55 protein-coding genes and 1 other RNA gene (1 of these 56 running past the window's edge) are annotated in these 57,671 nt (G+C 43.6%); 21 read left to right on the top strand and 35 right to left on the bottom strand.

From position 1 onward, the window contains the following. On the top strand, positions 1 to 108 hold the end of the coding sequence (locus EJP82_RS19950; RefSeq protein WP_127193835.1) for a YkvI family membrane protein. Its footprint begins 930 nt before the window's first position; only the last 108 of its 1,038 coding nucleotides appear in the window; its start codon lies off the left edge, out of view; its stop codon occupies positions 106 to 108. A gap of 56 nt (positions 109 to 164) precedes the next feature. On the opposite strand, the gene EJP82_RS19945 is transcribed toward EJP82_RS19950, so the two are convergent. From EJP82_RS19945 to EJP82_RS19935, 3 genes are read right to left on the bottom strand one after another with little or no spacing between them, the layout of a single operon-like run. After that, on the bottom strand, positions 165 to 3,350 hold the full coding sequence (locus EJP82_RS19945) for an AAA family ATPase (RefSeq protein WP_127193834.1): 3,186 nt from the start codon (positions 3,348 to 3,350) through the stop codon (positions 165 to 167). Next, entirely contained in the window at positions 3,347 to 4,675 is a 1,329-nt protein-coding gene (locus EJP82_RS19940) for a metallophosphoesterase family protein (RefSeq protein WP_127193833.1), read from the bottom strand. Before EJP82_RS19940 ends, EJP82_RS19945 begins: the two co-directional genes overlap by 4 nt. A 17-nt stretch (positions 4,676 to 4,692) precedes the next feature. After that, positions 4,693 to 5,814, bottom strand: coding sequence for a glycosyltransferase family 4 protein (locus EJP82_RS19935; RefSeq protein WP_127193832.1), 1,122 nt, complete (start codon positions 5,812 to 5,814; stop codon positions 4,693 to 4,695). A gap of 271 nt (positions 5,815 to 6,085) precedes the next feature. Between EJP82_RS19935 and EJP82_RS28190 the strand changes: the two genes are divergently transcribed. Beyond that, on the top strand, positions 6,086 to 6,178 hold the full coding sequence (locus tag EJP82_RS28190; RefSeq protein ID WP_211350208.1) for a YjcZ family sporulation protein: 93 nt from the start codon (positions 6,086 to 6,088) through the stop codon (positions 6,176 to 6,178). A 102-nt stretch (positions 6,179 to 6,280) separates the two neighbouring features. Here the strand turns inward: EJP82_RS28190 and EJP82_RS19930 are convergent, their stop codons facing one another. From EJP82_RS19930 to EJP82_RS19910, 5 genes are all read right to left on the bottom strand, one after another. Next, a complete protein-coding gene (locus EJP82_RS19930) occupies positions 6,281 to 7,078 on the bottom strand; it encodes a Cof-type HAD-IIB family hydrolase (protein ID WP_127193831.1) in 798 nt (265 codons plus the stop codon). Positions 7,079 to 7,727: 649 nt separating this feature from the next. Beyond that, positions 7,728 to 8,483 carry a pseudouridine synthase gene (locus EJP82_RS19925; protein WP_127193830.1) on the bottom strand — a complete coding sequence of 252 codons (756 nt, stop codon included), beginning with the start codon at positions 8,481 to 8,483 and terminating at the stop codon, positions 7,728 to 7,730. Between the two features lie 146 nt (positions 8,484 to 8,629). Next, a complete protein-coding gene (locus EJP82_RS19920; protein WP_127193829.1) occupies positions 8,630 to 9,091 on the bottom strand; it encodes a DUF309 domain-containing protein in 462 nt (153 codons plus the stop codon). Further along, on the bottom strand, positions 9,081 to 9,896 hold the full coding sequence (yjbM, locus tag EJP82_RS19915; protein WP_127193867.1) for a GTP diphosphokinase: 816 nt from the start codon (positions 9,894 to 9,896) through the stop codon (positions 9,081 to 9,083). Before yjbM ends, EJP82_RS19920 begins: the two co-directional genes overlap by 11 nt. A gap of 33 nt (positions 9,897 to 9,929) precedes the next feature. Continuing rightward, on the bottom strand, positions 9,930 to 11,024 hold the full coding sequence (locus tag EJP82_RS19910; RefSeq protein ID WP_127193828.1) for a quinone-dependent dihydroorotate dehydrogenase: 1,095 nt from the start codon (positions 11,022 to 11,024) through the stop codon (positions 9,930 to 9,932). 188 nt (positions 11,025 to 11,212) lie between these two features. Between EJP82_RS19910 and EJP82_RS28670 the strand changes: the two genes are divergently transcribed. After that, a complete protein-coding gene (locus EJP82_RS28670; RefSeq protein ID WP_281278206.1) occupies positions 11,213 to 11,347 on the top strand; it encodes a hypothetical protein in 135 nt (44 codons plus the stop codon). A gap of 2 nt (positions 11,348 to 11,349) precedes the next feature. Here EJP82_RS28670 and EJP82_RS19905 read toward each other — a convergent pair whose 3' ends face one another. The 3 genes from EJP82_RS19905 to EJP82_RS19895 all read right to left on the bottom strand — a co-directional run bounded on the left by EJP82_RS19905 (position 11,350) and on the right by EJP82_RS19895 (position 14,640). Next, entirely contained in the window at positions 11,350 to 12,786 is a 1,437-nt protein-coding gene (locus EJP82_RS19905; RefSeq protein ID WP_127193827.1) for a L,D-transpeptidase family protein, read from the bottom strand. Positions 12,787 to 12,988: 202 nt separating this feature from the next. Continuing rightward, the gene (locus EJP82_RS19900; protein ID WP_127193826.1) at positions 12,989 to 13,231 is read right to left on the bottom strand and encodes a ferredoxin; all 243 of its coding nucleotides are present in this window, start codon (positions 13,229 to 13,231) and stop codon (positions 12,989 to 12,991) included. Between the two features lie 122 nt (positions 13,232 to 13,353). Next, positions 13,354 to 14,640: a DNA polymerase IV gene (locus tag EJP82_RS19895; RefSeq protein ID WP_127193825.1), complete on the bottom strand. Its 1,287-nt coding sequence runs from the start codon at positions 14,638 to 14,640 to the stop codon at positions 13,354 to 13,356. Positions 14,641 to 14,825: 185 nt separating this feature from the next. On the opposite strand from EJP82_RS19895, the gene cimA reads away from it, so the two are divergent. Then, entirely contained in the window at positions 14,826 to 16,445 is a 1,620-nt protein-coding gene (cimA, locus tag EJP82_RS19890) for a citramalate synthase (RefSeq protein ID WP_127193824.1), read from the top strand. 51 nt (positions 16,446 to 16,496) lie between these two features. Here cimA and EJP82_RS19885 read toward each other — a convergent pair whose 3' ends face one another. The 4 genes from EJP82_RS19885 to EJP82_RS19870 form a co-directional block, all read right to left on the bottom strand. Further along, complete coding sequence (locus tag EJP82_RS19885) at positions 16,497 to 17,087, bottom strand: TlpA family protein disulfide reductase (RefSeq protein ID WP_127193823.1); 591 nt, start codon at positions 17,085 to 17,087, stop codon at positions 16,497 to 16,499. 278 nt (positions 17,088 to 17,365) lie between these two features. After that, a complete protein-coding gene (locus tag EJP82_RS19880) occupies positions 17,366 to 18,100 on the bottom strand; it encodes an exonuclease domain-containing protein (RefSeq protein ID WP_127193822.1) in 735 nt (244 codons plus the stop codon). Beyond that, positions 18,097 to 19,194, bottom strand: a complete 1,098-nt coding sequence (locus EJP82_RS19875; protein WP_127193821.1) for a DUF294 nucleotidyltransferase-like domain-containing protein — start codon at positions 19,192 to 19,194, stop codon at positions 18,097 to 18,099. The genes EJP82_RS19880 and EJP82_RS19875 overlap by 4 nt, the downstream gene beginning before the upstream one ends. A gap of 21 nt (positions 19,195 to 19,215) precedes the next feature. Next, complete coding sequence (locus tag EJP82_RS19870; protein WP_127193820.1) at positions 19,216 to 20,610, bottom strand: ammonium transporter; 1,395 nt, start codon at positions 20,608 to 20,610, stop codon at positions 19,216 to 19,218. A gap of 277 nt (positions 20,611 to 20,887) precedes the next feature. Here EJP82_RS19870 and EJP82_RS19865 point away from each other — a divergent pair, with 277 nt between their 5' ends. Beyond that, complete coding sequence (locus EJP82_RS19865; RefSeq protein ID WP_127193819.1) at positions 20,888 to 21,319, top strand: MerR family transcriptional regulator; 432 nt, start codon at positions 20,888 to 20,890, stop codon at positions 21,317 to 21,319. A gap of 39 nt (positions 21,320 to 21,358) precedes the next feature. Beyond that, positions 21,359 to 22,036: a zinc metallopeptidase gene (locus tag EJP82_RS19860; RefSeq protein WP_127193818.1), complete on the top strand. Its 678-nt coding sequence runs from the start codon at positions 21,359 to 21,361 to the stop codon at positions 22,034 to 22,036. A 156-nt stretch (positions 22,037 to 22,192) separates the two neighbouring features. Here EJP82_RS19860 and gltC read toward each other — a convergent pair whose 3' ends face one another. Beyond that, the gene (gene gltC, locus EJP82_RS19855) at positions 22,193 to 23,104 is read right to left on the bottom strand and encodes a glutamate biosynthesis transcriptional regulator GltC (RefSeq protein ID WP_127193817.1); all 912 of its coding nucleotides are present in this window, start codon (positions 23,102 to 23,104) and stop codon (positions 22,193 to 22,195) included. A gap of 62 nt (positions 23,105 to 23,166) precedes the next feature. After that, complete coding sequence (locus tag EJP82_RS19850) at positions 23,167 to 23,781, bottom strand: rhomboid family intramembrane serine protease (RefSeq protein WP_127193816.1); 615 nt, start codon at positions 23,779 to 23,781, stop codon at positions 23,167 to 23,169. Between the two features lie 114 nt (positions 23,782 to 23,895). Between EJP82_RS19850 and tpx the strand changes: the two genes are divergently transcribed. Beyond that, positions 23,896 to 24,417 carry a thiol peroxidase gene (gene tpx / locus EJP82_RS19845; protein WP_127193815.1) on the top strand — a complete coding sequence of 174 codons (522 nt, stop codon included), beginning with the start codon at positions 23,896 to 23,898 and terminating at the stop codon, positions 24,415 to 24,417. A gap of 78 nt (positions 24,418 to 24,495) precedes the next feature. On the opposite strand, the gene EJP82_RS19840 is transcribed toward tpx, so the two are convergent. The 3 genes from EJP82_RS19840 to EJP82_RS19830 all read right to left on the bottom strand — a co-directional run bounded on the left by EJP82_RS19840 (position 24,496) and on the right by EJP82_RS19830 (position 26,092). Then, positions 24,496 to 24,885 (bottom strand): DUF1499 domain-containing protein, encoded by a 390-nt coding sequence (locus EJP82_RS19840; protein WP_127193814.1) that lies wholly within the window; start codon positions 24,883 to 24,885, stop codon positions 24,496 to 24,498. Between the two features lie 186 nt (positions 24,886 to 25,071). Next, a non-coding RNA gene (gene ssrS, locus EJP82_RS19835) (6S RNA) lies at positions 25,072 to 25,262 on the bottom strand. Positions 25,263 to 25,300: 38 nt separating this feature from the next. Beyond that, the gene (locus EJP82_RS19830; protein ID WP_127193813.1) at positions 25,301 to 26,092 is read right to left on the bottom strand and encodes a YesL family protein; all 792 of its coding nucleotides are present in this window, start codon (positions 26,090 to 26,092) and stop codon (positions 25,301 to 25,303) included. Positions 26,093 to 26,278: 186 nt separating this feature from the next. Here EJP82_RS19830 and EJP82_RS19825 point away from each other — a divergent pair, with 186 nt between their 5' ends. Continuing rightward, positions 26,279 to 26,380, top strand: a complete 102-nt coding sequence (locus EJP82_RS19825; RefSeq protein WP_127193812.1) for a sporulation protein YjcZ — start codon at positions 26,279 to 26,281, stop codon at positions 26,378 to 26,380. 69 nt (positions 26,381 to 26,449) lie between these two features. On the opposite strand, the gene cshA is transcribed toward EJP82_RS19825, so the two are convergent. After that, positions 26,450 to 28,051 (bottom strand): degradosome RNA helicase CshA, encoded by a 1,602-nt coding sequence (cshA, locus tag EJP82_RS19820; protein ID WP_281278207.1) that lies wholly within the window; start codon positions 28,049 to 28,051, stop codon positions 26,450 to 26,452. 277 nt (positions 28,052 to 28,328) lie between these two features. On the opposite strand from cshA, the gene EJP82_RS19815 reads away from it, so the two are divergent. After that, the gene (locus EJP82_RS19815) at positions 28,329 to 29,150 is read left to right on the top strand and encodes a YitT family protein (RefSeq protein WP_127193810.1); all 822 of its coding nucleotides are present in this window, start codon (positions 28,329 to 28,331) and stop codon (positions 29,148 to 29,150) included. 188 nt (positions 29,151 to 29,338) lie between these two features. After that, on the top strand, positions 29,339 to 29,527 hold the full coding sequence (locus EJP82_RS19810; RefSeq protein WP_246054306.1) for a hypothetical protein: 189 nt from the start codon (positions 29,339 to 29,341) through the stop codon (positions 29,525 to 29,527). Positions 29,528 to 29,746: 219 nt separating this feature from the next. On the opposite strand, the gene pfkA is transcribed toward EJP82_RS19810, so the two are convergent. Both pfkA and EJP82_RS19800 read right to left on the bottom strand, forming a co-directional pair. Then, a complete protein-coding gene (gene pfkA / locus EJP82_RS19805) occupies positions 29,747 to 30,718 on the bottom strand; it encodes a 6-phosphofructokinase (RefSeq protein ID WP_127193809.1) in 972 nt (323 codons plus the stop codon). A 71-nt stretch (positions 30,719 to 30,789) separates the two neighbouring features. Next, positions 30,790 to 31,818 carry a tetraprenyl-beta-curcumene synthase family protein gene (locus EJP82_RS19800; RefSeq protein ID WP_170220250.1) on the bottom strand — a complete coding sequence of 343 codons (1,029 nt, stop codon included), beginning with the start codon at positions 31,816 to 31,818 and terminating at the stop codon, positions 30,790 to 30,792. A gap of 209 nt (positions 31,819 to 32,027) precedes the next feature. Between EJP82_RS19800 and EJP82_RS19795 the strand changes: the two genes are divergently transcribed. Together EJP82_RS19795 and EJP82_RS19790 are read left to right on the top strand one after the other, a co-directional pair. After that, complete coding sequence (locus EJP82_RS19795) at positions 32,028 to 33,254, top strand: MFS transporter (protein WP_246054304.1); 1,227 nt, start codon at positions 32,028 to 32,030, stop codon at positions 33,252 to 33,254. A 30-nt stretch (positions 33,255 to 33,284) separates the two neighbouring features. Next, positions 33,285 to 33,932 carry a nitroreductase family protein gene (locus EJP82_RS19790; protein ID WP_127193807.1) on the top strand — a complete coding sequence of 216 codons (648 nt, stop codon included), beginning with the start codon at positions 33,285 to 33,287 and terminating at the stop codon, positions 33,930 to 33,932. 92 nt (positions 33,933 to 34,024) lie between these two features. Here EJP82_RS19790 and EJP82_RS19785 read toward each other — a convergent pair whose 3' ends face one another. Together EJP82_RS19785 and EJP82_RS19780 are read right to left on the bottom strand one after the other, a co-directional pair. Then, positions 34,025 to 35,047, bottom strand: coding sequence for a sugar phosphate nucleotidyltransferase (locus tag EJP82_RS19785; RefSeq protein WP_127193806.1), 1,023 nt, complete (start codon positions 35,045 to 35,047; stop codon positions 34,025 to 34,027). After that, positions 35,048 to 35,836 (bottom strand): DUF6492 family protein, encoded by a 789-nt coding sequence (locus EJP82_RS19780; protein ID WP_127193805.1) that lies wholly within the window; start codon positions 35,834 to 35,836, stop codon positions 35,048 to 35,050. 228 nt (positions 35,837 to 36,064) lie between these two features. Here EJP82_RS19780 and EJP82_RS19775 point away from each other — a divergent pair, with 228 nt between their 5' ends. Beyond that, complete coding sequence (locus EJP82_RS19775; RefSeq protein WP_246054301.1) at positions 36,065 to 36,820, top strand: YheC/YheD family protein; 756 nt, start codon at positions 36,065 to 36,067, stop codon at positions 36,818 to 36,820. Positions 36,821 to 36,912: 92 nt separating this feature from the next. On the opposite strand, the gene EJP82_RS19770 is transcribed toward EJP82_RS19775, so the two are convergent. The 5 genes from EJP82_RS19770 to EJP82_RS19750 all read right to left on the bottom strand — a co-directional run bounded on the left by EJP82_RS19770 (position 36,913) and on the right by EJP82_RS19750 (position 41,370). Then, positions 36,913 to 37,815 (bottom strand): hypothetical protein, encoded by a 903-nt coding sequence (locus EJP82_RS19770; protein WP_127193804.1) that lies wholly within the window; start codon positions 37,813 to 37,815, stop codon positions 36,913 to 36,915. Beyond that, positions 37,812 to 38,918: a DNA glycosylase AlkZ-like family protein gene (locus EJP82_RS19765; RefSeq protein WP_127193803.1), complete on the bottom strand. Its 1,107-nt coding sequence runs from the start codon at positions 38,916 to 38,918 to the stop codon at positions 37,812 to 37,814. Before EJP82_RS19765 ends, EJP82_RS19770 begins: the two co-directional genes overlap by 4 nt. Positions 38,919 to 39,050: 132 nt before the next feature. After that, positions 39,051 to 40,004, bottom strand: coding sequence for a helix-turn-helix transcriptional regulator (locus EJP82_RS19760; RefSeq protein ID WP_127193802.1), 954 nt, complete (start codon positions 40,002 to 40,004; stop codon positions 39,051 to 39,053). 172 nt (positions 40,005 to 40,176) lie between these two features. Continuing rightward, positions 40,177 to 40,920 (bottom strand): YebC/PmpR family DNA-binding transcriptional regulator, encoded by a 744-nt coding sequence (locus EJP82_RS19755; RefSeq protein ID WP_127193801.1) that lies wholly within the window; start codon positions 40,918 to 40,920, stop codon positions 40,177 to 40,179. A gap of 252 nt (positions 40,921 to 41,172) precedes the next feature. Further along, complete coding sequence (locus tag EJP82_RS19750; protein ID WP_127193800.1) at positions 41,173 to 41,370, bottom strand: cold-shock protein; 198 nt, start codon at positions 41,368 to 41,370, stop codon at positions 41,173 to 41,175. A gap of 296 nt (positions 41,371 to 41,666) precedes the next feature. On the opposite strand from EJP82_RS19750, the gene EJP82_RS19745 reads away from it, so the two are divergent. From EJP82_RS19745 to EJP82_RS19715, 8 genes are all read left to right on the top strand, one after another. Beyond that, positions 41,667 to 41,900: a hypothetical protein gene (locus EJP82_RS19745; protein ID WP_127193799.1), complete on the top strand. Its 234-nt coding sequence runs from the start codon at positions 41,667 to 41,669 to the stop codon at positions 41,898 to 41,900. Between the two features lie 49 nt (positions 41,901 to 41,949). Further along, positions 41,950 to 42,126 (top strand): hypothetical protein, encoded by a 177-nt coding sequence (locus tag EJP82_RS28010; protein ID WP_170220246.1) that lies wholly within the window; start codon positions 41,950 to 41,952, stop codon positions 42,124 to 42,126. A gap of 253 nt (positions 42,127 to 42,379) precedes the next feature. Further along, complete coding sequence (pepF, locus tag EJP82_RS19740) at positions 42,380 to 44,170, top strand: oligoendopeptidase F (protein ID WP_127193798.1); 1,791 nt, start codon at positions 42,380 to 42,382, stop codon at positions 44,168 to 44,170. Between the two features lie 84 nt (positions 44,171 to 44,254). Then, the gene (locus EJP82_RS19735; protein WP_127193797.1) at positions 44,255 to 44,578 is read left to right on the top strand and encodes a LapA family protein; all 324 of its coding nucleotides are present in this window, start codon (positions 44,255 to 44,257) and stop codon (positions 44,576 to 44,578) included. Between the two features lie 37 nt (positions 44,579 to 44,615). After that, positions 44,616 to 45,653, top strand: coding sequence for a M42 family metallopeptidase (locus tag EJP82_RS19730; protein ID WP_127193796.1), 1,038 nt, complete (start codon positions 44,616 to 44,618; stop codon positions 45,651 to 45,653). Continuing rightward, on the top strand, positions 45,640 to 46,410 hold the full coding sequence (locus EJP82_RS19725) for a hypothetical protein (RefSeq protein ID WP_127193795.1): 771 nt from the start codon (positions 45,640 to 45,642) through the stop codon (positions 46,408 to 46,410). The genes EJP82_RS19730 and EJP82_RS19725 overlap by 14 nt, the downstream gene beginning before the upstream one ends. 177 nt (positions 46,411 to 46,587) lie before the next feature. Then, positions 46,588 to 47,028, top strand: coding sequence for a MarR family winged helix-turn-helix transcriptional regulator (locus EJP82_RS19720; protein ID WP_170220245.1), 441 nt, complete (start codon positions 46,588 to 46,590; stop codon positions 47,026 to 47,028). A 20-nt stretch (positions 47,029 to 47,048) separates the two neighbouring features. Then, positions 47,049 to 51,260 carry a 2-hydroxyacyl-CoA dehydratase gene (locus tag EJP82_RS19715; protein ID WP_127193793.1) on the top strand — a complete coding sequence of 1,404 codons (4,212 nt, stop codon included), beginning with the start codon at positions 47,049 to 47,051 and terminating at the stop codon, positions 51,258 to 51,260. Positions 51,261 to 51,613: 353 nt separating this feature from the next. On the opposite strand, the gene EJP82_RS19710 is transcribed toward EJP82_RS19715, so the two are convergent. The 5 genes from EJP82_RS19710 to EJP82_RS19690 all read right to left on the bottom strand — a co-directional run bounded on the left by EJP82_RS19710 (position 51,614) and on the right by EJP82_RS19690 (position 57,373). Continuing rightward, complete coding sequence (locus tag EJP82_RS19710; protein WP_127193792.1) at positions 51,614 to 53,551, bottom strand: ABC-F family ATP-binding cassette domain-containing protein; 1,938 nt, start codon at positions 53,549 to 53,551, stop codon at positions 51,614 to 51,616. A gap of 46 nt (positions 53,552 to 53,597) precedes the next feature. Continuing rightward, entirely contained in the window at positions 53,598 to 54,413 is an 816-nt protein-coding gene (locus tag EJP82_RS19705) for a DUF92 domain-containing protein (RefSeq protein ID WP_127193864.1), read from the bottom strand. Positions 54,414 to 54,415: 2 nt separating this feature from the next. Continuing rightward, positions 54,416 to 55,054, bottom strand: a complete 639-nt coding sequence (locus EJP82_RS19700) for a fumarylacetoacetate hydrolase family protein (protein WP_127193791.1) — start codon at positions 55,052 to 55,054, stop codon at positions 54,416 to 54,418. Positions 55,055 to 55,069: 15 nt separating this feature from the next. Further along, positions 55,070 to 55,795 carry a glycerophosphodiester phosphodiesterase gene (locus tag EJP82_RS19695; protein ID WP_127193790.1) on the bottom strand — a complete coding sequence of 242 codons (726 nt, stop codon included), beginning with the start codon at positions 55,793 to 55,795 and terminating at the stop codon, positions 55,070 to 55,072. Between the two features lie 258 nt (positions 55,796 to 56,053). Further along, on the bottom strand, positions 56,054 to 57,373 hold the full coding sequence (locus EJP82_RS19690) for a CapA family protein (protein WP_127193789.1): 1,320 nt from the start codon (positions 57,371 to 57,373) through the stop codon (positions 56,054 to 56,056). Positions 57,374 to 57,671: the final 298 nt, after the last annotated feature.

Raw genomic sequence — 57,671 nt, 5'->3', positions numbered from 1 at the left:
AGCCAATTTGGTTTCAGCTCACTGTTATCCGTGTTATATCCAACATTTGGCGTGTTCAGTCTCCTCTGGGCAGTCATGCTGGCTGTTTACAAACCGAAGAAAAATTAAACGTAAGGTGTTAATTGCCACATGATCATGATCCACGGCTGACTTTAAAATACTAACTATAATTGTACAATTTGTGAACCTGGGATTTTTGCCATGATTTCATCTACAACATGCTTGTGACAAGTCATCATAATAATTTGGTGTCTGTTAGACACCTCTTTCAGCACAGAAATTGCTCCTCCCATACGAGAAGCATCGAAATTGACAAACAAATCATCAAGTAGGATAGGGAGTTTAGCATGTCCAGAAACCGCTTCTGAAAGCGCCAGTCGCATCGCCAAATATAACTGTTCTGCACTCCCTCGACTTAGATAGGTGCTTTCAATAGCTCCGTGTTCCCGATGCTCTGCCATGAGTTCTTGGGTGCCCATTTTCAGCACAATTCGGCGATAGACTCCGCCCGTCATTTCGGCAAAATAACCCGATGCCATCCGTAAAACTTCTGGTTGGCGCTCTTCCTCATATATGCGCCTAACCCGCGAAATCAATTCATTACAAACCGCCATAACGGCATAATTGTCTATACTCTCACTCAATGCCGCCTTATTCTCCGCAAACCGTTGGCTCAAATCCTCCTGCTTGCAGCGTGCTTCTAGACTATCTTGCTCTTGTAGTAGCCTACCACGTTGTTCCTGGAGATTCTGCCAGTTTCTCTCCGTTTCTTCCGCCGTCTCCCTGGCCTCTTTCACCTGCCTCGAGAGTTCCTCCCCCGTATGGTTATGTAGCAACAACTCCAATTGTTGCTTCCGTTCATCATCTAATCCACCAAACATAACTAGATCACATTGCCGGACTTCCTTCTCTAGTGTCTCACGTCTAGCTGCTATAACTCCGCGGCGTAAATAATCTTCTCCTTCTTCAGCATGAGCCTCCGTAAGTAAATTATGCTCTAGCGTCAACACTCGGTCTAAGCGGTCTTCTAATCGATCTCTTTCTTCTTCAAGAGGAGGCAATTGTATAGCCAAGATGTCTCGGCGGGATTTAATTTCTAGCTGTGCTTCCAGTTCCAGAAGCATTTTCTGTAGTTGAGAGATTACAGAGGTCCGGGCTGCTCCTTCTGGCGTCTCACGAAGAGATCGGCATCTCTCCTTAAAGTCTTCATTTTCCTTCTGCATTCCAGATATTTTGTAAGATAACCCTTCAATTCGGCTCAGCAACTCCCCACCTTGTTCTGTAAGTCGGAAGACTTCCAAAGCCGCCTCTGGGGAGAGATCCCGTGGTAACTTCCGTTCCGATAACCAAGACTCCCACTCCTGCACTAGATCATCGAAGGCAGCTTCCCGACGGCTCAGCTCTCGCTCCAAGTTCTGTAATTCATCTATCGCTGCCGTAGCTCGGCTACGACAGTTTAAGACTTCCGCCTCCAACACTTCATGCCGCTGATCCCAAAGATACCAACCTTCCATCAGCTGACGCAGTTGACGTTCTTCAAGCTCCCAATCCTCAGGGTCAATCGAAGAGACACTGCTCATGTCCTTTCCTGCCGCCGTCAATGGATGACGGATAAGCTTGGACAATAACGTACTCAATCGTGCCTCTACAGGCGATACATTTCCGGTATGACCAGCACGCCGCAAAGAATTTTTACCTTTAGTTCTTCCACTTTTGAAACCAAGCCATAAGAACAAATCAAACAAGATCATAAATCCGCCGCCAATTGCTGCAATCCAAAGTTCACCGGTTGTCATCCAGAGTCCAGCTGGAAGTATCACCGTCAGGACTGCGCCACCACCCAGTAGCCGGTAATATAACGAGCGCATACGATCCTGTGTTAAAGCCTCAGCGGCCGTAGCTCTGGAGTCAAGAAGTTTAGACATCGATATTTCGCGCCAGCGATCAAGCTCAAGCTTAGTCTCACTCCATAGACTGCGAATCTCAGCCCGATCTTGCGGAATTAGGACGTCAAATTGATGGAGTCCATTCAACTTACTTTCTTCCATTCTTGAGACCGCACTCGTATAAGCAGATTTCAAAGCGGTAATCTCCCGCTCCTGCTTGAAACGTTCAGTATGCAGCCGCTCCATCACTTTGTCATACTCAGCGAAACGGGATATGTACCGCCGCACGTTTTCTCGCTCACTAACCGTACCGGCAAAGTTATGTAAATCCTCAACCCGCCATACTGGATCAATACTACGAAGACATTGGGCTAGTTGACCACGGAGAGTCAGCGCTTCCGATTCCAATTCTGCAATTTGTTTCATCCTGGACTCATATCCAGGCATAAGACCAGCTAGCATATTTAACTCACCAGAATGATCAAGAATATCCTGATTCAAAATAAGGGAAGCCATTTCTGAATGTAGAACATCACACCGGCGATTCGTCTCTTGAATCTCTAATAATAGCCGTTCCTTCTCGCCTTGAAGTGTCTCCCAACGGATCAACCCTTGCTCTGGGAATCCTCTATGTAGGGGTAGCGCACCCAGCTCAGTTAAGAGCGCTTCTCTTTTAAACCATTCCGTTCTAATCTCTGCTGCCTTCTCTAGCTTGTTTGCTTCATGCAAGCTAAGGGTACGTTCTAATGTACATTTGGCCCGTTTGGCTTCCACTTCTTCTAGTTCTACCAACACCTCGTTATACCGCGGCAACAGAGCTTTCGCAGCATCCGTTTCCTGACGAAGCCGATCTAAGGACTGCAGCATTTGAGCCATTTCCTGATTACGGCCACGCGGCTTGTATAATTTATCCATCTCCTGCGCCAGCTTCTTCTCACCACGAAGAACAGCGGCCCCACCGCCAATACCAGCGTGAAACAAAAACCTGCTCATCTCTTCTGACTGTAAGGCTGACACCTCTTGCAGTTCACTTAATGACACGGCAAATAACTGCTTAAACATCTCTTTGGACATACCACCAAGTAGTTCTCGCTGCATCTCTTGTTGTGTGAGTTCCTGTAGGCGCCCATCTAAATCGCTCTTAGTGATTCGAAGTCGATCACCTCGTGTACCTGATAAAGCTCGCCCATCTGCGTGACCAGCATAACGTTCAATACTCCAAAGAGCTCCGTCCTCTCCTTCGATGGTCAGCATTCCGCCATGTATGCTCCCCTGTGTAGGCTCGTATCGTAAGTGACCAGACGCCCTGCTCGGTATCCCAAATAATATCGCCCGAACAAAACCTAGAAGAGTACTCTTCCCTGCCTCATTGGGTCCATACAGGACAGTCACAGGTCCTTGCAATTCCACATCAACCCCATGCAGGTGTCCGAATCCACTTACCTGTAGCTTCTCCAACCTCATTGGCCCATTCCTCCTCTGGAGTCCACTTCTACTAGTAAGGAGGATGCCAGCTCCTGTGCCCGCCGCAGCAGTTCAAGTTTGGTGTTTGAATTTGCTCCTTCTTCCTTTAACAACCCTCGAAGAGTCGAATTATCCATCAATGGAGCCAATGCTGATTCCACAATTGAATCTAACAACTCAATATCTCCCTCGGCGCGAGCGGATAACCGAAATAACTCACCCAAGAAGCTGTCCTCCTGTAGTAAAGTACTAGTGTCAATATCCATTCCAGTAGCTACCTTAACCCCCGCTAACCATACGATAGAACCAAGACTGCCTACTCCGTTTTCGCTACCCTGAAGACGTACATTCTCCCTTCTCCTCAGCTCCTGTAGTAGTTCCCCACTCTCCCGTCCGGATTGAAGGAGTGAGTGTAGCGGCCCTCTACCAGTAAAAGTAATTCGTACTACCTGGAGCCTTCCTACACTATTCTCACGTAACTCTTCTATTTGTTCTTCGACTGCTTCTTTCCAGTCTTCCTCCGTCAACAAACGTTCAATCGATATCTCGATTTCACTCCACCGAACATGATCAAGCTCATGGAAAATAGGATTGGCTTCTCCGTTCTCACCCACATCTACGACATAACATCCTTTTGGTCCTGTCTCTTTTAAACTCCGACCTTGGATATTACCAGGATAAATAATCCACGGGGATTGACTTAGAACCTGGCGTTTATGAATATGTCCAAGTGCCCAATAATCATATCCTGTGTTCTGTAAATCACGTAGTGAACAAGGAGAATAAGCATCATGACCTTCTTGCCCGTCCACATTCGCATGTAATAAGCCAATATGATACAACTTTGAAGCCAAATCCCGGCGGAATTGGAGCGACGTATTCTCCATCACAGCTGCGCTTGGATATGAAATCCCACTTACAACAGCTACGGTTTCACCATCGCTACGGCGAGTCGCATTTATGCTCTCCACCTTTGCACCAAAGATAGTCACATGCGGTGGATGGGCGAGACGTAGGCGCCTGCTATTCAGCGGATCGTGGTTCCCGTGAATGACATAGACCGGGATTCCATGCTGACCTAGTCTTTCCCACGCCTCTCGCAATCTAAGCTGTGCACGGAGTGATGACTCTGAAGCATCATAAACATCTCCGCTAATGACTATAAAATCAACTTCCTCGGAAATAGCAAGGTCCACCAAACCTCCTAATGCGGCAAAGGTGGAACCTTGCAAATATTGGCGTAGTTGCTCAGGTACACCGGACATTCCCGAAAAGGGAGTATCCAGATGTAAATCAGCAGCATGAATGAATCGAAATGGTAGCATACAGTCCCACTCTTTCATTATTTGTATTGCAAATACACTTTCTTTAACTGATGGACTACGCGGTTAAGGGAATAATGGTCCTTCGCTTGATCTGAGCCACTTCGAGCCAACTCGTAACGAAAAGCTGGATCAAGGATCAATTTCTCCAATGCCGTTGCTAGGGCAACAGGATCTTCTGGAGGGACAAGTAAACCGTTTATTCCATCTTCAATCTGCTCGGAAATTCCGCCAACCTCTGTACCTACCATAGCTAGACAACAAAGTGCTGCTTCAGCAAATACCGAACCAAACGCCTCGGCGCGAGATGGCAATACGAATATATCAAAGAAAGGCATGAACTCTTCCGGGTGAAGGGTATATCCATAAAAAATAGTTTCATCATAAATACCTAAACTTTGTGCCAACTCTTCTAATTCTTTGCGGATCGGTCCATCACCGATAATGTGCAGCACATAGGTTAATCCACGTTTTTTCAGCTCGGCACAAGCTTTCAACAAAATGTCGAGTCCCTTCGCAGGAACCAATCGACAAACAGTCACCAGTTGCGCCACCTCATTATCATGTGGCACGGGCTTAAATCGCTTCTCATCGAAACCGTTCGGAATAATACTAATTGCCTCAGGATGGTCAACATAAGGTGATAAATAGTCCATAAAAGATCTTGAAGAGGTAAACATCCGATCACATCGATATTCCAGTTCCTTATAAATGGAAGTCAAGAAACGATGCTCTAACCCATTCTCTTCAATCACACCGTTCAAGATTAACTCACGCTCATAGCTGGAGTGAATACTCATTAACACGGGAGTCTCAGGAAATACTTCCTTCATAACTAATCCAACTATCGGATGGTGAGCATGAATGAGATCGTAGGGTTGCTGAAGCCTTAGCTTCGTCCACCATAAGTAATCGCGATAAGTTTGTATATATTTTTGCACGACAGGACTTTGTTTGTACTCATGCCAATCAAAGGTGTGGAATTCCACGGACTGACTTCCCTTGTTACGTATCCGTTTAGGCAGAGAAAACATTTCCATCTCCCAATGGGGAGGATTAAATCTGTCTTGCAAGTAAGGGATCATTGAAGATACGCCTCCGGGCTGTTCCGGAGGAAAAAATAACGCCTGTAACAATTTCATAAGCGTTCTCCTTTATACTCTCTGTATTCTTGCTCGAGTCAACGGGCTTGCATCTCCATTATGCCATAGGCAGTAAAGAACATCCATTCCCCTTTCACGGTGATAAGATATTTTATTCAACTAAACTTTTTAAGTTAGATTGTCCAATGGCAGATGACCTGATTTTAACCTGACAGGATCATTAGTCCATACATAATTGCCACTTAAACATATAATACCGTATCCCGCTAATGACGGGGAGAACAAACCAGAATGTGAGGGAGGAATTACAATGGGTGAAATTTTAGGCGGAGGCTTTACTTCCACAGGTGTTATTTTGGTGTTGTTCATCTTGCTCGTTATCGTATCTCGTGCCTTCATCTAAAGGCATGATCAGCAAAAAAAGCGGAAGGCCCTGCTAAAGGGTTCTTCCGCTTTTTGCATTAATTTCACTTATTCCATGTTAACATGACTACAATCGATTCAACTATAAGCAGTGTTTTTGTAGTGCTAATTTAACGCCCTCATCATTATTTGAAGCAGTTATAGCATTCGCCGCTGCCTTCACCTCAAGTGGTGAGTTCTCCATAGCAACGCCAAGGCCTGCAAATGTAAGCATCGTGAGATCATTATAGTAATTCCCGATCGCCATCACATTCTCTGCAGGAATTCCTCGCTTCTCGGCCAACTTTTTCAATGCCGCACCCTTCGAAGCTTCCTTATGCATCAAATCGATGAAAAAGTCGCCACTACGCAGCATATTAAATTCCTGCGTCCAGAGGCTCCAATCCGCATAAACCTTGTCTAGTTCTTCCATCTGTCCTGTTACCGTAAATTTAACGATAGGCTCACTCATATCAGCCCATCCGGGGAGTTCTTTCGGTACCACCATAAATTTACCATACAGATCCAAAGCTTCCTGACTAAGACCAGCTGCGCCTTGTACGTAAAGAGCAAAGGTCGTATTAACATCGAAATGTACATTGTTCTTGTGGCAATAATCAATATAACTATCTAGACCATGCGGATTCATTGCGAACTCATGAATGATTTCCTCAGTCCGCACATCAACGGTTGCCGCTCCGTTATGAGTAATAATGTATCCTTCCAAACCCATCTGCTTCATAAAAGGAATTGAGCTACCCGGGGCTCTTCCCGTACATAACACAAATTCTGTTCCTTGTTCCGCGATCTTTTTGATCGTTTCCATCGTGCCTTCTGTCAACTCATGATTATCGCTAAGTAATGTTCCATCTACGTCTAATGCAATCAGTTTGTATTTCATCTCTGTCTCCATTTCTTCTAATTATAATCCCACCCCCCCCAAACCCTCCCTATCGTAAGGGAGGGCCTGGGGGGGGATGCTGCCCTCTGTACTCCCGCCTTAAGTAATATGGGAGTTTACAGAGGCACTCCTGCTTGCTGTCCCCTACGGGGATGCGCTCTACGTTGGTTCGAGGCACGCCTTTCGCCCTTTGGGCACGTCTCACTTTTGGCGAACCCGGGCTACCAGGTAAACATGCTGCAGACACTGCTCCTGTCGTTGCACCCGAGTAATCCTATGAGTAATAGTCGCTTATCTCCCTTTGGGCACGCTCTACTTGGGACGCTCCTGCAATGTAGAGCTGATGCTGCTCCTATGCGATTTAGACTAATACTATCTGCTATGAGCCGCTATCCCTACGGGATGCGCTTTACGTTGTTGTAAGGCATCTTCGAGCTTTCTGCTCCAATGCGCTACCATCCGAGTTCTTCTTCGCTGAATCGCTACATAACGTGGTGAACTAGTAACGAAGAGGGAATTTGGAGCCGGAGAAGCGAAAGCGTTCGCCTTTATCCTCGGATTTCATCCGCTAATAGCGGTAAAAATCAAGAAATCCGAGGATAACAGCGATCGATGGCCCAAATTTCTCTCGAAGTTACAGCCTTCACCACTATCTCTTGTATTGCTTCAGCGCCTCCAGCTCGGATTCGCTTAATTCGCGAAAAGCACCCTTCGGAAGCGTCTCATCCAGTAGGAGCGGACCCATAGAGACTCGCTTCAAGTAAATCACCTTAGAGCCAGCAGCTTGAAACATCCGTTTTACCTGGTGAAACTTCCCCTCCGAAATAGTCAAAGAAATATGGGACAATACATTCCCATCCTCCTGTGTTACACGTTCCAGCACCTTCAAATCTGCAGGAAGAGTAACATACCCGTCATCCAATTCGACCCCTTGCTGGAATAGTTCCACTTCACGATCCCCCACGTGGCCAAGAACATCCGCTTCATACGTTTTCGGGACATGCTTGCGTGGAGAGAGCAGATCGTGACAGAGTTGTCCATCATTGGTGAGTAGCAACAGACCCTCGGTATCCTTGTCCAAACGCCCAACAGGAAAAGGCGAGAATACTTTAAACTTGGCTGGAAGCAAATCTATAACGGTACGATCCCAATTATCTTCAGTCGCTGATACAACACCCGGCGGCTTATGTAGCATTAGGTATACATGCTCACGATACATGATGGGTTCACCATCTACCTCTATTTGATCGCTATAAGGATTACTTTGCGTACCGCTATCCTTTAAAACAATACCGTTTAATTTTACTTTGCCCTGTTTTACAATTAGCTTGATATCTGATCTGGATCCGTATCCTAAGTGCCCTAATATTTTATCTATACGCTGTCTTTTTTTCGCTTCACTCATCTTCTTCGTCATCACCAACCTTAACCATTCCATTAAAACCATTGATAAACTTATCTCTATTGTATCATGGCCCCTTAAGAAAATGAAAAGAAACCCGACTCCGTCATGCAAATCGGAGAGCCGGGTTCTTCTTTTACCATTATAAACTAACCCTTCTGCCGCAGTTCATGCTTGGCACCTCGCTGAGGGCCTCGCCGCTGTGGCACATTAGGGGAAATATCCAGCGATGTGCTCGCAACTATACTTAGAAGTTCAGCATCACAAATTTCAATCGTCAAATCATAATATTCAAAGGGTTGATCCTGATAACGCTCCAACGCCGTGATATATGCTGAAACCTCGGTTCGAAGCTTCGTCAGATTAATTCCGAGAATATCCGCAGGATACGGTGAAAGGCGTCCAATAGAGGAACGTAACATCTTCACTCCACCGGTCACATTCCCGTTCCGGAAGTGATACAGACCAACTGCAACCTGAAGTAATCCTTTGTATAGAGGATCTTTATCTTGTTTAAGCCAAAGCTCCTCTAATACCTCGTGGCACTCAAAGTAATCGCGATCCCGGTTAAAATATATGAGGTACGCTACATAGAGCGGCTCATAACTCATCTCCGGGCTCCTTGACTTTCTTTACAGCATTAATCTGATTTTTCACTGTGGTGAGTAAATCCTTAAGCCCTTCCATGTCACGTTCTTCCCATAAGACGTTGAACTGTCGCTGCGCTTCAATAGCCTCAGATACTAAATGATAGAAGTATAGCTTATGGATAGCAGCCAGAAGAAGTGTGATTACATTGGAATCATCTTCAAAGCTTTTCTGAGCTATCAAAATTTCCTGACGTATACTGGACATTTCATTATCTAGTACAGCAGCAGCTTCGGCTGCTTTCTTAAGTCGTCTACGCATTTCATCCGGCAAGCTCTCCCGGTATTTATAATTGAGTGAGTGCTCAATTGTCGCCCAGAAATTCATCGCAAGCGTACGGATTTGAATCTCTGCTAGCACAATTTTCTGCCCCAGAGCCGTCTGAACCGGATATTCTACGATCATATGAAAGCTACGGTACCCGCTCTCCTTATAATTCGTTATATAGTCTTTCTCAAAAAGAACCTTAAGATCTTTACGCATCCGGATATATTCTGCAACTCTGCGGATGTCCTCCATGAATTGGCACATAATGCGAATTCCTGCGATATCTTCAATGCCCGTCTCCAAATCATCCATAGATACATTGAGCCGCTTGGCTTTGTCCAGAATACTCGAAATTTTCTTAACCCGTCCGGTTACGAACTCGATCGGTGCGTATTCCTCACGTTTCTTGAGCTCTGATCGCATAGTTTTAAACTTCACTTTCAATTCCTCAACGGCTTGATCATAGGGTAGTAAAAATGTTCCCCAATCCCTACTGTCCATCATACCTGTGCCTCCTATCTTGTGTAACTCGGTTTAACGATGATCGGCGCCCACCGCTTCCGAAATATGGGATAATCCATCCCTACGCAACAATTCTTTCAGACCGTGATGTATCTTACGGTTAATCTCAGGACCTTCATAAATCAGCGCCGTATAAATCTCAACCAAGCTAGCCCCCGCCCGAATTTTCTCGTAAGCATCGTCAGCGGTAAAAATTCCACCTGATCCAATAATCGGTAGACGACCGGACGTTTGGCGGTAGACACGCGATATGACCTCAGTTGACCTTTCACGTAGAGGTTTCCCGCTAAGCCCACCCATTTCCTTAGCATTACTATGACTAAGCCCTTCTCGGGATAACGTTGTATTGGTAGCGATTAAACCAGAAACACCGCTATTTTGGATCGTATCAATCATATATTCCAACTCTGCGTCATTAACGTCAGGAGCGATCTTCACCAGTACTGATTTAGAGGACCCCGACAATGCAGCCTGCTTGGACATTTCCTTCATTACTGCATCAAGTAATACAGCAAGCTCGCTCCCATGCTGTAAATTACGCAAATCAGGTGTATTCGGTGAACTGATGTTCACCACAAAGAAATCGGCATAAGGATACAATACCGAAATGCATTTCTCATAGTCATGATGCGCTTCTTCATTTGGCGTAACTTTATTCTTACCAATATTGACAGCGATCGGAATATGTCGTGATTTCAATGATCCTAAAGACTTAGCCATTTCTTCAGCGCCAAGATTATTAAATCCCATTCGATTGATTAGTGCCTCATCCGATGGTAAACGAAACAAACGAGGTGAATCATTACCCGGCTGAGCCTTGGGAGTCACCGTACCTACTTCCATAAAACCAAATCCAATAGCGGAGAACCCGTCTACTGCTTCACCATTTTTATCCAAACCAGCAGCAAGGCCGACCGGAGAAGGGAAACGAAGCCCAAACAAATCGGTGGATAGTTCCGGTGAGTCCGGAATACCATACATCCCACGCATCAAGCTGGTGCCCCCTGGAATTTTCGAAGCCTTATGTAGACCATTGATTACAAGATGATGAGCCTTTTCCGGATCTAATTTGAAAAATAACGGTTTTCCTAGATGACGATACAACACAATTCCACTTCACTCCGTTCTCTTTCCCATGCTCTCTATATACTATATCCAGTTTAGCGGTTTCTTCGCCAAAAGAAAAGATTAACGTTCAGGTTCAAAGAAAGTCCTACATCTATAGTAGAATTTTAAAATGAAAGCCGTTACAATAAAGATGTATATCTTGTATGACACGAGAGGGGAATGGTTTCATGTCTACCGCTAAACGTAAACCGCCGACACTTCAACAAAAAAGAGATGAGGTCAACAAAAAAGCACTCATCTGGGCAGGCTCTGTCATCGGAGCGATTGTTGTTGTAGTTACTGTCCTACTTATCGTAACGTAGTCCTAGTCAAGCCAATGATATGTTCGGTGGGGATTGCTCTGATCCTGACGATTGTCCAAAGCGAACCGTTGCTTAGGCACGCTCTCCAGATCACTTAGAATCCCCTTTCCTACCGTAACCTTCGTTCCCATCGGTATAAGATCGAATAATTCTTCTACATCCTCCCCGAACATACGGATGCAACCAAGCGATTCGTCCTTACCTATGCTGTCCGGCTCATTCGTACCATGAATCGCATAATTTGTATCCGATAATTGCATGCCTCGACTTCCGAAATCCCCATCATCCCGTCCATTAGGATTCACTACCTTGTCCGATATCTTATATATACCTTCCGGGGTTCTATCGCCACCAAGCCCAACAGGATAACTTCGCAATATAACTTTACCGCTGACAACAGCCAATCTATGCTGTTTCAAATCAACAATGACTTCCAATGGTTGAGTAAAATAAGGCATTACTCCCGCTTGTGACTTCCCTTGTACAGTCTGAGAAATACCTTTAGTTCCCTCATCTTCAGTTTGGCTATCGCCATCTAATTTCCCGATACTTTCGCTATTACGTAATTGGATTAATAAAGGCTTAAACGATTGCTTCATCACTCCATCCGTACCTGCGATCCAATTGTTAGGGAACGGTTTATTCAACTCACTCAAATCAGAAGGCCAATTACCGTACTTTTCTTTATAATGTTTCATTGCCGATGAAAGTACGGCTAGCGATTCCTCTGTTGAAATCCATTGTTCAGCTAACTTTTGCAGCTTTGTAGAATCAGGTGGTGTGCAATCACAAGTTAAAGGATCGTAAGATTGAAGGGTTGTCTGCCCATTTTGCGTATTACGATCTATCCCGAATACCACAGGCATATCGTCTAACCAAATTAACCACTTCCCTATGCGTTCCATTCCTAATACATGGATAGAAGGGACATTGCTGGTTTTAACGTCAAGAAGGCTACCAACAGCGTTAATCCGGTCCTCAGCATTTCCGAAGTAACCTTTGGCCGTAAAAAATGGAACATTAATCGTTGAAACCGTTGCAGGATCTTGTGACTGTTCACTTGATTCTTCCGTATATGTATCCTGGTTCCAACCCATTTGAACTCCGACTCCGAGATTTTGTTCACTTGGAGTATGAACAGAAGGCATCCAGAAGATCATCATAGCAAAGAGAAACGACACACAGATCTTACGTACCAATCGCCCATGCTTCTCCCGTTGACGTGATTCATGCAACAGTCCGTCTCTGTATCCATCCCACATTTCCTCAGTCACTTTACTTGATTCAAATGCTTCATAGATAGTTCCGGCTTGCATATAGCAATAATGAGCCTTCCCCTCTTGTCCAGTTGCTTCATACTCTTTTCCAAGCAAGTACCAAGCCATTTTGTTATTCGGATGATTTTCTACGTATTTTTTGAGGTAAGCCGAATTTTTCATCGAAATCCTCCATAAAGTTGATAACAGATAAGTTACTCCTTATTTATATCGGCATTTAAATCCCTGTTTCAAAGAGATACAACTTATATATGTAATTTCGTGACTTAATACCTATTAACTTGCTAGACAACAAAAAGCCGACCCCCGTGTAATACAGGCATCGGCTTACTGTGAATATCATTATCCCAGTGTTACTATTTCCTTAGCCTTCTTTATTAAATGGGCTATCGGCGATTTTGATGGAATCCGTCGGGCATCCATCACATGCATCTTGAAGATCGTCGAACAAATCATCTGGAATTTCCACATTACCTTTGTTACCGTCGCTGTTATAAATGACTTCAGCCAAACCTTCGTCATCATAATCATAAATATCTGGTGCCGTTGCACCGCAAGCTCCACAAGCAATGCAAGTATCTTTCTCAACCCAAGTATATTTCGCCATATTAATCTGCCTCCTGATAATAAACGGTACAAGTCCCGTGCATTATTATTAACTACACCAATATAATATAAACCGAGAGCAATTTCAATTCATTATCCAGATAATCCCATTGATAACAGTTATCATTCCTCCTGATTTTCTTGGATATCGAATTTTTGCAGTGATGTACCTCGAATTTTATGATTTCTTATTAGTGTAGACGGGTCATCTCCTAGCATTCCGGCGGTCAGAATAGCATCTTCACCAAACTTGTCACGAAGCAAATCCATTACTTTGGTGAGCGAATCCTTCTTAGGCTGTTTCTCGTATTCGAATAAATCGAGCTGCAAGGCCGCATCCTCCTTCGGCAGAAGATTTTGCAGTGTAATACCTAATAAACGAACGGGCTTCCCCCCGCGAAAATGACGACGATACAAGTCGCAAGCCTCTCGGTATATTTCTTCAGCCGAATCTGTAACGTTGCCTAGACTTTGGGACCTCGTCACCGTTACCATATCGGGTGTTCGAATCGTAATTTGAATCGTTTGAGCCATCAGATTCTGCCTGCGAAGTCTCCGTGCTACCTGATCAGCCAGATTGAGCATAACACGCTGGACATCCTCCATATCGCTTATATCACGCGGCATGGTCGTCGTATGACCAATGGACTTGTTCTTCTCCCGTTCTTCTATTACAGGCGAATCATCGATTCCATGTGCAGCTTGCTTCATCCAAAGGCCGTTCACTCCGAATCGTTCTATCAATAAACGTTCATCCGTCGCAGCTAATTGACCAATTGTATAGATTGACATCCGTTTCAATTTTTCCGCTGTCTTTCTACCGATGCCGAACAGATCATTACATGGCTTGTCCCATAATAACTGAGGCACATCTCGAAGCCTTAATACTGTAATCCCTCGGGGCTTCTTCATATCAGAGGCCATTTTAGCTAGCAACTTGTTAGGTGCGATCCCAATGGAACAAGGTAGTCCCAGTTCACTGGCAACCCGTGATTGAATTTCATGGGCAATTTCCAAAGGAGTACCGAACTGTTTGGAACCCGTAATATCTAAATAACATTCGTCTATGGACACTGCCTGTAAGAGAGGTGTATAACCGTATGCTATAGCCATAAATGCTTTGGAGTATTTACGGTATAGATGAAAGTCAGGAGAAATTACAATTAATTGTGGACATTTCTTCAATCCCTGACTGACTGTCATCCCCGTAGATATACCCAATCTGCGAGCCGCATAGGAACAAGTCACAATGACACCCTTACGGAGTTCCACACTACCGGCTACCGCCGTCGGTTGATCCTTGTATTTCTCTGGTTCCTCCGCTTCATGGACAGAACAATAGAAGGCATTCATATCAACATGAAGAACAACTCTACCTTTAGTAGGGTAATAATCCTCAACATTTCTCATGAGCGTTCCCTCATTTTTCATGGGTTACTGTTAGTGTCAGCATACCTTTTTTAGATTTAACAGGTCAATATGGTCATATGCAAAATAATAAAAACCATGTTACATTACATTAACAGATGATATAATTAGAAAATTATTATTCAGAGCTTACAATCTGAGAACATCCAAAGGAGGGTACTTCCATTATGTCAAAGGCCTTATCTATCTTCGATACTACGCTTCGCGACGGAACTCAAGGAGAAGGCATCAGTCTGTCCGTGGACGATAAGTTGAAGATTGCCAGGAAACTGGATCAATTGGGTGTTCATTATATTGAAGGCGGCATCCCGGGAAGCAACAATAAAGATATTGAATTTTTCAATAGGGTTAAAGAGCTTGGTCTTTCGGCAAAGATCACAGCATTTGGAAGCACTCGCCGTAAAGATAGCAATACCGAGCTTGATTCTAACCTGAACAGCTTGATCCAATCAGGCGCACAAGCCGCTACGTTAGTCGGTAAATCGTGGGACTTCCACGTACATACCGCTCTCCAAACATCACTTGAAGAAAATCTTGCCATGATTTACGATTCTATCGCTTATTTGAAACGCAAAGGTCTAGAAGTTATTTTCGATGCTGAGCACTTCTTTGACGGCTATAAGAACAATCCAGAATATGCACTCGCCGTTATGCGCAAAGCAGAAGAAGCCGGGGCGGATTGGCTTACCATGTGCGATACAAATGGAGGTTCTCTTCCTCACGAAGTTCATGACATCGTTACCGTACTGGCTGGACAGGTTACCACCTCCAGAATCGGTATTCACACACATAATGACTGTGAATTAGCCGTCGCTAACTCCATTAGCGCAGTTCGTGCTGGAGCGGAGCAAATTCAAGGCACTATGAACGGATATGGTGAGCGATGTGGTAACGCTAATCTCTGTTCCGTCATCCCTAGTTTGCAACTGAAGCTCGGCTACAATATTTTGGAAGCCGACCAACTCAAGCAATTGACGAGTACCGCACGCTATATCAGTGAGATTGCTAATGTGAATATGCCTATTAACCAACCTTATGTCGGATCCTCAGCATTTGCACATAAAGGCGGGATTCATGTATCTGCGATCCTTCGCGATTCACGAACTTATGAGCATATCGCTCCGGAAACTGTAGGAAATCAGCAGCGCATACTGGTCTCCGAGCTCGCTGGACAGAGTAATATTTTATCCAAAGCTCAGGGAATGGGCATTGAACTTCGCTCGGATAACGATAGCACTCGTGAAGTAATGTCTAAGATCAAAGACATGGAACATGAGGGATACCAATTCGAAGGAGCAGACGCTTCCTTAGAACTACTTTTGCGTCAAGCTAACGGTGAACTCAAAGAATTATTTACCTTCGAATCGTTTAAAATGTTGGTAGAAAAATCTGCCGATAAACCCGTTGTCTCTGAAGCTTTTGTTAAGTTGAACATCGACGGGGCAAGCGTCTATACAGCTGCCGAAGGAAATGGACCTGTGAATGCTCTAGATAATGCACTTCGCAAAGCACTGATAAGCTATTATCCTGGATTACAGAACATTCACTTATCCGACTATAAAGTTCGTGTCCTAGACGACAAAGAGGCTACGGCTTCCAAGGTAAGAGTACTCATCGAATCCAAAGATGCTGCTAACTCGTGGAATACTGTCGGAGTTTCAGGCAATGTAATTGAAGCGAGCTGGGAAGCATTAGTCGATAGTCTTCGTTATGCCCTATTGCGACAGACGAAGCGAGAAGGTTATGAAGAGATCCCCTCGGCCGGCCGGGGTTTAATTAATCATTAATCATGAAGAAGGGGACACCTAGTTGGTATAGGTATCCCCTTTTTTTGATCTCTAATCTAACAACTTTTTAAGTTTAGCTTCCAATTCATCCGCGGGTAGAATGCCAATAATTAAGTCTTGTATGACTCCATCCTTATCCACAAGCACATTCGTCGGAAAAGCCGCTCCGTTAAATTTACGAAACACTTCCTCCTTCTCATCTAATAGAACTGGAAAGGTATAACCATACTGCTCCACGAACTTTTCAACGTTGTCCAATTTGTCGTACATCGTAACATTCACACCGTATACGTCAAGCTGGTTACTATATTTATTTGCCAGAGCAACCAAATCTGGAGCCTCTTCCTTGCATGGATCACACCAAGATGCCCAGAAATTTATCAGGAGCGGCTTATCTCGCTTTCCTCCCACTTGATACGTCTTTCCATCCAATCCTACGAGTGAAAATTCTGGTGACAACGTCCCTGGCTTAGGCGCTCCCTGGGCAGCGATAGCAATTAAAGATTCACTAGTTTGATTTAATGTCGCCTCAGATTTGTCGCTAGCCTTCAGAAAAGACAAAAGTCCTTTGCCACTATTTCCATACAAAGCCGCCCCAATCAGCAGGACAAGAGCCACCATAATCCATCTATTTCGGTTCATTTAACAACGTCCTTTATGTTAATGTTAGTTTATTAGCAATTCTAATGGTTATTGTACCCTTTTTTCATAAAAGGTTTCAATTCAGAACATTTTCGCCAAAAGTAATTCGGTGATTAGATTCCCAATATCTAATTGGCTCAATTATACAAAACAAAAAGCCGTCCGATAATTCGAACGACTTCAAAATATGTGGTTATACAGCAGATCAGCAATAAAATGGGTTATTCAGCCCACATGAGGCTCGTCCTGTAATCAATAAATGAATTATGGAACTATCCTTAATTTTTACTTAAATAAGCATACAGATCACCTAAAGTGATGACTCCTCTATCTCTTAACTGCCGGATTAGAACAATCCATAACTCGGCAGTCATTTTAGAGTCCTCTAAAGCGTGATGCCGCTGTGTAACAGGGATCTCATAGATCGCTAACCAATCATCAAGACCTGATTTGCCTCGTTCTGGATCCAATTTTCGAGCAATCATCATCGTATCCAATACGCGATGTCCCAAATGAGCCTTTGTCGTCTTCCACAGTGCCACATCTAGGAACGCTTTATCATGGGCACTACCATGCGCAATCAAGACCCGATCATCAACAAATGACATAAATCCCCGTAGCGCTTCCAACAGTTCCGGAGCATCTTGAACCATTTCTTGAGTAATGCCAGTCAAGTCAATAATTCGCTCTGGTATCGTACAAGCAGGCCGAGCAAGAGAATAATATACCTCTTGGCTTATCTTCTCTCCTTCAACTTTAACTGCCCCAAACGACAATATTTCATCTCCATAATGATAATGAAACCCTGTTGTTTCTAAATCAAACACTGCTGTCTTCAATTCAGTGAGTGGTACGCTTAAACTCTCAGGTCTCCGCTGTCCTTTGGTTAACGAACGAACAAATGCGATTTGTTGTGCACTGGGAGCCCCAAGCATAGATGCTAATCGTGGGGAACCCCCGCCATTTTTTATTGTATCCCAGAACCCTCCATTCCCCTTCATTGGTTCCTTCATAACCAGTTCCTTTCCGCATACCGATGTTGCCGCTGTAACGTACGATACATCTGCCTCACTGTACCTAGTGCTTCTCGAAGCTCAAATTTAATATCTTTCTGTTTGATCATACTCTGAGACAAGTAATGCGTCCCAGTCAGGAGTCCATTAAATTCCGCTTCAGGTACAAGCGATCTTAATCTAACCGCTGTATCAAAGGCCTTGCGACAAGATTCTAACCATCGGACAGGAACCGCCTCAAGCTGATCTAGTTGCGAGATTCTCTCCCATGTAGAAGATGATTGGATTCCATAATGCAATGCCAAGTAACGGATCGCATTCACAAGTGGGATATACAACCCATACTTAACATCAAAATCTCCTGCATGTTCTCCCGATTGCTCCGTTATTACCTGACCTAACACATTAATCGCCGCTTTATGCCGGACCGTATTACGTAGAACTGCTGCACAAAGGTCATTATCTGGATCACCATTCTGTTCCATAATCGTTGTAATAGAGCGTCTGATTGCCGATGACAGCCCCTGATCCCCTGATATATGCCGCATATCTGCTGCGATCATTAAGTAACGAACTTGTTCCCATCCACGCAGGCTACTCCAGTACAGCAATTGCTTCTCCCAATCACTGACACTCTTTCGCCACAATGGATTTGATATCATTACGTTTCCAGGACATAGTGGGTAACCCACCTCTTCCAGTACATTCGAAAGCTTCTGCCCGAATCGTTCAAAATAAAGGGTCATCTCTTGCTCACTAACGTTCCCATCTCCAATGATCAGCCCGTTATCCTGATCACTCCACAACGTTTGTTCACCGCGTCCAGCACTGCCAAAAGTTATAAAGGCGTAAGGAGCCGGAGGGGAGCCGAACCCTTCCTGAATAAGCTCCTCTTCGCAAAGTAATACAGCTCTTGACATGATGGCATCATGCATATCATTAACGATATGATCCCATTTCTGAATGGGCATGGTAGAAAATAACCCATATAATTCTGTTTGTTTGTTTATACGGGCCATCTTCAACAATTCAGGAGAGGAGGCCGACGAGATCGTTGTAAAGCTAACGTTATCGGGGTCTATTCTTTGGCTCATCGCCGCACTCCCTTTCTTGTTTTATAAAGTATGATTCTTAGCATTTGAGTTCAACAAACTCATTTGCTCAGGGTATCCATACGTACCATGTTCACTTATATCAAGTCCCATCATTTCTTCTTCTTCTGTTACACGTAGTCCCATCAAGTATTTCATGGCGCCAAGTACTAAGAAGGAGATAACGAATACGAAAGCAAAAGTCCCGACAACTCCCAATACTTGAACTCCTAATTGTTCGAAACCACCGCCGTAGAACAACCCAGCTTTACCCACGCCGGTTTTTTCAGCGAGCTCAGGTGTAGCGAATAACCCTGTGGAGATAGCTCCCCATACCCCTGCAATACCATGTACCGAGAAAGCACAGATTGGATCATCAAGTCCCATACGTTCGAACCATCTTGCTGTAAAGAAAGTTAACACACCTGCAATGGCCCCAATCACAATGGATGCCCAAGCGTCTACAAAGGCGCAAGAACCAGTAATTGCAACGAGTGCAGCCAAGACACCATTTAACATACTCGGAATATCCGATTTACCAAGGACCATCCAAGAGATCAAGAGAGCAGCAACACCACCAGCAGCTGCGGCCAAGTTTGTAGTCATTAGGACATATCCGAAAAATCCGTCACCAAGTGGCGTCAACGCACTACCTGGATTGAATCCAAACCAGCCGATCCACAAGATAATTACACCGAGAACCGTCAATACTTGATTGTGACCTGGAATACTGTTTGGTTTTCCTTCTTTATTATATTTACCTAGGCGAGGTTTGAGCAGAATAATCGCTGCCAAAGCTGCCGTAGCGCCTGTGAGATGGACAACAGTAGAACCTGCATAGTCTTGCATACCAAGGTTACCTAACCATCCACCGCCCCATACCCAGTGGGCTACAATCGGATAAATAACTATTGTAAATACTAAGCCGAATATAATGTAAACACTAAGTTTTGCCCGCTCAGCCATTCCCCCGCAAGCAATAGCTAACGACACAGCCGCAAATGCCATTTGGAACAGGAACATCAGGTTAAGTGAAACTCCCACTTCTGAGAAGACACTAAATGACCCAATTGCTCCGTCTCCTCCAAATAGAAAACCAGTTGTCCCCAAGAAACTATTACCATCCCCGAAGGCAAATCCAAAACCAAATGCCCACCAAGTGATCACTGTAATACCCAGTGTGAGTACCGTTTTACCGGCAACATGACCAGCATTCTTCATGCGAACCGTGCCTGCTTCTAATAAAGCAAATCCAGCTTGCATAAAAAATACCAACATCGCGGCAAGAAATACGAATAACGAGTTTAAGCCAATCTCAAGTACCTGTGTAGTAACTTCGCCATCAGCGGCAAACGCCGACATCGGAAATCCAAATACCGCGATTGCACCTATTAGACCAAACATCAACTTCCTTTTCATTTAAACCCACCCCTTCAATGTCATGTTTCCTAACACAAATTAAATCGTTAAGGTGATTATAAGACCAAATAAGCAGAAATGACAACACTTTTTTGAAAAAAAAGATGTTGTTTGCACTATTCGTAACATTATATGTAACATATGAACACAAAATCGAGAAAGTTACTATATTATATAAAGCATAACGTTTGACTGTACTGTTATAATTCAGGTATCATATGTTACATAAAGATATATAGAATTAAGGATATTAGAGAGAGGTGAGCCTATTGGAGCAATGAAGTTGTACCGGATCGGAGAATTAGCTAAACTTGCAGACGTCAGCCAACGTACGATTGATTACTACACTAAACTCGGACTGATCTCACCAGAGCAAAGAACCCAAAAGAACTATCGTCTGTATAGTTCTGAAACCTTGGCCAGGTTAGAACGTATTAATCAGATGAAACAAGAGAAATATACGTTAGACGAAATTCGAGAAAAACTGGATCAATGGAACGAAGTGAGTCCTGAAGAACAAGTAACCGAGAAATTAAGCTCACTTGAGATTCATATGTTACAGCTTCAACGCGAAGTGAAGGAACTCGAACCACTGATTTCCAGCTTACAGCCGAATCAAGCCCGTCGAGCCTTCTCTAACCTAATGCCACAGAGTCTAGCATGTATCGAAGCCTTACGTATTTTGCTCAATCATGGACCTTTTACGTAATCATCAACAAGACAACCAATATTAATGGAGGAATGTTTTATGTATGGAGCAATGTTTATCCCTATCATCTTGGCTTTCGGACTCTCCTTATGGGCTCAGTTTCGAGTCAAAGGTACTTTCAATAAATATTCGGAGGTTCCAAATACGTATGGGTTAACAGGCCGCGAAGCTGCACGTCGTATGCTTGACGCTAATGGACTGTACGATGTTCCGATCGAACCCGTAAGAGGTAGCCTGTCCGACCACTACGACCCCATTAAACGAGTCGTCCGGTTGTCCGAACCCGTATATAACGAAAGTTCAATCTCTGCTGTAGCAGTAGCCTGTCATGAAGTCGGTCATGCCATTCAACACAAAGAATCTTACCCTATGCTTGTTATACGTCATCGTATGTTCCCTTTTGTTAATTTCGCATCAGGTGTAGCACCATTCATGTTGTTGGCTGGGTTCCTATTTGGAGCCTTCAACTTAGTAGGGCTAGGAATTGTCTTCTTCTCAGCGGCCGTTCTGTTTCAACTAGTTACATTGCCCGTCGAGTTCGACGCAAGTAACCGCGCACGTCGAATCATGATTAGCAATGGACTAGCAACTAATCAAGATGAAGCCGGTGTAGCTAAAGTACTTAACGCAGCTGCATTAACCTACGTTGCCGCTGCCCTAGTATCGCTACTTGAACTACTACGTTTAGTACTCATGTTCGTTGGTAACCGCGACTAATTTATATGAAACAACTGTATGAAATAACTGTATGAAATAACTGTATGAAATAACTGTATGAAATAACTGTATGAAATAACAAGAGCTCTCCTGTCAGTAGGTGATCCTACCGACGGGAGAGCTCTTTTGTATGATAAGTGCAAAATAATTAAATCGTTATTTAATCGGCGGGGTATCGACATCCAACCCGAAATACTCTAACAAAAATCCACGAAACGATTGGGCTACCAAGGGTAACTTTTCATCAGTTCGATGAATCAAACCGATGGTACGAGTCACTCTCGGTTCTGATACTCGTAGTCTGCTCGGTTGCAACGAGAAACTCTGATACAGTGCCATCTCCGGCAGCAAGCTAACACCCATACCAGCAGCCACTAGGCCACGAATCGTATCGGTCTCTTCTCCCTCAAAAGCTACTTTAGGTGTAAACCCAGCTTCCAAACAAGCATGCCAAACAATGGGCCTTAGCGAATAACCTTTACTAAATAGAATGAATTTATCGTCCTTTAATTGTTCTAACCGAATGCTTTGTTCTCCTGAAAGGTGATGATTAGGTGGAAGAATGGCGACCAAATCCTCTGTTAGCACGACATTACCCACCACTTGATCATGACTTTCAGGAAATGGAGAAATAAATGCTAAATCTACTTCAGCCGATATAACATCACGGATGAGTGTTGGATACGTCCCTTGCTTGAACCGAAACTTAACATTAGGAAACAATTTACGAAATTCAGAAACGACACTTGGGATCAGATGTATACCGAGACTATTAGGAAACCCAAGTCGGATCTCACCATGTTCAGGATCAAGAAACTCATGAACTTCATTCACTGCGCGATCCAAATCTTTGAGAATGGCTTCTATTCGATTGCAGAACAGCTGACCTACTGCTGTCAGATGCAAATTTCTCCCCTTCTGCATGAATAAGTTAACACCTAGCTCTTCTTCCAATTGATGAATTTGTCTACTCACTGCGGACTGAGCTACATGAAGTTCCTCAGCCGCCTGTGTGACATGCTCTTTCTGCGCAACTTTTACAAAGTACTGTAGTTGTCTCAGTTCCACGAATTTGATCGCTCCATTTCGCTTCCTCTTTGTACCAACTTTACCATGTCCCCTTCTGGGGTTCAACGACGTTTTATAAATAGGTTCATAAATGCGTAGATCAGAAACCCACCCACTAATCCACCAAAATGAGCTACCCAGTTCACTTGAGGAGCTACGAACGAGAAGACGACACCGACTATCAGTAAGCTGTAAAGAGTTTTACGTGAGTTCTCATCCATTAAACTTCGTTGTAGCAAGGCAATATATAAGAAGGCTCCATAAACCCCATACACCGCTCCAGAGGCTCCTACAGATATATGCCAGTCTGATGATTGAAGATACATTTGCAAGCTAATCAAATTACCGACGATCCCACTTCCCAGATACAGAAGTCCATACCGCCAGTGGCCTAACAGACGTTCCAATGGAGGTGCAAATACAAGAATCGCAAAACTATTTGAGAATAAATGATCAAAACCACCATGTAGGAACATAGACGAGATCGTCCGCCACCAATCGTAGACAAAAGGCTCCACATTAGTTAAAGCACCGTATTTAAGCAGTGCAACATTACTTTGAGAGCCTCCGTGCGTTGCGACAATAATAAACATTATGATATTCGCAGCCAAAATCAAACAAGTGACAGGGTAATAACGAAGATAACTTCTCCAATTTTCATAACGAATAAAAATCATAGCATTCTTCCTTTTCCATTGAATATTTCCTTAAGTTGGACAAAAGCTTTTCAAAAAGTTTATAATTAAAATTGAACCAATATTAATTATACAATGTTTAGGAGGATAATAAAAATGACACAAGAACGTGCAAGCGTCGCTACATTTAAAGGTAACCCTATCACACTGATCGGTCCGGAACTGAAGGTTGGCGATACCGCTCCTGATTTCAAGCTCAATAAGAACTTGCTTGAAGAAGTAAGCCTTCAGGATTATGCCGGAAAAATTAAACTTGTTAGTGTCGTGCCCTCCCTTGATACAGGCGTCTGTGACGCCCAAACCCGCCGATTCAACCAAGCGGCTGCTGAACTCGGTGAAGAAGTAGTAATCCTGACAGTAAGCGCGGACCTTCCGTTTGCCCAAGCTCGCTGGTGTGGTGCTGCTGGTATAGACTCTGTCATCACCTTGTCCGACTACAAAGAAAATTCCTTCGGTAAAGCCTACGGCGTTCTGATCAAAGAATTCAAACTGGATCAACGAGCTGTGTTTGTCATCGATAAAGATAACACCATTCGTTACGCTGAATATTTGAAGGAAATGTCGGAACATCCAGACTACGAAAAGCCGGTAGCTGCAGTCAAAGCACTATTAGCTTAATATCAAGTATAACAACTAGTAACGAAAAGCGAGTAGGAGGAGCGATCCCCTCTACTCGCTTTTTTTGTATCTGAGTTCTTAAGACACCTTGTACGCCGAAAATTTCTTATCCAGAATCGCTAACAGTTGCATGATATTGCGATAATTCGCTCCCATATCACCTAGCGATCCACGAGTCGCAGAATAAATATCGACTGCTGTACGAACCGGTCCCGTTGAAATGACTGATACCGTAATATCCATCGTCCGACCAAAGGCACTACGTTTCTCCAACGTAATTTCGCCTACTGAAGGAACTTCATGTAACACTTTGTAACCTGGAATTTTCTTTAATGTGGAAGAGACATCCTCCCAAACTTTATCCTTGGATAATTGATAATATCTTGTTTTTAATTCAGGCATCTTCGCACGATCGCTAGTACCTTCCTGGCTGCGAAAAACACCGGTTAATGTTCTTTTGAATGACAACCTCTTCTTCCTCCTTCATTACTCCCCAAATAAGATAAGGTATGCGTTTTCTTTATACTATAGTTTACCATTGTTAAGTAACAAACGAAAGTAAACTTATCATTTCTTAACATACAAGTAACAAAAAAAAACAGCACCTCGTTACCTCCCAAAGGAAGAAATAAGATGCTGTTCAACTTAAGTAACAAAAGACCCGCCTATGCCGTCCGGTTACATTGTCTCGAACCTGCATTAGCAGGTGGGTGACCGCAGCGACGCTTTCGAAGTCCCCACATCCAGATGGATAAGGCATTTCGGTGACGACGCGATATAAGTCTCCCGAGACTTCGTCATTGGTTCAAAACAACATAGAACCGAAACGTACATCGCAGGACGTATACCTATTATAAAACTTCATGATATAAAAGTAAACCTTCTACAACTTCTTCGAATCGTTCTCACCAGGAAGTTGAAGTGCCGTATTGCCGTCTTCTACTTGCTCCGGATTGTCAATTCCACCATCATTCTCTTGCATCTTCTCCGCCTTGGCCTGCAGTTTTGTGTAGGCGCGATAGAAATTATAAAATGCGATATAAGCCGTCAAACTACCGAAACCAAACATAATAAGCCATGGGAATTTCACGGTTATAAGTGCTAGAGCAATTGTAGTGATTACAGTATAGATTACACGCAATGGACTAATGATCGTAAGCAAAATAGAGTTCTTAATTAACAGTATCACTTTCAAGTGATAGTGCGAAACAAGGGAAAAGAAATTAAATAAAGAAACAGAAAGTATTAGGAGGAACACCAGCATGATCATCCCGATAATCTGAAGGTTTTCAAATTGCTTCATGTAGACGTTATAATCAACAACCATGATCACAATTAATAAAGTATAGAAAATACCACCAAACATACTTTGCTTGTAATTCTCTTTATAACCTTTGAAGTATACTTTGAATACGCTTAAATCGCTTTCACCCATGACCCATTTACGAGCAACAGAGAACAATGCAGCCGTTGCCGGAAACAGTGTAAACGGTGCCAAAACTGCCATGAATAATAACGTTTGATCTCTAACGATAGCATCTGGGGACAACAACCAAGTCATCAAGAAGAACATGAACGGCAGCGAGCAGATCATCCAAAGCAAATTACTTCCCGATATTCTCATAATCCATTCCGTTATCTTGTAAAATCCACCCATTAATCCTTTGTATTCCAAAAATATTACTCCTCTCCAGAAATAATTTAATCTCTATAGTTATAACTATACATGATAACCCAAGCCCTATCTACAGCCTATTTTGACAGTTCTGGGTATGAGTCTAATCTAGAGGAATCTATGTGCCATAGTATATACCGTAACTTACAACTATAAAGTTCAACAACCCACAAAGGAGGTTATTGTATGTCACATGTAGGCGGATTTGGCGGAGGTCTTATAACATCCACAGGTACAATTCTGGTGCTTTTTATCCTACTCGTAATTGTTAGCCGTGCATGTATCTAGTCTAAATAAAGAAAAAGAAGACGAAAGTGACGGGCACTTCGTCTTCTTTGCCTATGCAATATCTAGTTGTTAGTTATCCTCAGTACGCTTTGGCGGTCTACTTGAACTACCGCTTGAGCTTGGACGAGGCTTGCGATCTGCGGAAGAACGATAGGAATCCCGTCCGCCTTCTTTGTTATAGCCACCTTTACTGCTGCTACCGCTATTGTAACCACCACGGTTGCCGCCTTCACGACTATCGCGACGATAACCACCGCTACCGCCACTTCCACCGCTACCACCAGTACGGTTACCATAACCAGAAGGTTTGCGTCCGCTTGAACGGATATCAGGATTACGACGTTTAACGCGAATCGGTTCTTCCGGTGTAAGTTCAATGTTCGCTTTGTCATTCTTCTCACCAGTAATGAGTTTGAATGCCGCTGCAAGCAAATTCACGGAATCGTATTGCTCCAACAATTGGATAGCCATACCTTTGTATTCGTTCAAATCGCCAGCTTCAACCAACTCAATGAAACGTTCCGCTGTAATCCGTTGTTTACCTTCGATTGCTTCTGCAAGGCTTGGCAAAGGTTTGCGAGTAATCTTGTGACGCGTAATCCGCTCGATGAAGTGTAAATGATCAAGTTCTCTTGGTGTAACAAAAGACCAAGCTGCACCTTCTTTACCAGCGCGTCCTGTCCGGCCAATCCGGTGAACATAGCTCTCTGGATCTTGTGGTAAGTCAAAGTTAACAACGTGAGTAACGCCAGATACGTCTAGACCACGAGCCGCAACGTCTGTTGCTACCAGTACATCAATGCTACCATCACGGAATTTACGCATTACAGCATCACGTTGGTTCTGTGACAAATCGCCATGCAAGCCATCCGCAGAATATCCACGCATATGCAAAGCTTCAGCTAGCTCATCTACCCGGCGTTTAGTCCGACCAAATACAATGGCTAGTTCAGGAGATTCCATATCAAGCAAACGAGTCAAACCATCAAACTTTTGACGTTCATGAACTTCGATATAAGATTGGTCGATCAGAGGGGCGCTAACTTGTTTAGGGATAACGGAGACATGCTCAGGATTCTTAAGAAATTGTTGAGCTAGCTTCTGGATATTCGAAGGCATGGTAGCTGAGAACAACATTGTTTGACGTTCAGCTGGGACAAGCTTCAGGATCGATTGAATATCGTCCATGAATCCCATATCAAGCATTTCATCCGCTTCATCCAATACCACGGTTTGAACATCATCAAGTTTGATTGTTTTACGATTGATGTGATCAAGTAGACGACCCGGTGTACCGATAATAATTTGAGGTTTCTTTTTCAAAGCACGAATTTGACGAACAATATCTTGACCGCCATAAATTGGAAGGGAACGAGTTCCCTTGAAACGTGCCAATTTGCCAATTTCTTCAGCAACTTGAATGGCCAACTCGCGCGTTGGTGTCATGATAAGGGCAACAATACGCTCTTCTTCTTTAGCGATTTTGTTGATTAACGGCAATCCAAACGCAGCCGTCTTCCCTGTTCCTGTTTGTGCTTGTCCAATCAAGTCGCGACCCTCTAAAGCTAGGGGGATCGATTTCGCTTGAATCGGTGTTGCTTCTTCAAAACCAAGTTCCGTGACAGCTTGTAATACCTTTGGCTCTAGGCCAAACTCTGCAAATGTGTTCAAATTTTTCATACTCCTTCTATATAGTGGACAATCCACATTCTTAACTGTATTCTTAAGTAGCGTTCAACGTCTATAGGCTTTCCAATTAACCTATAAAATTTACATACGGCAATAGATCATAACATAAACTTCCAACCTCTAGGCACTTAGGAAAACACAGTGTCCAGTTGAAAAGGATCCCTACTCAAGAATATCTCAAACATTATAGCACATAACAACGAAGGAACACCAGCAAGCAGGTTGGGATACTTTCATATTCTCCGTGAGGTGAGTCATCATGATTAATCAAGTTAAAGATTGTATTATGGTTCTACTGGGAGCCGCTCTTATTGCTGTCGGTTTCAATTTATTCCTGATTCCGCATCATTTACTTAGTGGCGGCGTGTCAGGTCTAGCCATGTTAACTGGATATTTCACACCTCTTAACATTAGCGTATTATACTTTGCCTATAACATCCCCATTCTAATCGCGGGGTTATTTTTACTTGGTAAACGTTTCATCAGTTTTAGCATCATATCTGTTATTTCCGTAACTTGGCTGATCGCTATGATTCCAGTTACTCCCCTTGTTACCGATATGTTACTCTCCTCTGTCTTCGGCGGCGTACTGGTCGGTTTAGGTAGTGGATTTTCGTTTCGTGCAGGTGGTTCTTCGGGTGGTTTCGATATTGTTGGGTCCATTATCTCACGCTTTCGTGATTTCCCGATCGGAAATGTACTGGTAGCTTTGAATGCCGTTGTCATCTTAGCCATGGGCTACTTAGAAGACGACTGGAACCTGGCGCTAGCCTCCATGGTATCTATTTACATTTGTGGCAAGGTGCTCGACTTAATCCATATTAGTCACATCAAGATCACCTTATTTATCGTTACCGACAAAACGGATGAACTACTAGCAAGGTTATTGCAACTTCCTCGGGGAGTTACCCTCATCAAAACCCAAGGCGCCTTCACACATAAGGAGAAGGACATGTTAATGACTGTGACCACGCGTTATGAATTAGTGGAGTTGAAAAATATTATTAAAGAAAGTGATCCGAACGCCTTCGTCAATATTGTGGAGACAGTAGGCATTATGGGATCATTCCGCAAGCGGTAATCTGGGTTTCTGTCCCTTACGAACAGACCCCCCATATAATTTCCAGCTTGATGTGGTATAATGAGTTTATGCGGCTCCTAAGTCAACCCTCTAGGTTACAGTTTTACCCTTTACAAGCTATATGCTTTTCCGATTTGAGAATGATTCCGTATGAATGATTCTAAGAGGAAAGGGTGATCGATGTGGACATGGAAACGGTAAAACTTGAGCAAATCGTTATGAAATGGTTCCCTGATATGTTGCCTTTCTTCAATCTTAAGGAGCTCAACTCCGAGATCGTCCTCCGTGATGGTTTGACCATCTTGGAATCGAATGATGCAATGGAGATCATCCAATTTAGCATTTGTGAGCATCAAAATGCTGCATATCTTCACTGAATACGAAACAACCGAATGACAACGGACCGTTTCTTTTCCCCTACGGAAGAGAGGCGGTTTTTTTAAGTCCTGAATCCCTCAAAATTGGAGTTTGGAACATGAAAAGGACGTGGCGTGCTGCTAGTCTCTCCTAATATACAAAAAAGAGAAATTCGGTGCCCAGTGATGGGTCTAACGAATTCCCCTTTTTTTCAGTTAAAATTAACCTGAGTTATTAAATTATTGGGACAAACGAGAAGCTAATTCATATAGATCCATATCAAATTTCTTCTTCGTAGTTACTACTTTTTCGATATCCGTAAGAATCATTTCGCCGCCGATCATACCACAGGCTTTGTTTGACTCACCTGCGATTAAGCTACGCACTGCAAAATCACCTAGACGGCTTGCCAAGTTACGGTCGAACGGAGTTGGCGATCCACCGCGTTGAATATGTCCAAGAACGGTAGCACGTGGTTCAAGCGTAGGCTGACGCAATTTAATTGCCTCAACAACCTCTTCACCTTTGCCAACGCCTTCAGCCACGATGACAATGCTATGTCTCTTACCATTATCAAAATTCTGTCTCATCCGGTCTGCCACTTCATTCAGATCAAACGGCATTTCTGGAATAAGAATGGTCTCAGCTCCCGAAGCAAGTCCAGCATGAAGCGCAATATCTCCAGCATGACGACCCATAACTTCTACGACAGAAGCACGTTCATGAGAGGACATTGTGTCACGTAGTTTATTAACAGCATCTACTACAATACTTACAGCCGTATCGAAACCGATTGTGTAATCGGTAAAAGAAATATCGTTATCAATTGTTCCAGGAAGTCCCATCGTTTTGATACCTAACTTACTCAGCTTTTCAGCACCATGATACGAACCGTCACCGCCGATAACGACTAAACCGTCAATACCGTGATCACGTAATATTTGAGCACCTTTTTGCTGACCTTCAGGTGTTTTGAATTCTAAACAACGAGCCGATTGAAGAATGGTTCCTCCACGTTGAATGATATCGCCTACACTACGAATATCCATTGAGAAGATATCGTTATTAAGCAAACCTTGATAGCCCCGTTGAATACCAAATACTTCGAGTCCATAGTACAATCCACTACGAACTACGGAACGTACGGCAGCATTCATCCCTTGTGAATCTCCACCACTTGTGAGTACTGCGATTTTTTTAACTTCTGACATGATGATTCCTCCTCAAAATTTTACGAAGTAAAATTACTTCGTAAGCATAACCTTGTTTTGTGAAGCAAAACTTATAATAATTGTTTGCGAATCCACCGGCTGTTTATGAAAAAGAATACTCGCATCAACGGGCTTCTTCTCATTAACTGTTTGGACACATCTCTGATTTCCTGCTGCTGGCTAACTTTAGGATCCGATAAGTAAAGCGCCACTAATCCCTCAATAATCATTACGTGAAATGACGAAGCAGGAAGACTTGCTACATCCTTACGTGCGCCATCTACAATCATAGCAATCCGAGTAAGCATGGTCTCTTTATCCTCATAATAACTGCAGAAATTCAAATCCCCACCGATTTCATCTTCTTCCTGATCAATCAAGTAATCAAGCATGATATGAAGCCCGCATACATGAGGGAAATACGCATCGTGGATCACTTTAGCACTCTTCCCGTTCAATTCAGTATCACTTGCTGCCAGAAACAGCATAAATACGCCAAGAGTTGAACCGGTTGCGGCAGCGAATTCATTCCAGTGAAGCTGCGGAGTTTTCTCCTTATGTTGCTCCCACCAATCTAATAGCGCAGCTTCCCTAAGCTTTGGATCAATATGCTTGTAAACCTGAAGATCAGTATACAAACCGACAAGGTCGGTAATGTAAGGTTGTGCTGCGCTGTATCCAGGTAACTTGGAGATCCCTGAGCGACAGGCTTTGACAAGAGCGACCAAATATCCTCCGTCATCCCGTTCATCTCGTAGGGCGTAATAATCTTTCAACTCAAATTCTGGATTCACAGCGTCAAGCATGCTTTGATGCAATAGCCGAAAATCCCCTGGGTCCATCGACGTACTTCTGTCACATAGGTTGTCCAAATAATCGCTAATAGTCTGAAAGGCTACAATCAAAGGAATAAGAACATGACGCTGCTCCAAATTAGCTGCAGCATAAACCGCGCCACCCTGACAGTGAAATTTCTTCGTCTCGATACTGGCAAGTGCTTGCTTCCTTAGTTCAGGGTCAGGAATATCTCCTGCAACCTTCTTCCAGCCGTCAAGTGCGTTCCGTACATCTGGCAAAATGAATTTGTATACACGACTCATTAGCCTGAGCGGTTCACGCGGAATCTGATTTCGGCTTTGCACATGTTCAATCAATGGCCTGCCTCCACTACGATGTTATACATAATTTAAACCATTCTATATTATAATATGTTCCAACTTTTTGCACAAATAAACAAAATCACAGCGTTTCCAATATGATATACTATCGTTGGCTCACTAGATGCGAGTTATACTTTTAGAGTCATTTCATGCTATCAATTACCCAGAACGGAGTACTGACAGAAATGAAGAAATCTTCCTTCGCTCGGCCTGAACTTACATGGCTGCGAGCTTTTACGTTCACAGTTTTTGGGACAAGCGTACTTGTAGCTTCTTATTTTCCACTGTATTATGCCCAACTAGGATTCACCAACAGTCAGATCGGATTGTTATACGCTTTAGGTCCAATGATCTCTCTGTTCGCTAACCTCCTGTGGAGTCTGACTAGTGACCGTTATCGTACAATCAAGAAGATTCTCATTCTCCTCCTCATCGGTCAAATTATAATGACAGTTGTTCTTTCAATGTCTTCTACATTTTCAGTCATTATGATCTCTATCACCATTTTCTATTTTTTCTTTTATCCTGTTTTTCCATTAACTGATACGATAGCAATTTCTACAGCCAAGCAATATGATAAAAGTTTCATCATGATCAGGATCTTTGGATCACTAGGGTACGCTACATTCGCTATTGTCATCGGTTACGTTCTGACTTCTATCGGTTCTGAATGGACTCTTGCAGTATCTATGGTTATTACTGTGGCTGCACTGATTTTTAGTTTCTTTATAAAAGACCGTGTGAGTACCGTTGCAAAAGTAGATTTCTCAGGCATTTGGTCCATTCTGAAACAGAAGGAATTGTTATGGTTTTTTGGTTGTGTCTTCTGTCTTGCCTTAGGTCTACGCATGAATGATGCCTTCCTAACGATCTCTCTTCATGATCTTGGAGCAACCCAGGATCTTATCGGTTGGGCGATGCTCGCCTCGGCAATGACTGAAGTTCCTATCTTTCTGTTCCTTAGTATATATGGTGAGAAATTTAAAGAACTCCCCTTGCTAGTTTTCGCAAGTCTTATGTTCACGGTCAGATTTCTTCTGATGGGAATGACTACCTCTCCCTATGGAATCATTGGGGTGCAAATGATGCATGGCATCTCATTTGGCGTGTTCTATGTGACGGCGATCCGTATGCTTACCCGTTTGATTCCGGATGACTATCGGGCGACAGGGCTAGCCTTATTTACAATAATGTGGTCAAGTGCCTCCGGACTGCTGAGTGGAACGTTTGGAGGTATGTTATTTGAATATTCCGGGCGAACCAATTTCTATCTTGTGGCGATGGCTTTCTCTGCTCTAGCCTGTCTCGGCTTCGCTAGCCGTTATCTATACCGTAAACCTACGATCCAAAGACAGGACATAGATCTTCATTCATAAAAATATCTCAATTGAGAAAGGTGGGGTCCTATGGATTTCTCTTTATTCCGTGAAGTAGTTAAAACACGTCGAAGTATCCGTGAATTTACCGATGAAGCAGTCAGCATTACCGATATTGAGGAAATCATCGATTGCGCCCGCTATGCGCCTAGCGATACTAACTCACAGACATGGGAGTTTATTGCTGTCGTTAACCGAGATAAGATTAAGCATGTCGAGGACTTCACCTGGGAAAAGCTTCATGAAACGGCAGCGCGTGCGGAACAGAAGGGCCTCGAGCGAGAAGCAAAACTGCTCATAAAGTCGTTCGGCCCCTATGCCACCGCCTTTTCTGGTGCTCCTGTAATGATCGTATGCTTATCCACGCCCTATGCATCAAAATTCCGAGATAAAATTTTTGATCCCATTTCTTTTGTGGAACCAGAAGTGTGGGAAGAAGAAGGGTTAAAGAGCAGCTGTCTAGCCGCGCAGAACTTAATGCTTGCTGCGCATGCTAAAGGTCTTGCAACTTGTCCATTGACTGGACCTGTACTTCTAGCTGAAGATAAGCTGCGAGAATACCTCCACATCCCAGAAGATCGAGGGGTTACAATGGTCATCGCTCTCGGGTACCCTGCAATTTCACCTAAAGCCATTCCTCGCCGAGAAGTGGCAGATATATTACGAATCGTAGAATGATAACCTAACAAAAGTCCCGCCAGAATATGGCGGGACTTTTGGCATTTTACCCAGGTATCCAGGGGTCACTCCACGCCAGAACTCCTTCATGGTTATGTCGGCCCTTCGCCTTCAACTAGAATTTTTTTAATCTTACTTGCACTACTTTTCTTCGATATGAGGATCCCATCTGGACTGGCTGCCACAATAATATCAGGTACATCAATAACATGAACGGGAAATGGAAGCTCATTAACAATATGCGTATCAGGAGATAATCCCCAAATTTTCCCTTGACCTATGATACTACTATCTAAATGATCTGTTAATGCTGCCCAGCTCCCAAGGTCACTCCATTCTCCTTCATATGGGAGTACAACAGAATTGGATATGCGCTCCGCGACTTCTTGATCGAAGCTGCGTACGGGTAAACTCTCGTATACAGCCATTAAGGATTCATAATCCGTCGGCATATTTATTTGCTCCATATAGGTGAGGATTAATTTAAGGGGAAAAGCAAATACTCCGCAGTTCCATAATGCGCTTTGCTCAATAAGTGCTTGTGCCGTGTCTACATCCGGTTTCTCTATAAAACTTGAGACCTTGGAATATTCTAATGATCCTAAATTCCCACTAAGTTCTGGCAAGATATAACCATATTGCTCTGATGGATGTGAAGGCTTCGTCCCTAACAAGGCCAAATCTGCTCCTGAATCTCTTAGTATGCTAGTAAGTAACTTAAACTGATTAAAGTAGTCTTCACCCGCAAACATATCTGCTGGAGTTATCGTGATGATATCGTCGAGTTCCGCCAACCTATAGGTATGAAGATAAACCGCGGCAAGAGCGGTAGCTGTAAATGTGCCTCGTTTACATGGCTCAATAATTAGAGGCAGTTGCCCTTCAGTGTACCTGGTAATAAGATGTGCTTGTTCTTGGCTTGTAACAAAACTTGCTGATTCCCATAATCCTGACGCCGTAAGCTGTCGACACACACGCCCGATCATAGATTCTCTCTCCCCTTGAGGTGAAGGAAGAATCTCAAGAAATAACTTAGAGCGGATTTCATTAGATAATGGCCACAATCTTGTACCCGAACCACCACATAGAAATACAATGCGTATAGGTTTTGTCATTTATCTTGTCGACCTACTGTAACCCTTCCGTTCATGGAACGATAACGAACGATAGCTCAGGGCCAGCTTTTTCATTTGGGCTTGCGGTAGTGTAGATGCTTTGACTTTAAGTCCTTTATTTAGAGCATTCTTAAGAATCATTGATTTGGGGGTCGTACTGTATACATAATTGGCGTAGGTTTCATATTCAGAGAATCCGAATTGTTTCGTTTTATCGATACTACGGATGATTGCCCTATACCAAGGGAGATTGTGTTTCGCTTCAATCGTTCGTTTCAGTTGACTCAGTTTAGATTTATCAAACAGCATATAGTGGGTAACAAAAGACTTAGGTGAGGGTGCTTTTGATCCCAATAATTTTCTGTACGTGCGGAAGTATTCAGGTTGACTCCAATTGCGGCAGTAGTACAGTCCCTTGCTATGGGATAAAAAGCTGTGTGGCCGAATAAGTACGGTGTCTGCATCTATTACTAAGAAGTACTTGTGTTTACATATGGTGTCACCACTAAATTTGAGTAATTGTTGATATAACCAGCCTGAGCGTTCCCAACGTGCAGAACGATAATGAATATCTTTTTTGGAGATAGGGAGAACTTTTTTCTCATCAACGAAAATACATCCTTTGCGCTTACAAAGTGCACTAATTTTACTACTTTGAGGTGATACAACATAAATTTGACCAATCTTATGTTTCACATTACGGCGGAGACCATCTATTACATGAGGTAGTGTTGCTAAGTCCTTCTCAATCGTGGGAATGAGCACATCAATGGTGGACGAACTGTTCATCTCTTCAGCTCCACATAGAAATTTACGCATCTAGTTAGATCATTATTCGTATGCGTTTCTTTATGGTATGCAATAGTCTACTACACGGTCTGGGCGAGAACGGAGTCCATTTTTTTGTGATAATGAAGGCATTTGTTCTGTACCAAATCTATGGGTCTGCATAAGATGCATTACCTTGAAATAAGCTATTGCGTATTTATGGTGACTATGATAGGAGGGACAACAAAGTTGACAGCTAAAAGACTGATCGCAGTGCAGAGTAAATGGATCAAAACCAAAGTGTTGCTTACAAATAAATCGATAAAACCCTTCATCCCTGATACACGAAAATTTAATGCCAATAATTTAAGATCTATGATTAATCAGTATCGTATGATATACATCAAACCGGAGTGCGGGACGTACGGAAATGGAGTAATTCGTGCAGAAATCATTAACGAACAATCATATACCTACCAGATCGAGGAGAAAATACTGAAATTCAAATCGTTCACAGAGTTCCACAAGAGCCTCATAAAGCGGATTAAGAAGCGCCGGTATTTGATTCAAAAAGGAATTCATCTATTAAAACATAATCATCGTAGGTTTGATATCCGGGTTATGGTACAGGTAAATCCAAAGGGTAAATGGGAAACAACGGGGATTATTGGGCGTTTAGGACACGCACGAAAAATTGTTACGAATTACCACAGTGGGGGTAAACCTATGAGCATTGAAAGTTTACTCCGCACACATTTATCTAAAGGTGAACAGCACCATCTTCACAAAGAATTAGATACACTTGGAATAAAAATAGCTAAGCACCTTCAAAAAACTTACCCCAAGTTTCGGCAAATTGGTGTGGATGTCGGATTGGATAAAACGGTTAGCCCTCAGATCATCGAGGTGAATACAAGTCCAGATCCCTATATTTTCAACCAATTAAAAGATAAATCAATGTACCGTAGAGTCATGACTTGCCGACGCGCAAGTCTTAAGAAGTAAGGGCACTATAGGTTCCCCCGAGAAATATAAAAACGTCCACTAAATCCAAATATCGGATGGGTGGACGTTTTTATTACATTGTAACTTTTAAATTAAATCCGCCCGTAAGATCGAAGGGTTAATAGACGATCTACTGTAATCCGCCCTCTCCATTCCTGTTCAACCGCCTGACTAACCGTTGGCCATGAAACAGCCCAACCGCCGTCCTCTTGTTGACTCTCCACGACATAATTCAAGTGACTTATAATCTCTTCTTCCGTAACAAAGCGCGAAGCGTAACTTCCTGGAGCAGGAGCATAATCTAAAACCTTCTGAGAGTAACCTCCTGCGCTCGGATCCTTTTCGATAATGCCAGGTCCTTGTAACCAATCATCTAGGATCTGTGCAAAAGTTTTAGCGCGTTCTTGCTCTGGTGTGTTCTGTAAAAATTCGCTCCACTGTAAGTAATCGTGATAATCACCTGGAAGGCTGTTAGCCATGGAACGCCATAAGAATGAGATATGACTCTGGAACCAATCATCTTGGATAAAATCTCTCCGCGTCTTCTGACGGAGTAATAAACCTATAATAATCCCAGTGGGATTTATGGATGGAACTCCATCATGTTCCGTAGTCCACCATGGAGCATGAGGATAGTCGTTCACTTCAGTCGTAGCTCTTGGCAAACCTCCGTCAGGTATTGATATGGACTTCAAATATGCGATTACACCGTCCATGATCTCTGCATCAAAGCTCTCCATTTCATTCATAATACCTAACGCCATTTCCGTTGTCACCGGTTGACTCTGTGGACAACGCATGTCAGGCTCGAGTGCATTCCCGAAGCCTCCATCCTTGTTCTGATACGCGCTCAGTACAGCAAGTACATCATCCTTCGAGCCGTTCTCGAAATGGTATGCGAAGCGCATACGATCGATCAGACGAGCACTACTGTATATAAAAGTCCTAGCACGGTCCAATACGACATTCTCATTTTTACCGTATTCCATATTCATGATCTTTTACCTTCCTCTATTGGACATTTGGAAATCTCTGCACCGTTATAACGCAATATAGCACAGTCTTCTGGATTATAAATTTCTCGAACTGCGGCTAAGACTTCTGCTTGTCTCGCAGCCAACTCGGATTGATCCAAATCTAAAATAATGTCATCAACATCGTACGGACCGATCCGCCAATGTCCCAATACCACACCTTGGAACTTGCCATCTACCAGTAAGTACTGCAAAACTTCTAATCCTTTGTAGCGTGTTTTCAATTCATCCATTTGAGCTCTTACCAAAATGTCGGACTTGTCCAACATATATATTCCCTTTGGATATTCACTGGTATACGAAGATGTAGACTCGGCGTCCTCAATTGACATAACACCCTCATCTAGCCCTTCAACCTGAGTTCGTACTAATCGTCCAGATTCTACTAACCGCCGCACCATTTCTTTAATCGTCTTGGATGGTAAACTGCACCAACTTTTGATTTGGCTCTCCGTCACAAATACCATGGATACAACAAACCTTTGTATCACTTCTAAGAGTGCTTCTTCTTGGCTTTCTGCATCTGTGGGAATTTCGAACCATTCTTCAGCAAAATCAAGCCATCCCGTTTCCCAATCGGTATCAATTTGATCCTCTTGCAGTAGGAATGCACATTGCAGGTCCTGTAGTGCTTTACCAATATCTCCGGCAGAGTAATCAAGTTCTTGCTTCAATTGCTCTTTCGTCAGTCCCCCCGCTTCGCGAATCGTACTTAGTACATCCTCGTGAACCCGGTTGAATCGAGTAGGCATTTTGCGAAAAGCTGTAGCGTATAACTTCAGGTCATCTTCTAGCACATAGGCCACACGCCCACCTAGAAATCGTCCCTTTACGAGGATATGTCGCTCCCTTAAAGAAGAGGACATTCCTGTGTCGTCGTACTCTGTTCGATGAATTAACTTTGGAGGATCACCTGGTCGCGAAAAATGAACTGGAGCAACAGGCTGAAGCCTGCGAAACAATTCAGTGTATGACTCTTCATCCAAAGGGTTATCTAAGGGCTGTGTTAACCCCTGCCTTTTCATTCTTTCAGCAATAATTTCACTGTACTTCCATGGATTCATCTAAATCCTCCTAAAAGTTTTGTAAGCGTTACTTCAAAGATTAACTTCGTTCAAAACTACTTCGAAAGCATATGCTTAGTTTTGTAAGCGTTACTTCAAAGATTAACTTCGTTCGAAACTACTTCGAAAGCATTACATTTGTACGTGACTATATCTGTCCATTAAACAGCGAGCTCGTTCCCTTATTTCCTCTATTAACTGAGGGGGTTCTATAATCTGTGCATCAAGCCCCATGTTGAAGAAAAAAGTAATCGCCCAGTTCCATTCTTCCATGGGGCATTGAAAAGCTACCTCCCACTCCTCGTCCCCAACCTGGCTGACCATATGTCCCATATGAGTATCCTGCTCTGCTAACAACGCTCCACGGTAAGTGAGTTTAGCAAATATGTAAATCGAACCTTCCTTATCTGAATGACTCTGGACCGAGTTATCCTGTAGTATTTTCTTCTCCAACTCATGAATCGGATAATCAATTTCTTCCACGGTCTCCATTCGATCAATACGCAACGATCGTACTTCCCCATGTAACTGAGAATAAGCTTCACAGTACCAAAAACCATGGGCGGCATATACTCGCCGAGGTAAGATATCAAGACTGCGATGGTAATTTTGCGAACGATACATCACTTTTAACCATTGGGAGTTAGCTGTATAGGTCATCAATGCGTTAAGATGTGGCGTTTTAAAGTGACGTTTGGGTACCTCCATCTCAACAGTTTGAAGCAACGGACTAACCAGTTGAAGCGTCTGTTCAGGCAGAACCGCACGGATCTTATCGATTACTGTCCATCTTGCAGAGTGAAAAGGACCATCACTGTATTTAGCCATCCCATCGAGCGCCACCAGCACGGTCAAGACTTCATCACGATCCAAATGAAGCGGTGGAAGGTGGAATCCCTCCATTAAGCGGTATCCTCCTCCAGGACCAGCTAAAGCGTATAGAGGGACTCCCATTTCTGATAAAGCCTGCATATCACGCAATACCGTCCGCTTGGAAACTTCAAATTTATCTGCGAGAGATTGGGCTGTTTCTGACCTTTGCTGCAAAGCCATCAAAATCGCCATCATTCGGTCCATTCTCTTCATGTTGCTTCCTCCCTGTTCTCTTTCATCATAACAGCCATTTGGTGACAACAGATTGTCACCAATTATATCTAGAACCCATTTTCTTTATAAAAAAAAGGCTGCCCTTCAAGTTAGATTTGATCTACTTGTAAGGATAGCCTCTTCAAAGGTGTATATCTAGCCGATCGGCTACTTATCCGATACGCTCCATCTCTTCTTCACTAATTTCGAAGTTAGCGAATACGTCCTGGACATCATCGTTATCTTCGAATGCATCCATCATCTTAAGCAACTTCTCCGCGTTCTCACCATCGGCAGCCACTGTGTTCTGTGGAATCCAACGTACTTCAGCACTACTAAATTGCAAACCAGATGCTTCTAAAGCACTCTTAACAATCTCAAGTTCATGCGGATGAGTTAGCACTTCATAACTGTCCTCATGAACATTCATGTCCTCGGCTCCCGCCTCAAGTGCTTGCATCATCAACGTATCCTCGTCCAAGTCCTCGAATTCTTCCCGATTAATGACAAGCATACCTTTCTGATCAAACATATAAGCTACACAACCGGATTCACCCATGTTGCCGCCTCTTTTATTAAATATCGATCTAATATCAGCTGCAGTACGGTTACGGTTATCCGTCAGGCATTTTACCATAATGGCTACTCCGCCAGGGCCGTATCCTTCATAATAAATTTCTTCGTATTCAACGCTATCAGTTGATCCGGATGCTTTTTTGATTGCTCGTTCGATGTTATCAGCCGGCATTTTAATCGCCCTAGCATTAGCAATCGCCGTTTTCAATCCAAAATTGGCTTCCGGGTTGGGTCCACCTTTACGTGCTTGCATATAAATATCGCGGCTCATTTTAACCCATTGGTTGTTCTTAGCCTGATCCGCTTTCCCTTTGCGATCTTTAAATAGTTTGAACTTCATAACTAAACGCTCCCCACCAAATGTATTACTGCAGAAATCAACCTAGTTAATTTCCCAGAAAAAAGTAGTTACCACATTAGTTTATCACTCTCACTATAAATAGGTCAAAAGGAAAGAGCTCCTAAAGTGAAAATAGTTACATAAGGGCCACCCTGCCCATATGCCAAAAAAAGGCACAGCCCTTTGGGAGCTGTGCCTTCCATATCATGCTTGAAACCAAACTTTATAAGTGATCCGTTACCGGAAGTGATCTTATAATTTGATTACGTTAGCAGCTTGTTGACCACGGTTACCGTCAGTAATATCGAACTCTACGGCTTGGCCTTCATCTAATGTTTTGAATCCTTCGTCTTGAATTGCGGAGAAATGTACAAATACATCTTCGCCACCCTCAACTGAGATAAAACCATAACCTTTTTCTGCGTTAAACCATTTAACTGTACCTTTCAAATGAACAACCTCCTAAAAATAATCGCCATCATGGACGAATAATTATATTATACTCTATGGAAAGAGACAATGCAATGTGTCATGATTTCGTAAATTTATTTGGAACATAAACATTCCGCTTTTTATTTGCTTTCCATTGGGGCGTGCGTTATCATTTTAACATAAAAATACCTTCTATTAGATAGATTGAACTGAAGCTAATTCTGGCGCATCCCATATAGCCTTAATATGAGTTTGAAGGGTGTCATCTTCTTTCGTTCATTTCTATATAGATGTAGAGACTGGAGTAATACAAAATGATAAAAAAGCATGAAATATACAAGAGAGACAAATGGAACATGTTGACAGTAGAGGTGCAAGGAAAATATATCGTTGTTCGGGAAATTTCAGACCAATGGGGCGAAGAAACACAGACTTTCCTTAGCCGTCCTGCCTTGATGCATTGGGCGAAAAACCACTTCCCTAAGGAAGATTTTGTAGGCCGAGAAGAAGAATGGACCGAAATCATGAACGCCTTCAAGGAGGTTTAATCCGCTCTGCACGAACAGGATTATAATCTAAAAGAGTTGGGGTGATCTCATGGATAGTAGTTCAAATATTCTAATTTTTATTATAGCGGCATTTGCGCTTGGTGCTGTTGTGGTCATGTCCAAGGCTAATATTCCTCCGCAATTAAAACGAGGTCTAGCCATTGCGTCGCTTTTTATGGTCGTAGTTGCCTTTTGCTTGATCGTTTATAGTTTCTGGACTTTGTAAAAACACTAAACTGTAGTGGAAATATTTCGCAGTATAGAGGGTCATACTAGGAAAACGCCATTAGCGTAAAGATCACAAGCAATTCCGATCCGTACGCTAGCGGTCTCCAGACATGAAAAGGAGGTCCTGTATGAAAAGAGTTCCATTGCTCCCCCTCCTATTATCCTGCTCCCTGCTACTTGCGGCAATACCAAACGGGACAACTGCTAAGAATGAACAGCCATCATTTTCCCCAAAACAAAGGAGGATTCCAATGAGCACATTACCGAAACGTTCTGAGGTGCCAACTGAGAACCGTTGGAAACTAGAAGATTTATTTGAAAATCAAAAAGCTTGGGATAAAACATACGATGAATTGAAAGTGATGAAGAAGAAGGCTTCCGAATTTGAGGGTAAACTGAATACCGCGGAGAACATCAAGGCTATTTTTACACTTGAAGACAAACTTTCACTAGAAATCGAACGGTTATATGTATATGCCCATCTCAACCATGATGAAGATACAACAAACTCTACATACCAAGCACTTGTACAAAAAGCAAAGAAACTTAGCGTTGAGATCAGTGAGGCACTCTCTTACATTACACCGGAGATTTTATCTCTACCTGAGCAAGAACTTGATCAATTAATTGAACATCCTGATCTGGCACCTTATAAATTCACTCTGCAAGAGATCAAACGCGAGAAAGCACATGTACTTAGTAAAACTGAGGAAGCATTACTAGCACAAGTTGGTAACCTATCTCAAGCACCACAACAAATTTTCGGTATGATCAATAATGCGGATATCAAGTTTCCAAAGATTAAAGACGAGAACGGCAACGAAGTTGAGCTCACTCATGGTAGTTACATTCAATTCCTAGAGAACCCAAATCGTGATGTGCGCCGACGAGCATTTAAAGCAATATATGAGACCTATGGTAAGCAAAAAAATACGATTGCTGCTACATTAAATGCCAATGTAAATAAGAATATCTTCTATTCACAAGTTCGCAAATACCCTTCCGTACTGGAAATGGCTCTATATGGCGATAACATACCGAAGGAAGTATACACTAACCTAATCGACACGATTCATGAGAGTCTTCCACTCTTACAACGCTATATGAAGCTACGTAAGAAACTGCTTGGCGTGGATGAGCTTCACATGTACGATCTATTTGCTCCACTGGTAGAGGAATACAAGTGGGACATCACCTATGACGAAGCTAAGAAGATGGTTGAAGAAGCTTTGAAACCACTCGGTGAAAATTATCTCACAGCACTTCGCGAAGGTTTCGACAACCGCTGGATTGATGTCTACGAGAATGAGGGAAAACGTACAGGAGCTTATAGCTGGGGGGCTTACGGCACCCACCCTTACGTACTACTGAATCACAATGAGAATCTGAACAGCATGTTTACGCTAGCTCATGAAATGGGTCATGCTCTACATTCCTATTTCTCAGACGAGAACTTGGATTACCGTGATGCACAATATACCATCTTCCTCGCCGAAGTAGCTTCGACGACGAATGAGGCTTTATTGATGGATTACCTGTTGAAGAAATCCACTGATCCGAAACAAAAGCTGTATCTTCTAACTTACTATGCAGATCAGTTCCGGACTACCGTATTCCGTCAAACTATGTTTGCTGAGTTCGAGAAGATTATTCATGAACGGGCTGAAGTGGGTATCTCCTTAACCCCACAAGAGTTATCGTCGATTTACTACGACCTCAATGTTAAATATCATGGTGAGCAAATGGCTGTGGATAAAGAGATTGAAATGGAGTGGGCAAGAATCCCTCATTTCTATAACAGCTTTTATGTGTACAAATATGCTACTGGATTCTCAGCGGCAACCAGTTTCTCGAAGAAGATTCTTGAAGAAGGTCAACCAGCAGTAGATCGTTACCTGAGCTTCTTAAAGAGTGGTGGTAGTGACTATTCCATCAACATTCTCAAAAAAGCTGGGCTAGATATGTCCTCTCCTCAACCGATTCGCGATGCGATGAATATCTTCGAAGAACTGATTGAACAAATGGAGAACTTGACCAAGTAACTGCCGCTCTGTAAATAAATCCCTTGCTCCTTAGAGTAAGGGATTTTATACTGTCATTAAAGTATAAAGGAGGTTTTTCCTAAGGTGAAAATTCAATGGTCTCTGATCCTTGCGCTAATCTTTGCATTAATCACTGCCGTATTTGCTGTCATGAACGTGGACCCTGTACATGTGAATCTGTTTGCCGGTTCCGTGGACATACCGTTAATTCTACTCATTCTCGGTTGTACGTTACTTGGTGGTATCATTGTCGGTTCCTTCGGAATTTACCGTGGATACCGTCTGCAAAGAGAAGTTAAAGCCTTAAAGGCCCAACTTCTACATATTCAAGAAGCAACCGGATATACTGCTCCGGAAGCCATGGCATCCGAAATTCCCGCTCCCGAAGAAGAAATCAACACAAAATAACAAAACACAAGCATTTAGAATTAGGAGGCTTTTCGATTTGGACATACAACTAAATGAATCTTATATTTTGAATCTTCTAACAACCCTACTTCAAACTCCTAGCCCAAGCGGATTCACTCATGACATTATGAAAGTGATTCAAGCTGAAGCGGAATCACTTGATATCCCTTTTTCCCAAAATGAAAAGGGTGGTGCGATTCTGCGTGTGAAAGGGAAAGATTCCTCCCGAGTTATCGCACTCAGCGCACACGTGGATACACTTGGTGCCATGGTCCGCTCGGTTACATCGCGTGGTACACTTGCTATCACTTCTGTGGGTGGATTCATGATGCACAGTATAGAGAATGAATACTGTACCATTCACACCCGCAGTGGTAAGACATATAGTGGAACTATTCTGTCGACCCATCCATCCGTTCATGTATACAGTGACGCACGGGACTTTAAACGTATTGAAAGTAACATGGAAGTACGTATCGACGAAGTAGTTGAAAATAAAGAAGACGTGCTGAAACTGGGGATTTCACCAGGAGATTTCATCTCGTTCGATGCACGTGCTGTGATTACACCTAGTGGCTATGTGAAATCTCGACATTTGGATGATAAAGCAAGTGTTGCTGCTCTATTTGGACTGCTTGAATCAAGTAAGCGTGAAGGTTGGGTTCCACGCCATGATCTCGTGTTCCTTATCTCTAACTTTGAAGAAGTAGGACATGGAGCTTCATGGATCCCAGAGGGTATTCATGAAATGATCGCTGTTGACATGGGCGCTATGGGCGACGACCTTAGCTGCAAGGAAACCGATGTTTCGATTTGTGCCAAAGACTCTAGCGGACCTTATGATTATGAAATGACCGGTAAGCTCATTGAGCTAGCTAAAGAGCTGAATATCCCTTATGCGGTGGACATTTATCCGCACTATGGATCCGATGCTTCTGCTGCGCTATCTGCAGGTCATAACATCCGCGCAGCACTCATTGGTCCTGGTGTTCATGCATCCCATGCCATGGAGCGCACCCACAAACAGGCTATCTTGAATACAACGCGACTGCTAGCCGCATATGTTAAAGACTGAACTACATCGATTAAGTTTAGCCACTGCTTCAGCATTGGCCATTACCTTCTGCATTGTGCTCATGTTGTTATGGGGACGAACCAACCTTCTTCCCCATCCTTATACTTATCATGAAATAGAAGCTCGCAATGGCGTCAAGGTTCATGCACTCGCTGTAAAGCCGGAGCATATTGAACTAAGAGCAGCTGATAAACCTCTGAGCGAATACCATTTATACGGAATAAACGGTGGATTTTTCTATGAGGAGTCCGTATTGAATATCGCAGTGAACGATGACATTCCTGTCAAAGGAACAGCCGGAGAATTTGGCTCTGGATGGTTTAATACCAAATATGATCGAGGTACACTGGTATGGGACGAAACAGCAAGCCGCTTCTCTATACAAGTTGTCTCCACAGTTGAAGAGATTGAAGTTATGGATAGAAGCCACTATTTTGCCCAGGGTGGCGTAAGCATGAATTTACAGAACGATGACCTATGGAGTGCTGCTATTGAGCGTGAGCACCTTCCAAACCCGGATGAGCAACGCCTCCGTTCCGGTCTCGTCTATGACGATTCAGGAAAGCTTTGGCTCATCGTTACACCCACTCGTTGTACGGCTGCGGAATTTAGAGATGCTGTACAAAGCACGATTGCTCCAGGCTCCGAGAAGGAAGGGATATTCCTTGACGGCGATGGTTCATCCCAGTTGAACGCAGCAGAGATCATGTTACCCGGCGATTCACGGGATCTTAAGCAAATCATAGTCATTAAATAAACACGTAAGAAGTAGCCAAAACCGGCGCTTCTTACGTGTTTTTTTGGTGAATCATATGAATTATTTTCCATATAGTGTTACATTTCTCACAGCCTTTCAGCCCGTATGTCATGATATGGTTTGATTATAAAGCTTTATCATAAAACCTTTTACGAAGTGTAAAGGATGTGGCAATTTATGAACCCCAGTACTGAAGTTATAGAGAACATATGTGAAACTACGCTTGAGATAGCACATAATATGGGTCGATTATTTTTTAGCGACGGCGATAACATTCTGCCTAGTAAATTCTTCATCCTTCTTGCTGTCTACAGAAGCCAGAAATGTATGGTCTCCCATATCGCCGATGTCGTCGGGCTCTCTTCGAGTGCTAACACCATCGCGTTGAACAAATTGGTGGCTGAGGGCCTCTTGGAACGGATCAAAGACAAAGAAGACAAGCGAGTTTGCTGGATTCAGATGACACCTGAAGGAAAGTTGGCATTAGAGGAGATGGTCCACAAACGCAATGCGATGTTTGAGACCATGCTTCACGATTTCTCCAAAGAACAACTCTGTTTGTTCGTTCAGTCACTGGAATTAATTCGCGAGAAATTCTCCGGGATAGATCAAATTTAAGCAGGGATAGGTGAACAGCCATGTTACTTCATATTGGAATGGACATTGGATCAACAACTGCCAAAATCATTGTCATGAACGAGTTAGAGATCGTATATCAAGAATACGTTCGACATTATAGTGATATACAAACTGCGATTCTCTCCTTATGGAACAATGTAAGCCATCAATTTCCGAATGCAGAGGCCACCGTATGTATCAGTGGATCAGCAGGATTAGCATTATCCAAGTTAGGTGGTATCCCCTTCCTCCAAGAAGTGGTCGCTTGCAGTAAGGCGATTAAACATATCGCTCCTGAGAGCGATACAGCTATTGAGCTTGGCGGTGAGGATGCGAAAATTATTTATTTCACTGGTGGCATCGAACAACGGATGAATAATGCTTGTGCAGGGGGAACAGGTGCGTTCATTGATCAAATGGCGGCGCTACTTGAGACTGATCCGGCAGGATTAGATGATTTGGCAAGTCGCCATGAAACGATTTACCCTATTGCCTCGCGTTGCGGGGTTTTCGCTAAGACAGATGTTCAGCCACTCCTTAACGAAGGAGCTCGGAGAGAAGACATCGCAGCTTCTATATTTCAAAGTATCGTTAACCAGACGATTAGTGGATTAGCCTGCGGACGACCTATCAAGGGTAAGATCGCTTTCTTAGGTGGACCGCTGACATTTCTTCCACAATTACGTGAGCGTTTCATTGTAACGTTAGGTTTATCTCAGGACGAGGTCATTTTCCCAGCAAATGCTCATTACTTTGTAGCAATTGGTTCTTGCTTGCACGGAACGGAAGGTCCTTCCCTAGGTTTATTGGAGTGGCAGCAAAAGTTAGCAGGTGTCAACTTCAGTGCAGATCAAAATTCAGATGCCCTGCTCCCTCCCCTTTTCGCGAATAACGAGGAACTTGAAGCCTTTCAGCTTCGCCACAGCAGCGCAGCAGCACCACGCTCCGAACTTGCTACTTACATTGGTCCGTGCTTTCTAGGTATTGATGCGGGCTCTACTACAACCAAGCTGGTACTCATCGGATCAGACAATCAAATTTTACATACTTTTTACGCAGGAAATAAAGGCAATCCACTAAACTCTCTTTCAGGTGCTCTACAGGAGCTCTACGAGCTATTACCACAGGGCTGCTTCATTGCTAACTCCTGTGTTACAGGATACGGGGAGGGTCTAATTAAGACCGCTTTCCGTATCGATGGCGGTGAGGTTGAGACTGTTGCTCATTATAGAGCAGCCGCGCATTTCATGCCGGATGTTGATTTCATCCTTGATATCGGTGGTCAAGATATGAAATGCATCAAGATTCGTGGTGGAGCGATAGATAGCCTTATGCTAAATGAGGCTTGTTCAGCGGGATGTGGATCATTTCTTGAGAGCTTCGCCAAAGCGCTCGGAGTCGACATTATTGAGTTCGCTAAGCAGGCTCTTCTATCTACCAAACCTGTGGATCTAGGATCCCGTTGTACGGTGTTCATGAATTCCAAGGTAAAGCAGGTTCAGAAGGAAGGGGCCTCCCTTCCCGATCTCTCCGCCGGACTTGCTTATTCTGTCATTAAGAATGCGCTACAAAAAGTAATCAAAATCCGCAATCCAGAGGAAATGGGTCAACATATTATCGTTCAAGGCGGTACATTCTGTAATGATGCTGTGTTACGCGCATTCGAGAATCTGACGGGTCGGCATGTTATACGGCCTGATATTGCGGGAATAATGGGAGCCTACGGTTCGGCACTTATTGCCAAAGAGCGGAGTAAAGAGAATAGCACTAGCACCCTCCTTCCACAGGAAGAACTGGGTAGCTTCGCTTACGAGGTGTCACAGGCCAGATGTAATCTCTGTAGTAATACATGTGCTTTAACCGTTAACCGCTTTCCAGATAAAAGCTTCCATGTCACAGGCAATCGCTGTGAACGAGGGGCGAATCAGAAGAAGGCGAAGAGCGATCTACCGAATTTGGTGGAGTACAAATATGAACGGATCTTTAATTACACTTCACTAGAACCTGCACAGGCTATTCGGGGAACCGTCGGGATACCACGAGTACTTAACATGTTTGAAAATTATCCGTTCTGGCATACCTTCTTTTCACAGCTAGGTTATAGGGTTGTTCTGTCGCCTAAATCTAGCAAGAAATTGTATGAGCGCGGGATGGAGACGATTCCCTCAGAATCAGTCTGCTACCCTGCCAAGCTAGCTCATGGTCATATCGAAAGTCTCATCCGTAGTAAGGTGGATTTCATCTTCTATCCTGCGGTCATTTACGAGAAGAGAGAAGACGAGAAAGCAGACAATCATTTCAACTGCCCTGTTGTCGCCTCCTATCCCGAGGTGATTCGCACCAATATGGATGGACTCAAGGAATCGGGGATTCCGCTAATCAGTCCATTTCTGAACTTCGATAACGTCTCTGTGCTCAAGAAACGACTACAAGAAACGTTCGCAGATATCCCAAAAGAAGAACTACTATCTGCGGTTGATGAGGCGCTCACTGAATCCTGGCAGGCTAAAGAAGATATCCGCAACAAAGGTGACGAGACGCTAGCCCATCTAGAACGAACCGGCGGAAAAGGGATCGTACTCTGCGGCCATCCTTATCATGCCGACCCTGAAATTAATCACGGCATAGCCGAATTGATCATCGGGATGGGGGTTGCGGTCCTTACAGAAGATGCTGTGACCCATCTAGGCATTGTGAAACACCCTCTCTCTGTCGTCAATCAGTGGACCTATCACGGTAGAATGTACCGTGCTGCCTATTTTGTCGGCGAGCGGGATGACCTTGAGCTTGTACAGCTTACCTCGTTTGGATGTGGTATCGATGCTATAACTGCTGATGCTATACAGGAGATTCTGGAAAGTCACAACAAGACCTTCACATTAATAAAAGTAGATGAGATCAGTAACTTAGGAGCGGCGCGAATTCGTCTGCGTTCTTTACTCGCAGCGATGAGAGAACGAGAGGATCGTCAAATCACAGCTCAACTTTCCACCGCACCCGCTGCCCCTGCTTCATTTACTAAACTTATGAAAGAAACCTATACTATTCTCGCACCTCAACTGTCTCCTATTCATTTCGAACTGTTTGAGACGGTATTTCGTGAAGCAGGATATAGGCTCAAGATACTGGAAACTGCTAGTAAAGAGGCAACGGATGAAGGATTAAAGTTCGTTAACAATGATGCATGCTATCCAGCCATTATGACCATCGGACAAATCATGAAGGCTTTGCGAAGTGGTGATTACGATCACAATCGAACTGCTGTAATCCTATCTCAGACGGGTGGAGGTTGTCGGGCAACAAATTATATTGCCTTACTACGTAAAGCACTCAAAGAGGCGAACATGGAGCAGATCCCTGTCATTTCGCTGAATGTTTCTGGGATGGAGAATCAACCCGGGTTCCAATTAAACTTAAAAACAATCAATCGACTCATCGCCGCTTCCTGTTATGGGGACCTGTTAATGCGGCTTCTCTATCGATATCGTCCTTATGAATCGAACAAGGGTGATACAGAGATCTTGTTCCGTAAATGGATGGAACTAAGCAAACTTTCGCTGCAAAGTTTCTCCTTCCGACAATATAAAGAGAACATACGTAGTATGGTCAAGGAGTTTCAGTCCCTGCCATTAATCTCAGTAACCAAACCACGTGTGGGCATAGTCGGGGAGATTCTTATTAAATTCCATCCCGATGCCAATAACAAAATCGTAGAAGTAATCGAGGCCGAGGGTGGCGAAGCAGTTGTTCCTGACTTTCTCGACTTCATGTTCTATTGTCTATACAATCCAATCTATAAGGCCGATCAAATGGGTAAGAACAAAATGCTAGGTTTTCTGAACCCCATGCTGATCGGATACTTGGAATTGTATCGCAAGCCAATGAAACAGGCACTTGAGGGAAGTCCGCACCTAGACCCTCCTGAGAGTATCTACAGCCTCGCTGACAAGGCAAGCCGATTGGTCTCCATCGGTAACCAAATGGGCGAAGGTTGGTTCCTCACTGCCGAGATGATGGAGCTACTCGATCATGGAGTGAATAACATCGTATGTATTCAGCCGTTTGCATGTCTGCCCAACCATATCACGGGACGTGGCATGGTTAAAGGACTGAAAGAACTATATCCTGGTGCTAATATTACAGCCATTGATTATGATGCCGGTGTAAGTGAAATGAACCAAATTAACAGGATCAAGTTGATGATGTCGATAGCGAGCGGGGTTCTGTGCTGACCAGAATAGTAGGTATTGTGGGAGACGCTGCGAGAACGGACCGCCCGTTTCAATCGCTGTTGTCTCCAAATTTATTGAATTATCCTTAGCGGAGTAAATTTGGAGACAAAGGCGACCGCTTACGCTTTTACACAATCGTTCCGTCCTCTCCGCTACTTCCAGCATAGGCCACTGAACCAACAATACAAAAAGGTCAGGTCAAGGATAATCACCTTAACCTGACCTTTTGTCTACTTCTCTTTTTAATTACAAAGAAAAGATTCAGTCATGTTCAAAATGTTCTTTCAAAGCCTTCTTATGAACATGATCATAGCGGTAAGAATACCGCCTGCGGTGAGCAAGCGAACCACAACTTACCCGTTACGTTGACTCTCTATTTTCTCAGCCATTTCATTTAAATAAGTCCAGCGCTCTAGTAGTTGTTCTAGTTCATCTTCTGCTGCCTTCTGTTCGGTCATCAGTGCTTGGAGTAATGAAGCATCGCTTGCCGCGGATTCCATGTTGCTCGCTATATCAGCGATCCGTTGTTCCGCCGCCTCAATCATCCCATCAATCGCTTCGTATTCCCGCTGCTCTTTATAGCTGAATTTAAGCTTTTCAACGTTGGATTCCTTCCCCGCCGTTCCGGTAGATGCAGTAGTTGTAGTACTAGTATTCTGTGTCGCATCACTCTTCTCTTTATTCGCCTCAGTGATACCTTGATTGCGTTCCTCATATTCACTGTAATCTCCAACATGAACAGCAACAGCACCCTCGCCTTCGAAGGCCATAATTTTATCCACCGTCCGGTCGAGGAAATACCGATCATGAGATACAACGAACACAGCGCCTGGGAACTCGTCCAAATACGCCTCTAGCACGGTCAATGTTCCGATATCGAGATCGTTTGTAGGTTCATCAAGTAAAAGGACATTCGGAGCTGCCATCAGCACACGGAGCAAATAAAGCCTTCTCTTCTCGCCGCCTGATAACTTCTCAATCGGAGTCCACTGCATCGCAGGCTCAAAAAGAAACCGCTCCAACATTTGTGCTGCCGTGATCCGCGATCCATCTGCAGTCGTTATTACCTCTGCCTCGTCTTTAATATACTCGATCACACGCTGCTTTCCATCCATCTCCTGATGTTCCTGCGTGAAATAGCCTAGCTTAACAGTCCCACCTAACATGACCTCGCCTTGATCAGGCTCTATAAGACCGGCAATCATATTCAACAGGGTCGACTTACCACTACCGTTCGGACCAACGATGCCAACCCGATCGCCAGGAACTGCAATATAAGTCAAATCGTCAATGAGTAGACGATCTCCTATCGATTTGCGCAAGCCGGATATTTCAACAATTTTACGGCCTAACCTTGTTGAAGCAACAGAGATATCAAGCGAATCATTTTTGTAAATGTTCTTCGCACCTTGTAGCTTTTCAAATCGATCAATACGCGCCTTCTGTTTCGTTGATCGCGCCTTAGCTCCACGACGAATCCAAGCAAGTTCCGTGCGCAACAGATTTTTCCGTTTCTGTTCTGTCGAAGCTTCTCGTTCCTCTCGCTCGCTCTTAAGCTCTAAAAATCGGCTGTAATTGGCTTCATAACGGAATAAACGGCCGTGATCCATCTCAAGCATTACATTACAAACCCGGTCTAGGAAATAACGATCATGGGTAATTAGTAGTAACGCCCCCCGCCGTTTCTGCAAGTACGCCTCCAGCCAGGCAACGGAATCATTATCAATATGGTTTGTAGGCTCATCCAGAATGAGTAGCTCAGAAGGAAGAATGAGCGCAGATGCCAAAGCAACACGCTTACGTTGTCCCCCTGATAAGGTCCCCATTTTTTTACTGAAATCAGGAATTCCAAGTTTAGATAACACACTTTTGGCTTCACTCTCAAGCCCCCAGGCCTGCAACCGATCCATTTCTTGGCTCCATTTAGTCATTTGTTCCTGGTATCCAGCCTCTGTCGGATGTTGCTCCAACAGTTCCGCCGCTTCCAGATAAGAAGACACAGCCTGAAGCTCTGGACTACCACCCTGGAATACAGCTCTAAGCACTGTTATGTCGGGATCAAACTCAGGATTCTGAGCCAAAAAAGTAATTCGAGCATCATTGTTCAATGCCACGCGTCCACCATCAGGTTCATCTAATCCAGCGATCACGCGGAGAAATGTAGATTTCCCCGTCCCATTCACACCGATTACGCCGATTTTGTCGTTCTCATCCATACCAAAGGAGACATCTTCGAACAATATCTTTTCCCCGTAACTTTTACTTAAATGTTCAACTATCATTATGTTCATTCAGGTTCCCTACTTCTCTATATAGACTTTATACAAGCTATAAACCTTATATCCAGATCATCCCGAGCGCCCATGCAAGGCATCCAGCAGCTAGAGCACTGATCAAATTTACCATATCATTATTTAGCCAATGTAATCCCCGCTCATGAACCGTACTTCGGTCACAATGGACGCTTACTTCGACACTCTTACCGCAAACGACACAGCGGTTCATTTTTTGGAGAGTTGCACCAAGTAGTGAGTCAGCAAAGGCTCCAACAAACCCAGATAACCCACCTATTATAACCCATTTCACTAGTAAAAGAGAGGAAGATTCGCCGTCACCTATCCAGTGTAACAGTATCCAAGCCGCACCGCCAATCATAATAGCTCCTGCTAATGCAGCTGAACTTCCTAGCAGAGACACTCCACCCGACGTTCCGGCAGGAACTCTTTTCCAGGTCATAATCGATATTGGCGCTTTCTTGCTTAAACCTCCCCACTCCGTCGCCCATGTGTCAGCCGTAACCGCGGCCATCGAGCCCACGAAGAAATATCCCCAAGCTGGATCTGGCCAAAAGAAATTACCTAGACAGGCCAGCATCCCCAATCCCCCATTGGCGAATACTTGCATCATATCTCTTCGCCCGCTTTTGGCATAGGATTTCTCCAGTTCCAGCTTTCGGTCTCCGCGGAATTTAGAGAATACTGATGAGGTCACGAAAAATAACAACAATATACCGAACCAGAAGCTATTTCCGGCACCATAATACACCGTTCCCATCACGATAGCTGCCAACATCCCGGATAAGGAAAGGGAGCCCTTCCTATATGCAGCTACTGACACAAAGAGGGCGCAGAGCGCCCCAATAATCCAATTGATTATCATAATGATAAGCCGTATTGAATGCTACAGCTTCCCAATTCCCTAGTACCATATGCGATCTCCAGCTTGTCCCCTGCAAACACTGGACCAACACCCTCAGGGGTTCCTGTGAAGATATGATCTCCTTCATCCAGCCCGTATCGCTCTGCTATAAAGTCCACTATCGATTGTAACGAGAATATCATGTTATTAATATTACCTCGCTGTACGATCTCACCATTCTTGGAAAGTGTGAAATCTTCTGCTGCAGTCTGAGAACTCCCAGGAAAAGCAATATAAGGAGTCATCGGTGCTGAATTTCGAAACCCTTTAGCTGCCGTCCAAGGATGTCCCTTCTTCTTCAATTCACTTTGCACCTCTCGTAATGTGAAATCAATACCAAATGCCATTACATCAACGAGATCATCTACTGAAATACCCGGTTCATAAGGACGAGCTATTCTTAGTACCAGCTCTGTTTCATAATGAATCTCTCCGCGCCCTTCAGGTAAGTACAGTGTATTTCCATCCATTGCGACGATCGCATGTGAAGGTTTCATAAATATCATAGGCTCAGATGGCACTTCATTTCCAAGCTCTTCGGCATGTAAGCGGTAGTTTCGTCCAACACAATATACGTTCTGAATCAATCTATTCATTAATTAAGTCCCCCTTTAAAACATAGCTTGATACCAAATATCCGGTTTATTCGTGCAGATTAATATTCCTTTATGCATGGCAGCAATCGATTTTATTGCTCCGATATTATCCAATGTCCAAGCCATGATGGTTATTCCATAGTTGGTCACCTGGGTAATTAGATCAGCCGTCAAATATCGATAATTGATCGAAAGGAAAGAGCATCGAAGTAATTGTAACCGTAAGAGTAAGTCACTCGGATTACCTTCTATTATGAGACCCGTTTGGATGTCACGACTAATTTCCTTCACCCTTGCTAGGATCAAAGGATCAAAACAGGTCAACACCACGTCATTTTGCATCTGACGCCGTTTTACAGCGGATATCACCTTTTCCTCAATCCCCGGGTACATATCCCCCTGTGTCTTAATTTCAATATTGGCTCGGAGGCGGCCACATATAGTGTCTAGAAATTCATCGAGTGAAATCAAACGTTCCCCTTTATATTCTTTGGACTTCCAGCTTCCCGCATCCAATGTTCTAAGCTCGGCCCAGGTTTTATCTTTGACGAGTCCTCGTCCGCTTGTTGTTCGATTTAACTTATAATCGTGGATTAGAAAAGGGACCCCATCTTTGGATAATTGGACGTCGACCTCTACCCACTGCACATAAGACTGTTTCATGGCGAGCGAGATCGCTGCCATCGTATTCTCAGGAGCCCTACTAGAGAACCCTCGATGGGCTACGCAAAGATTATGCATGTCATTAGCGCCTTCTTCCTTCAGCAAATCACTTAAGGGGATTGTTCAAAAAGTCATCTTTTGATCACGAAGCAAATCAAGAGGTATATTCGACAGCGAATCTTGAATTCAGCCGGGACCTCCGGTGCTCACGTAGGTTTTGCCTACGCTCCGCTCCTCTGTCCCTAGCTTTATCCAACCTTCTGAAGCGTTTTGAAAAAACGCAGCATCGTAAGCATAAGCTCTTGGTGCTGAAAACCTGACTTTTTGAACTCGCATTTAAGGGGATGTTGAGGTCACTTCACCGGCATCCGAAATTTTTACACCTTCGGATAAACTCTCTACTCTTCTGAGTAACTTCGTTCCGTCTTCTGAATTCATTGGAACTGGTTGCCCCAGTTCAGTTAAGTAAGGGATTAATTTCAAGTCACATGCGCCTTCCCGGGTACACTTCGTCTCAAAAACAGCCGTTTCCCAAGTATCTGGCACTTTAGCATTCTTTGTAAAAATAAAGTTACCCGTACTGTACGCAATCCATTTGCCTTTGTATTGTTCTATACCTTGCATGACATGTGGATGACCACCGATCACAAGGTCTGCTCCGGCATCGATGTAGTCGTGCGCAAGTGAGGTTTGGTGCTTCTCAAGAATCGTCGTGCGTTCCTTCCCCCAATGAACCATAACTAATACTAGATCAGCATGTTCCTTCGCCGTTTGAATCGCTTTCAGGGCACGAGCGGGATCATACGTAGTTGCAACCCCTGGTTTTCCTTTACCCGCTGCCCAATCTACCTTAGGTATCACTCGACTGAAGCCGCAAATCGCAATCTTTATTCCTTTACGCTCAATATAGAGAGGTGCATAAGCCTCATCAGCATCTTTACCTGCACCTACATATTTAATATCATTTTCCTTCAAATGCGAGATCGTGTCTAGCAATCCCTCTACACCTTGATCCAAAATATGATTGTTCGCTAAATTGACCGCATCGATCCCTGAGTTAGCCACGAAGGGCAATATCTCAGGTAAAGATTTGAATACAAATGTCTTGTCTTCGGCCTTCGTGCCGAATGACGTAACCGGAGTCTCTAAATTCACCATGCTCAGGTCATCTTTTCGAAACAATTCACTGATATGTTTGAAGGGATATTCATAGCCTTCTATTTTCAATGTCTGCGCTACTCGATCAGAGAACATCGTATCTCCCGCAAAGTGAAAGAGCAATGTTTCATCCGCCTTCGCTCCTTCGTCAGGTTGCAAATCTTCCTCACCTTCATCTGAGCCCGAATTAAGCTCTGGCTCTTCTGCTACCGATCCATTCTCCGCAACATTAGGCGCTCCCTCTTCACTCTCTTGAGTCTCAGACATGATCGGTTCGGATGGAGTGTTGTTTCCTAGGTTATCACTTGATATATCTCCCTGCGTTGTCTGTTCGCTCCCCTGACCGAAACGTTCCTCTACATAATAATATGTCCCAAGGACTAAAATGGCCGCAATTAGTGTAACGTTCAGCAAGACCCAAACGCGGTTTTGTAGTGGTCCTTTTTTTCCTTTTTTCTTTTTCCTACGCTTGTTCTTTTCCGTTCTGGATAAATACATCGGTTACTCCTTCAAAGACTTATTGATTAAATCTACGGCTCACGATACTCCGCGATGTTGGCGAGTATAGTCAATCAGTGCCTTTTAAATTAATATTGTGGAAATGTACTGCACTATGCAAGCTATTTAGTGGTTACTCTGTAAGATTGGCGGACACTGCTATATAGCCCCCTAATCCAATTGGACACTCCAATCCACCTCATATACACTAAAATGAGTAAGGAGTAAATCGATGAAAAGACGATTCAGGTGCCCTGTTGAAACGAAGAAGGAGCTAGTGGTTGAAGTGCTTGCCGGT

Origin of the sequence: Paenibacillus anaericanus (genome assembly GCF_003994475.1) — a bacterium.
GTDB classification, from domain to species: Bacteria; Bacillota; Bacilli; order Paenibacillales; family Paenibacillaceae; genus Fontibacillus; species Fontibacillus anaericanus.
The sequence above is the reverse complement of the archived record's forward strand: the minus strand, read 5'-3'. Positions and strand labels throughout refer to the sequence as shown.

What these genes read in the sequence shown, in the direction of transcription:
- EJP82_RS19945 (WP_127193834.1), bottom strand. Translation starts at nt 3,350, where the DNA reads ATGAGGTTGGAGAAGCTACAGGTAAGTGGATTCGGACACCTGCATGGG.
- EJP82_RS19940 (WP_127193833.1), bottom strand. Translation starts at nt 4,675, where the DNA reads ATGCTACCATTTCGATTCATTCATGCTGCTGATTTACATCTGGATACT.
- EJP82_RS19935 (WP_127193832.1), bottom strand. Translation starts at nt 5,814, where the DNA reads ATGAAATTGTTACAGGCGTTATTTTTTCCTCCGGAACAGCCCGGAGGC.
- EJP82_RS28190 (WP_211350208.1), top strand. Translation starts at nt 6,086, where the DNA reads ATGGGTGAAATTTTAGGCGGAGGCTTTACTTCCACAGGTGTTATTTTG.
- EJP82_RS19930 (WP_127193831.1), bottom strand. Translation starts at nt 7,078, where the DNA reads ATGAAATACAAACTGATTGCATTAGACGTAGATGGAACATTACTTAGC.
- EJP82_RS19925 (WP_127193830.1), bottom strand. Translation starts at nt 8,483, where the DNA reads ATGAGTGAAGCGAAAAAAAGACAGCGTATAGATAAAATATTAGGGCAC.
- EJP82_RS19920 (WP_127193829.1), bottom strand. Translation starts at nt 9,091, where the DNA reads ATGAGTTATGAGCCGCTCTATGTAGCGTACCTCATATATTTTAACCGG.
- yjbM (WP_127193867.1), bottom strand. Translation starts at nt 9,896, where the DNA reads ATGGACAGTAGGGATTGGGGAACATTTTTACTACCCTATGATCAAGCC.
- EJP82_RS28670 (WP_281278206.1), top strand. Translation starts at nt 11,213, where the DNA reads ATGTCTACCGCTAAACGTAAACCGCCGACACTTCAACAAAAAAGAGAT.
- EJP82_RS19905 (WP_127193827.1), bottom strand. Translation starts at nt 12,786, where the DNA reads ATGAAAAATTCGGCTTACCTCAAAAAATACGTAGAAAATCATCCGAAT.
- EJP82_RS19900 (WP_127193826.1), bottom strand. Translation starts at nt 13,231, where the DNA reads ATGGCGAAATATACTTGGGTTGAGAAAGATACTTGCATTGCTTGTGGA.
- EJP82_RS19895 (WP_127193825.1), bottom strand. Translation starts at nt 14,640, where the DNA reads ATGAGAAATGTTGAGGATTATTACCCTACTAAAGGTAGAGTTGTTCTT.
- cimA (WP_127193824.1), top strand. Translation starts at nt 14,826, where the DNA reads ATGTCAAAGGCCTTATCTATCTTCGATACTACGCTTCGCGACGGAACT.
- EJP82_RS19885 (WP_127193823.1), bottom strand. Translation starts at nt 17,087, where the DNA reads ATGAACCGAAATAGATGGATTATGGTGGCTCTTGTCCTGCTGATTGGG.
- EJP82_RS19880 (WP_127193822.1), bottom strand. Translation starts at nt 18,100, where the DNA reads ATGAAGGAACCAATGAAGGGGAATGGAGGGTTCTGGGATACAATAAAA.
- EJP82_RS19875 (WP_127193821.1), bottom strand. Translation starts at nt 19,194, where the DNA reads ATGAGCCAAAGAATAGACCCCGATAACGTTAGCTTTACAACGATCTCG.
- EJP82_RS19870 (WP_127193820.1), bottom strand. Translation starts at nt 20,610, where the DNA reads ATGAAAAGGAAGTTGATGTTTGGTCTAATAGGTGCAATCGCGGTATTT.
- EJP82_RS19865 (WP_127193819.1), top strand. Translation starts at nt 20,888, where the DNA reads ATGAAGTTGTACCGGATCGGAGAATTAGCTAAACTTGCAGACGTCAGC.
- EJP82_RS19860 (WP_127193818.1), top strand. Translation starts at nt 21,359, where the DNA reads ATGTATGGAGCAATGTTTATCCCTATCATCTTGGCTTTCGGACTCTCC.
- EJP82_RS19850 (WP_127193816.1), bottom strand. Translation starts at nt 23,781, where the DNA reads ATGATTTTTATTCGTTATGAAAATTGGAGAAGTTATCTTCGTTATTAC.
- tpx (WP_127193815.1), top strand. Translation starts at nt 23,896, where the DNA reads ATGACACAAGAACGTGCAAGCGTCGCTACATTTAAAGGTAACCCTATC.
- EJP82_RS19825 (WP_127193812.1), top strand. Translation starts at nt 26,279, where the DNA reads ATGTCACATGTAGGCGGATTTGGCGGAGGTCTTATAACATCCACAGGT.
- EJP82_RS19815 (WP_127193810.1), top strand. Translation starts at nt 28,329, where the DNA reads ATGATTAATCAAGTTAAAGATTGTATTATGGTTCTACTGGGAGCCGCT.
- EJP82_RS19810 (WP_246054306.1), top strand. Translation starts at nt 29,339, where the DNA reads ATGGAAACGGTAAAACTTGAGCAAATCGTTATGAAATGGTTCCCTGAT.
- pfkA (WP_127193809.1), bottom strand. Translation starts at nt 30,718, where the DNA reads ATGTCAGAAGTTAAAAAAATCGCAGTACTCACAAGTGGTGGAGATTCA.
- EJP82_RS19800 (WP_170220250.1), bottom strand. Translation starts at nt 31,818, where the DNA reads ATGAGTCGTGTATACAAATTCATTTTGCCAGATGTACGGAACGCACTT.
- EJP82_RS19795 (WP_246054304.1), top strand. Translation starts at nt 32,028, where the DNA reads ATGCTATCAATTACCCAGAACGGAGTACTGACAGAAATGAAGAAATCT.
- EJP82_RS19790 (WP_127193807.1), top strand. Translation starts at nt 33,285, where the DNA reads ATGGATTTCTCTTTATTCCGTGAAGTAGTTAAAACACGTCGAAGTATC.
- EJP82_RS19785 (WP_127193806.1), bottom strand. Translation starts at nt 35,047, where the DNA reads ATGACAAAACCTATACGCATTGTATTTCTATGTGGTGGTTCGGGTACA.
- EJP82_RS19780 (WP_127193805.1), bottom strand. Translation starts at nt 35,836, where the DNA reads ATGAACAGTTCGTCCACCATTGATGTGCTCATTCCCACGATTGAGAAG.
- EJP82_RS19770 (WP_127193804.1), bottom strand. Translation starts at nt 37,815, where the DNA reads ATGAATATGGAATACGGTAAAAATGAGAATGTCGTATTGGACCGTGCT.
- EJP82_RS19765 (WP_127193803.1), bottom strand. Translation starts at nt 38,918, where the DNA reads ATGAATCCATGGAAGTACAGTGAAATTATTGCTGAAAGAATGAAAAGG.
- EJP82_RS19760 (WP_127193802.1), bottom strand. Translation starts at nt 40,004, where the DNA reads ATGAAGAGAATGGACCGAATGATGGCGATTTTGATGGCTTTGCAGCAA.
- EJP82_RS19755 (WP_127193801.1), bottom strand. Translation starts at nt 40,920, where the DNA reads ATGAAGTTCAAACTATTTAAAGATCGCAAAGGGAAAGCGGATCAGGCT.
- EJP82_RS19745 (WP_127193799.1), top strand. Translation starts at nt 41,667, where the DNA reads ATGATAAAAAAGCATGAAATATACAAGAGAGACAAATGGAACATGTTG.
- EJP82_RS28010 (WP_170220246.1), top strand. Translation starts at nt 41,950, where the DNA reads ATGGATAGTAGTTCAAATATTCTAATTTTTATTATAGCGGCATTTGCG.
- pepF (WP_127193798.1), top strand. Translation starts at nt 42,380, where the DNA reads ATGAGCACATTACCGAAACGTTCTGAGGTGCCAACTGAGAACCGTTGG.
- EJP82_RS19725 (WP_127193795.1), top strand. Translation starts at nt 45,640, where the DNA reads ATGTTAAAGACTGAACTACATCGATTAAGTTTAGCCACTGCTTCAGCA.
- EJP82_RS19720 (WP_170220245.1), top strand. Translation starts at nt 46,588, where the DNA reads ATGAACCCCAGTACTGAAGTTATAGAGAACATATGTGAAACTACGCTT.
- EJP82_RS19715 (WP_127193793.1), top strand. Translation starts at nt 47,049, where the DNA reads ATGTTACTTCATATTGGAATGGACATTGGATCAACAACTGCCAAAATC.
- EJP82_RS19710 (WP_127193792.1), bottom strand. Translation starts at nt 53,551, where the DNA reads ATGAACATAATGATAGTTGAACATTTAAGTAAAAGTTACGGGGAAAAG.
- EJP82_RS19700 (WP_127193791.1), bottom strand. Translation starts at nt 55,054, where the DNA reads ATGAATAGATTGATTCAGAACGTATATTGTGTTGGACGAAACTACCGC.
- EJP82_RS19695 (WP_127193790.1), bottom strand. Translation starts at nt 55,795, where the DNA reads ATGCATAATCTTTGCGTAGCCCATCGAGGGTTCTCTAGTAGGGCTCCT.
- EJP82_RS19690 (WP_127193789.1), bottom strand. Translation starts at nt 57,373, where the DNA reads ATGTATTTATCCAGAACGGAAAAGAACAAGCGTAGGAAAAAGAAAAAA.